The following is a 49,654-nucleotide window of genomic DNA, read 5'->3' as shown; positions in this document are numbered from 1 at the left end:
AACGAGACTGGTAGTTGTACCCGTAAAAAACTGTTAATTGAAATGAAAGCCCAAAATTAAAAAGACAGATCTTCAGCGCTCGCTGCAAAAGTGGTGGAACGTTTACTTTTGCGTCGGATCCTCCAATGTCTGTCGGAGTTGAACGGGCGGTTTAGCGCTTTTGTTCTTTTGAAAGAAAATAATAATTTTGATTTTGTGGATAACTTTATAGCAACCTGTTGAAAAATCGTGACTAAATTGTGGGTAACTGGAGTGAAAGTGGATAACTTTGTGGATAAATAGTATATGTGGATAATATTTCTCGTTTTATTGACAAAAAAGCTAAGTTTTTGTATAGTACATTACAACACTGATGTACTGGATTGCTTAGAAAGGGGAATCTCTTTGAATTTTAATGCACAAAGCACGACGCCCATTTATATACAAATTGCAGAATGGCTTGAAAATGAAATATTGGCTGACCGGTTGCTGCCTGATGGGAAGGTATATTCACAATACCAGCTTGCTGAAATTTTTAATATTAACCCAGCAACAGCAGGGAAGGGTCTTGCGATTTTAGTGGAAAAAGAAATTTTATATAAAAAGAGGGGACTTGGCATGTTTGTCATAGCAGACGCAAAACAGCGGATTTTAACAACACGCCGTAGTGAAACATTAACGAAGATGGCGAATGAAATTGTGCAGGAAGCGAAGCGTTTAGGTGTTTTGGACGAAGATTTAATTGAACTGATAAAGCATATTCAAAAGGAGGGGTGAGCGAATGATTATGTGCGAAAATTTGGAGAAGCGGTATGGCAAGAAAACGGTTTTAACAAAAGTATCTTTTCAAATTGATGAGCCGAAAATTATCGGGCTTATCGGTCGAAATGGTGTCGGAAAGTCGACACTGCTGAAAATTTTAGCCGGTCATGTAAAAGTATCAAGCGGAAAGGCGGAAGTCGTCGGCAAAAAGCCATTCCAAAACTTAACCGTAGCCGCAAATGCAATTTTCATAGAAGATGCGATAACATTTCCGTCTGTTTTAACATTAAAGGAAATTCTTGAATCGGCGAAAAGCTTCTATGTGAACTTTGCGACAGAACTTGCGTTTGAATTATTGCGCTTCGCTGAAATTTCGGAGAGGAATTATCATTACCAGCTATCGAAAGGGCAAAAGGCGGTATTTAATCTCGTTTACGGTTTAGCAAGCCGCTGTGCAATTACACTGTTGGATGAGCCGATGAATGGGATGGATGAAACGATCCGTGATGATATGTACCGCGTTATTTTAAAAGATTACATCGCTTATCCGCGCGTTATGATTATTTCCAGCCATTATTTACATGAGATGGAGCACTTAGTCGAAGAGATTTTGCTGTTGCATAAAGGGACGGTTGAGCTGTTTGCACCAGTAGATGAGGTGCAGCAGCTCGCCGTAAAGCTTGTCGGGCAAAAAGTTCATATCGAGCCATATTTGGCAAATTACAATGTGCTGGCAAAGCGCGAAAATGGTCCGATTTATGAAGTCATCGTAGGCGCAAACGAGTTGCCGCTTCCTGACAATGTACGCATGCAGTCACTTTCGGCAAGCGATATGTGTAAAGTACTAACGGGCATAAAGGAGGGATCGATTGATGATATTTATCGTAAAAGTGAATCCGGCGCGCAATATTTATGAGCAAGTGAAGTGGAAGTGCAAAGCGTATAGCTCGATGTTTAGCACGGTGCTCATTGTGCATATGCTGCTTGCGCTGCTTTCCGGTGGACATACCGGTTCGATGGGAATGGGGCGAGGCTTTGTCAATTACCGCGAACAATATTATTCAATGGACCCCTTATTTATTTATAGTGTAATAATGATGCTGTTCATCGGATGGATGCTTGCTTCAAAGGTGCTGACCCGCGATAATTTTTCGATCGTTGCGACAAACCGCACAGAAATCATTTCCACATGGCTATTTCTTGTAGTGCACGCTGTATTTACATTATTTTCAGCGATTTGCACATTAAGCATTTCTGTTTTCATTGACATAGTAAGAACAGGAGATATATTAATGCTTCATAGTTCAGATGTCTCGATTATTTCACTTGCAGGTTTCGTCGTATGTATACTGCTTGCGGCATCTGTCGGTTATTTTTTGCATGTAGTATTCGATTTTTCCAAAGTGGTCTTTGTGCTGTTGGGCGCTGCAATTTTTTTGCTCATCCGTCAATATACAATTGATGTATGGGAAATGCTTTTTGGCAGTAGCTCGGTGCAGATTTTAGGGCGCAGCGTAATGTATATGGCAATATTATGGGGGCTTGTTCTTCTTATTCGCCAGCAAAGAGAGGTGATGCGATCATGATTGTCGGAGCACTCGCTTTTACAATTATATCGATTTTAGGCATTGTATTGACAAGTTTGGTCATTACGAGAATTCGCATCTGGAAGCCGAAGCGGACTTTTTGGTTTGCGGCTGTCTACTTTGCTTGCGGGATTGCAGCGTTTATGTATTTGCTGTTTGTATCTGGTAATGTAGAAAAGGTGGAGTCTCATAAAGTTTTACAGCAACAGCTTGAAGAAAATGAGCAGCTGATGGCAGATTTGAAAGTCCGGAAATTCGATAGCCTGAAAAAAGAGCACCTGAAGTTTACAGAAACATTTGAGGCAAAAGAAGAAACTGTCGAAATCGTCCGCAATGACAACAGCTATTATTTGCCTGTTGTCATCTCATGGAATGATTCACCGGATAATAAAATTGTTGCTTCATATTATGAAACGCCGCTTTATTTAAACCGAGTAAATATTGCTCCGTTTGTTGAGTCACCGAAGATTGAATTTAAGGAAAACAAACTTTACATTCTCGAATCCGAAACGGAAGTAACAGCTAAATCAATGTACCTTTCAATCGATTTATTAAATCCGGAAAGTTTCCCTCGCAGTGATGATCGACTCAACGATTTAATCGCTCGGCGGATTTTACACTTGAATGTTCCGAAGCACTTCAATATTATTGATAACGGTGGGTGGTATTGGTAACTGCCCAAAACTTTCAATGAATTGAGCGAATACGTTGAAAAAGATATTAAAATTGATCATTTTTGTAGCAGCTGTCTATGTATTTTTATATGTCAACAACAATTGGCTTGTGACGACGGAGCATATTCACGAATCAGAGAAAATCCCCGCAAATTTTGACGGCTACCGCATAACACAGGTGACCGATTTGCATGATGCGACATTTGGGGAAGACCAATCACGTTTAGTGGAAAAAGTACGGGCTACCAATCCAGATGCGATTTTCATTACAGGTGATTTAGTAGATAGTAGACGCTATGACTTGGAAAATAGCTTGCAGGCTGTTCGCCAGTTTGTCGATATTGCGGATGTTTATTACGTGCTCGGAAATCACGAGGTTGCGCTAAACTTAACAGAAGAGATTTATGCGGCGCTTACGGATTCAGGAGTGCACGTGTTGCCGAATGATGCAATAATTTTAGAGCGTGATGGGGAACGTATCGTTATTGCCGGTATCGAGGATCCGTTAATGGGGCAATCTGTAGAGCAGTCAATCGATCAAGCGATGGAAAATGTCAAAACCGATTTATTCACTATATTGTTATCGCATCGTCCTGAGCAGTTTGAGGCATATGTCGAGAAGCATATGGATTTAGTGCTGACTGGCCATGCGCATGGCGGCCAAATTCGTTTGCCATTTGTCGGAGGGCTTGTAGCACCGTCGCAAGGTTTTATGCCAAAATATTCAGCAGGCATATTTGAAGAACAGCAAACAAAAATGATTATAAGCAGAGGTTTAGGGAACAGCTTGTTTCCTTATCGAATTTTTAATTTACCGGAAATATATGTCGTGGAACTAAATAAAGTACAATAAAAAACGTCGCAAATGTGACGTTTTTTTGTTGAATTCAATCCTGTATTTACTTCCTACTATTATTTATATATGATGAAACGAGTATACAATTACTAGAAATTTTATAGACTAAAAATAACTGTTTACTAGAAATTTTGCGGGATTTTATATCTATCTCTGGAGGGGAAGAAATGAAAAACAAGGGGATTGGTGCGAAGTTAACTGTATCGATCATTGTATTATTAACGTTGACTTGTGCGGTGTTAGGTGTATCGAGTTACTACAATAGCTATAATTCGCTGGAAATCCAAATCCGCGATAACCTGCAATCAAAGGCAGAGGATGTATCACACTACATCGAGGAATTTTTTAAGCGGACAAATGCAGAAGTACAAGCAATCGCAGAACAGCCAGCTATTCAAAACATGGATTTTACAGAGCAAAAAGCCTATTTGAATAAACGTTTAGCGGAAAGTGAAGACTATTTAAGCTTTGGAATCGTTGATGCAAGCGGGGTTGCCCATTACTTAGATGATACAACTACCGATTTAGCGGATCGCGAATACATAAAAACGGCATTCGAAGGCAAGACGACAATGTCCGATACGATTATTAGTCGTGTAACGAATGAGCCCGTCATCATGATTGCCACACCGATTAATAATACAGCTACAGGCGAAAAGGTATTATTGCTGGCGCGCATGGACGGGTATTTCCTGTCATCAGTATTGGAGGATATTGTCGTTGGTGAAACGGGATATGCCTATTTGGTGAACGCAGATGGGACCATTCAAGCACATCCCAAAGAAACATATGTAAAAGACCAGATGAACTTTTTGACGCAGGCAAAGGAATCCGGCAAAATGACAGGTGAAGCGTCTGCGATAGAGGAAATTATTAAAAATGAGGAAGGCTTTTTTGAATTCAAGCATTCCGATGGCGATAACCGTTTTCTTGGCTATCATAAATTGAATAATGGATGGTCAATAGGGATTATGGCGAAAGAAAAAGAGATGTTCATCAGCTTAATGAAGATGCGTATCATTTTAACGATTTCCACATTCAGTGTGCTATTTATCGGACTAATCATCGCCTTCTTCTTATCAAATAGTATTAGCCGTCCGATTCGCGAAGTTGTAAAGGTAAGTGAATTTATCGGGCAAGGCGATTTCACGCATAAGCCAAATGAGCGTCATCAAAAACGTCAAGATGAATTGGGCATATTGTCGCGTTCTTTATCAAAAGTTGTAGATAATATGCGGATAATGATTACAAAAGTTCAAACAAACTCCATCAATGTAAGTGAAGCTTCCTGTGAATTGATGGGCGATGTGAACAAAGTGACGGAAAATGCCAAAATCATTTCGCAAGCGATTGGAGAAGTGGACCGCGGTTCTGATAGCCAAGCGCAAGTAGCTGAAGAAAGCGCAGAAACGATGGGGCAAATGGCTATGGGAATCCAGCAAGTGGCAGAAGTCGCAAGCACAGTTTCTCAGCATACGGATTTCATTGAAACAAAAGTTCGCGACGGCTATGAGGCAGTCCATCATTCAATCGCTAAAATGAATGCCATCCAATCGGGGACAGAAATGGAATTGGAAGTCATTCATAAGCTAAAGCAGGAGTCATTGGAAATCGGTCTTATTTCAAAGATGATTACCGATATATCAGATCAGACAAATTTACTGGCGTTGAATGCTTCAATCGAGGCTGCCCGTGCTGGGGAGGCAGGGCAAGGGTTTGCGGTCGTAGCCGGAGAAGTTCGTAAGCTTTCCGAGCAGACGGCAGACTCGGCGGCAAAAATCAATATGTTGATTCAGAAAGTCCAGCACTATACGGTGGAAGCGGTTCAAGCAGCGGAATCAGGCGAGGAAAATGTCGCACAAGGTTTACAATCGATCCAGCAACTAGAAGAGCGCTTCAGTGAAATTGTCGAAGCCGTTTCACGAATTGCAATTGAGATTGAAGGGTTAAGCGGCTCCGCACAAGAAATGAGCGCAAATACCGAGGAAGTATCGGCATCGATCGAAGAAATGTCAGCTTCGGTTACATCGGCGGCAGGCTATGTGAAAGATGTGGCACACTCCGCATCGGGCCAGCTGCAAACAGTGGACGAAATGGCACGCCAGGCGGAACTATTATCTGAAATGGCAAGTGAGCTGCAAATCGCGATTAAACAGTTCAAGCTATAAGTATGTGCAGTGGTGCAATCGGTCCTGATTGTGCCACTGCTTTTTAATGTATATGTTTTATAGTAAGTGATGGAGTTTTTCTAATATGTTCAAAAACAGGATCTACATGTTCCAAAAAAGGTTCAGCATTGTTAAATAAAGCCACCCATTGTTCAAAATAAACAGCAATATGCGTCCAATATATGCCTATTAAGCAAACAACGAAACGCGTTGCTCCATCTAGAAAAGCGCAAAATATTCGTCAGCTTCTTCAGAGTATCGTAAAATAAAGAAAACAGATTTTAGGAGTATGCAAAATGGAAGGGATTATTACACTTATTGCGATGCTGGGTATTATCGCAGTGGTTGTGCGCTTTATGCCGAAAAAAGGCGTGAACTATATTACGCCAAAAGAATTACAGCCACTTTTAGACGATGGCCAGTATGTATTTATAGATGTTCGCACACAAAAGGAATACAAAGAGGCACATATACCGCAATTTATAAACCGTCCGCTCGGAACATATTTAGGGGATTTGCCGAAAGACCAGTCCATTGTCGTCATTTGCCAAAGTGGCGTACGGAGCAATAAGGCATGCAAGGAACTCGTAAAGCTCGGCTATTCAAATGTAACAAATGTCCGCCGCGGGATGAATGGACTGCGCGCTGCATAGCGAAACAAAGAGAAGATAGGAAAGGGCAGCCTCTCCAGTCTTCTCTTTATTTTTAGTCAACCGCTTTTTTCATCGCTTCCAGCAGTGCTTCAGCTGCAATGATTTTTTCTCCGCCACCTTGCACGAGCGCCTCGCTTCCGCCGCCTTTTCCGTTCAGTAGCGGTAAAGCAACAGCGGCAACATCTTTCATCGATTTCTTTTGCGCACTGCCCCTTGCTGCTACAAACTGTAGCTTATCTTCATTGTTTGCAACGAGAAGGGCAATTGCTCCATCATTTTGCTGTGCAATAAACCGCCCCAGCTTTTGTAAACTTTGAATAGACCGGTTTTCGAAAGTTGCTGCTGCAATCGTTTCTTTCGCCAATTCTTTTGCCTCAAATTCCAGTAGTGCATCTTGTGCCTCGGTCAAGTTCTTCTCGGTTTGTTTTGCTGCTTTCGCGAATTTGCGCAATGCGCCAGCTGCCTCTTCCTCTGGTGCGCTCAATTGACGGGCAACATCACTTAATACATTTTTGCGCATCGCCAGCTGCTGTAATACACGATTGCCACAGACAAAATGCACACGGATTTGCTGTTTCATTTTTTCTGTAGCTAAAATTTTAATTAGCCCGACTTGACCAGTAGAGGTCGGATGCGTGCCACCACATCCGTTGTAGTCATAGTCTGGAATAATGACTAAACGAATATCCTCATCCACTGTTACATCTTTCCGTAAATGATAATGCGCTAATTCATCTTTTGTAACCCATTTCGTTTCGATAGGGCGATTTTCTAAAATAATTTCATTTGCGCGTTTTTCAGCGGCGATCAATTGTTCTTCCGATACTTCGCCAATATTTAAATCAATCGTTACAAGCTCTGTACCTAAATGGAAGCTTATGGTCGGAATATTAAAGAGCTCCACAAAAGCAGCAGTCAATATATGCTGTCCGGCATGTTGCTGCATATGGTCGAAACGGCGCGTCCAATCGAGCTTACCGACAATTTCCCCGGAAATATTCGACACGTCGTCTAACGTATAATGGCGAATTTCGTCGCCAACTTTCTCGACATCGATAATTTTGAGATCATGAATCCATCCAGTGTCATGAGGTTGTCCACCACCTGTTGGATAAAATGCCGTATTGTTTAACACGATGAAATTGCGTGTTTCCTCTATGCCTGTTTTCACTGCTTGTGCTTTGAATTCTTTCATCATCGCATCTTCATAATAAAACAAATTTTTCAAAGTCCATCACTCCTTAAATCTAGTTTGTCATATGGAAACGTTGCTGTCACGGTAAAAAATCAATTAAGCCTCGGCTAGCCAGAGACCAAATCTTTTAGAGATTAGGCCGATAGGATGTGGGTCAGTCAGTTGCTGCCACAAAATATGATGTTTTTAAGCTTGTTTCTTCTCATTCAGCGAGCATGCGGGAAAACCGCTGAATGAACATAAATAACTGTTATTTGACGAGCCGGAATTTTCGTTTATGATGAAATAGAAGGATTTCCCGGAAGGAGTACGAATATGAATATTACACAGTTTTCAATTGAGGAAATTTTAGACCCGACAAATATTATTGAAGGTAAGCGATTCGAGTTTTTGTTAGATGTGGAAGTAGATGAGGATGATGAGCTGTATTCTGCAGCAGGCTTGGAAATCCGTGTAATCGTTGGTGTGATCGAAAAAGACGTGCGCATTGTAAATTACTTCATTATTGATAAATCAAATAATGAATTTTTGGATTTCGCGCTGGAAGAAGATGAGGAAGCGATGGTTTTAGCATTTTGCAAAGAGGAATTATTCGCAGATTCCAACGAAACAGAAATACAATAAGTTTTAGGGAGTATAAGTTTAGACCCGATTTAATTTAGTGTGCGTGCCACCAACATAGTAAGTAAGGTAATGCATCCCAAAAGTTAGAGCAAAAATCTGGCTTTTGAGATGCTTTTTATATAATGATACTATTTACATTATTTGTAAAGTAGTGATATAATTATACTTGTTAGTAATAAAGTTTTAGATAAAAGATTGTTCGTAAAAGATCATTTTGGAAGGAGGGGCAACAGATAAATAGACTAGAATCCGCTCTATTCAATTCATTGAATCAAGAGCATTATTCAATGCTTGAACGAGAAAAGCTAAAGTTCGGTATTCAAATCATTTTATCTGAGTTTTACAAGCTGCTGCTCATCTATTTATTGGCGTTTTTGCTAGATTGCATTTTTCCGACTTTCATTATACATCTTACCTTCTTTCTTTTACGGCAAGTGTGTTTAGGCTACCACTTCAGCAATTTATATATATGCCTTGTTTGGAGTGCGATTGCATTTCCCGTAGCCGCCGATTATTTAGCTGATTTGACTATAGTTTTACCAGTTATCTATTTATATATAGGTACTAGTATTCTATTGCTGCTAGTTTATACACTTGCGCCGAAAGGAACGGGAAACCAGCCGGTCATTAATCAAACACACCGAAGTCATTTGCGAAAGAAAATGAACATCCGGTTATTATTGATTATTGGAGCATTTTGCCTTAGTCCACTAAAAATAAAAGCTTTCATTGCTTATGGGATTTTATTAGAAACAGTTATGTTGATTGTACAAACATTAAAAGGAGAGGGTCACAAATGAATAAGGAGAAGAAATCGTTTAACATTAAGTTTTTCGCATCAAAACTAGCGGCAATTGTAGTAGCGGTGGGTGGTACGGCAACCGTTACAGGATGCACGACAATATTCCATGAGAAGAAGGTTCCAACCCAGCTGTTAGAAAATCACCCATTCGCTTCAAAAGAATAATTTAATATGGAGTAGAGCAATGAAGCTTTTATTTTTAATTATAGAGTTTATTTTAATATTTTGGGCCGTGACCTATATTGCGCAAATAAAAATTAATAGTAAGCATATTTTAGTTTATGTTTTAATGATTATTTGTCCGACTTCCCTTATTTATCTTTTAGTTGGTCAGTGGCAGGGGATTATTTTCATTATTACCAGCGTTTTCATTTACTTTTACTGGGTATCTAAGAGATTCATTACCCTTATATATATATGTTTTGTCGTGATTATTGGTATTTTGACAGATAATATTACACAATATGCGATGGAAATCATACCATTTCATTTTCTGCCGAATATGGTGGAGCAATATTGCATTTTTATTGTGTTATTTATAACGGCTGTCATCATTTATCAATTTGCGACAAAAAAGATTTTTGAATGGTTTAGCCAAATGAAGGGCGCCTATATATTGATCCTCTTTATAGCGTTTGTAACGATGAGCACCTTCTATATCAATATTTACTTGACCGAATATTTTTCACAAGATAATCTGCTGAAATTTAATATTATTTCGCAGATTATCTATTTCGCGATCATGCTTTTTGTTGTTTACTTGACAAGCAAAAACATAAAAAAGGAAAACGGCATCCAAAAAATCAAGTTTGAAACCGAGCAGTTCACGGACTATATGCATTCACTGGAACTAATCAATAATGATATGCAGAAGTTTCGCCATGATCATGTGAACATCCTATTCACGATGCAGGGCTATATAGAGATGGATGATTTTGAAGGGCTGAAGAACTATTTCAAAAAGCATATTTTCACAGCCGAAGAAGATACATTAAAAAGAAATGAGCAGCTATCGAATTTATCAAAGCTGCACATTACCGGAATTAAAGGGCTGATATTAGCGAAGACGCTGCAAGCTGAAAAAGAGGGAGTGGCAGTCGATCTTGAAATAGCTGACGAAATCGATGAAATCAATATGAATGTAATTGATATCGCCAGAATTTTGGGGATTCTTTTAGATAATGCGATTGAAGCGAATAATCAGCTGGATTCGCAAAAAGAAGTTGCAATCGCTTTTTATAAGAGCGATTCGGATTCCTTAATGATTATTGTCGAGAATACTATGGCCGACGAGTCGGTGGATTTAGAGCAGATTTTTGCAGAAGGCTATTCAACAAAGGGGGAAAACCGCGGTAAAGGATTAAACAACGTTAAAACCATTCTGAATAGTTATCCGAATGTAACATTAAATACAAATGTGACAGACAGATTGTTTACCCAAATTCTCGTAATCGAATAGGTGAATCATGAAGTTTATCATTTTGGGGATAAATCAAAAGAACATATCATTTATATACGATTGTGTAAAAGCGAAAAGCCATATCCATTCCTGAATAATTGATTGTGCAGCTAAATACGAGGCGGGATATTCTGTTAAATTTGAGGATTGAATTTTGCCGATTGACGATTATAATGCTGAAATTGAGGATTAAAAGTGCGATTGAGGATTATACCATACCAAGTGAGGATTAAGTGAACCATAGTGAAGATTATTTTGTACATAGCGGGGATTATCTTTCTTATATTGAGGATTAAATTTCCCCAGGCCAGCCGACTAAGCATAGCGTAAATAGTATTTAGAGGATTTTTACGCAAAAGTTGGTTCACCACCAAAAGTTGGGGATGACAAAACTTCATGTCAAGGCGAGTTGATTGGAATGGAGGGGAGGCGACTCCAGCGGGAACAGCACGAGGGAGAGACTACAGGCTCGAGCCGTGCCCGCGGAAAGCGTCCGACCCGCAATGGAAATCAACCCATGTTATGGTGATGAACCCAAAATTTTCCACTCGATCTCATTTTATACGAGATTAAGGGACTATGGCTTGATTAATTAACGCAACAGCAATTCATTGACTTCTTGCTTTTTTGGGACAGTTGGGGGAGGCAGTAAAATCCCTTTTGCGGGATTCGCATATAGTGCAGCGTCTGGTTTTGCCGCCAGGCGCTTTTATTTTTCCTAGGTTTATGCCCCTCGTGCACACTATAAAAAAAGGCAGTACAAAACTTGGTTGAAGTTTGTACTGCCAATGTTGAATTTATTAAAGGATGGAGGCTTAAATACTCATACCCAGCCGCTACTTGTTCCAAAACAGAGCTGCTGAATTCCTTGCGATCTTGGAATTCAAGCTTATCCGATCCTTTGTAGCGTGCACATTTCACCGTATGTTCGATTGGATGTTTCTGTTAAAAAGATGAACCGGTTAACTTATTGGAATTTTAAAGAGTGCTTCAATAAGCGTTGTTTGCTTCAAATAATCGCTCAAGTGTTACTTCCTGAAGTTTGCCTCTAAAATCATGTGAATAACAGCCAATAGAAGTTTTGCCATCAGGTAAGACGATTTTGCATGGATAATACTTTACATAGTCTTTTTCTTGTAATGTAGAATGAGCCAGTACAAGAGAAGCTAGGACCTCAGCAAGTCCCTCGTAACCACGTGTATTTTGTTTCACCCATTTATCACCGACACGCCATTTCGATTGATCATCTCTACTAGACGTACTAATAATTCGCATAGCATCGGCAGGGATATGAATGATTTCCATATTTCTCACGTCCATTTATTTTGAGTTTCCTTTATTATATAGGTAGTTAATACTCTTTTCATCAGAAAGCTGCCGAGACGAGCCGAATGAGAAAATATCCATCGAATTTTCATTTCGCAAAGCCTTAGAGCGCTTTAATTGATATAAATATGAAATGCTTTATATGAGTTTCTTCTATTTATATTTCCTCATTAGTAGTTTAATAGTTTCATTTCAAAACATTCTACCAAGCTGCGATTGCGCCATCTGTACGTGGCTCTGTCCCGCCGTACAAAACGCCTGTCTTCTGGTCGCGCCAAATAATTTGTCCGCGTCCGAAAATCCTGCCGTCAACCGCAACATGCATGTCATGCCCCTTTCGCTGTAATTCCTGAACTAAATAGCTCGGGAAATGCGGCTCGACCTCGATTCGCTTTTCGCCCATCCATTGCCATCTCGGCATATCGAGCGCTGCTTGCGGATTGAGCGCGAAATCGATTGTATGTGTCACAACCTGGAAATGTCCTTGAGGCTGCATATAGCCGCCCATTACACCAAATGGACCGACTGCTTTGTTATCCTTCGTTAAAAAACCAGGGATAATTGTGTGAGAAACACGTTTTCCAGGCTTTAAACAGTTCGGATGATCATCATCAAAAGAGAAATCGCAGCCGCGGTTCTGAAGCGAGATGCCTGTTTCGGGAATAACGATACCTGAGCCGAAGCCCATATAATTGCTTTGGATAAAAGATACCATATTGCCGTCTGCATCGGCTGTTGCTAAGTACACAGTGCCGCCTTTTGGAATTTCAAATGGTTTCGGATCAAGCGCGGTATCGGTAATTTCCGCAAAGCGTGATTCCCCATATTCTTTTGATAATAGTGTATCGACCCCTACCGGCATTTCGAGATGTTCTGTGATAAATGCTTTGCCGTCCGTGTATGCCAGTTTCATCGCTTCGATTTGGTTATGTAATGTATCTGCATCCTGCCATTTCGCCTCTGCATGCTGAAAAATGTTAAGTGCCATTTGCGCTACAATGCCTTGCCCGTGCGGCGGAATTTCCCAAACATCATAGCCTTTATAGTGAATTTTAATTGGGTTTACCCATTCCGGCTCATAATCTGCTAAATCTTCTTTTGTAATGAAGCCGTCATGTTTTTTCATAAAGGCATCGATTTTCTCCGCGATTTCGCCTTTATAAAATGCTTCGCCATTCGTTTTTGCGATTTTTCGCAATGTATCAGCGTGGGCTGGGGAGCTCCAGATTTCCCCGATTTCCGGCATGCGTCCATCAACTGAAAATGTATCAAACCAGTGGTGAAATTCCTCTGTTGTAAGTGTTTCCCTGTATTTTTTATATGCTGTTTGCCAGCTTTGCCCGAGAGTTGGAGAAATCGGGTAGCCTTCTTCCGCATAGGAAATGGCAGGTGCCAGTACATCGGTTAACGGCAGCTTTCCGAAGCGCTTCGATAACGCTGCCCATGCTGCCGGAACACCGGGCACTGTGACAGGAATGACCCCATGCATCGGTATTTTATCAATTCCGCGCTTAGTTAATAAATCCCTGGAAATCGACTTTGCGGAACGTCCGGATGCATTTAGTCCGTGCAGCTTATCCTTCATCCATACGAGCGCAAATGCGTCACCGCCAATGCCATTCGATGTTGGTTCAACGACAGTGAGTGCCGCTGCGGTTGCGATAGCAGCATCAACCGCATTGCCGCCCTTTTTCAAAATATCAAGTCCTGCTTGTGCTGCAAGTGGCTGAGATGTTGCGACCATTCCACGATTGGCGATGACAGTGTTACGCTTACTCGGAAATGGATAATGTAAAAAGTCCATAAAAATTCCCCTTTTAATAAAAGTTATGAATATTACGATTATTTTAGTATAGAAGGGGATTTTATACAATTCAAATATTTCAAAAACCGAAATAAAATGCACCTTACTGAAAATGGCCACAGCATTATGTAGCGAGTTCGTACTTCGAAAACAGAAAAAGCTATCTAGAAATTTCTTTATTTCTAGACAGCCGTTTTATTCCGCTAATGTGCGGGCGAATATTACTTTAACAATTCATCGACCCAGCGCTGAACTTTTAAGCCTTCCTCAAATGGCACGATGAATGCTTTTTCACCTAAAAGAACTTTACGGCATGCTTCAAGCATGGAGTCAGGTGCTTCGGTTTGTGCGATTTCCCTTTCCGCCTCATATGCTTTACTCGTGTAAACTTGCGACCAGTTGCGCAATGTCACGGTTTTTTCTGTACCGAAAATTTTAAAGTCGATGCGCTCTTCTTGGCCGATACCCGCAAGTCCGTTAATTACGATTGGAATGCCGCTCGCTGTTTTTGCTAACGCTGATACACCGGTTTCACATAAAGCCGGGTTCGTTGGGTATGTCGTTTCATGTGCCAAAATATTGATATCTCCAAATAAATGATATGTCAGCTGCAAGTAATGCGGGAAAATTTCACGAATGAAGCCACCTTGCTCGCGTGAAGCAATCCATGGGTTTTGCTGCCATTTGCGCGGCCATTCCGGAAAATGGGTATGTAGCTCAATACGCTTAATATCTCCCATATCGCTCGCCAACTCCTGCTTTAACTGATGCACAGCCGTCCCGTACATTAACGGGAAATGCATCGCTGTTTTGACATTCGCAACGTTTGCCACACGTACCATCGTTTCTCCATCCGCTGCATCGTGGGCAAGTGGCTTTTCGGATAATATATGCAATCCGTGTTTTGCGATTTCCTCTGCAAGTGACGCATGGCTGACTGGCGGAGTGCCAATGTATACCCAGTCTGGCTTTAAATTTAGCAAAGCTTGCAAATCATTTGTAGTCGTTACATCGTATTTCTCTCCCAATTGCGCTGTACGCTCTTCATTCGTATCGAAAATCGCGGCAATTTCATAGTGCCCGTTTTGCAATGCTTGATTAATAATGCGCTCGCCGACTACGCCTGTGCCGATAATGCCAATAGTTGTTTTTGTCATCATAATCGTGCTCCTTAATATATCAATTATGCGTTGGGGTAATTGTGCCCTGATTCGGCTTTGCGATGCGAGGGCGCAAAAATCCCAATGCCGAATCCATAATATCCGCCACTGTTTTAATTTCTTTCAGGGGGAGTGTGAATACTCGCCTCTAAAATTAAGAGTTTTCTGATATTTAGTGTAGCATATTTTTCGGTTTTCGGAATAAAAAAAACGCAAAAACATAGTAGCCCATGCTTTTGCGTCAAAAATTAATATTTATCAACAACAACGCCTAGTGAAGAGGCTTTAATAAACGGCAAGCCCTGTAATTGTTTTAAGCCTTCTGCTGTCCCTGTTACGACAATCCCGTTAATGATTAGGTCGCTCACTGATAATTTGCCATCGTCGCCAGCGATTGTTTTATGCAAACGTTTAAACTCGCCTTGCCAGCGCGCTTTAAATTTCGTGCCTGAGCTAATCGCGCCGATAAAACGTTCTGCCGGTTCAAATGCAGGCTCCCCGTCTACATCAATTACCGAAAAACCATAAGCATCGCTTGAATGACGTAAAAGCGGTGTTTTGGAAAGAATCGTTCCATCCTCACCTTTACGATAACTGTACAAATCCTCGTCATATACATCATTCACCCATAGCCAAGTTTTTGTAATCCCTTTAGGAATAAGCGCCATCGCGTCTCTGGATGTATAGCCTTTATCAAATGATAACGCGATTTCAACGAGCTTTCCTTCAGGGATTTCATCAAGCAGCGCTAAATCGTCATTCATCTTTTCATAATCCATTTGCGGATAATAAAAGTTCATCGTACGATAACCAAAATCGTTATAGTGCACATTTTCGGTATATTCCGCGTTAAACGGCTTACCGAAATTCATCGTAGACGTTTTTCCCTGTCGTCCTAATCTTTCATCACGGAATAAGCCATAGCCGTAGCCACCTTCGCCGATATATACAATTTTGCCTTCTATGAGTTTATACTTTTTATAATGTGTTTCACCGCCTAAAATTCCCGGATATGTTTCTTGAATGCCGATAAATTCGTTCGGCCCGCTAATTGTTTGAAAATGATGAAATGAATCTTCAATAGGGTAGGCGAGTACTGGTATAAGCTTGCTGTTTGCGACAAATCCCACGATTAAAGCTGCAAATAGCACAATCACCGTAATCAGCACAGTTTTCCATGTACTTCTCCGTTTTGCCCTATTGATCGATTTCTCCATTTTTTTGATATTGAAAAGTTCGCCCATTATAGGTCCTCCCACTGTTTTTTGAGTGTTTTCCTTGCACGCTGCAAATATGTGCGAATATGATTTTCCGATACATCTAAAATCGCAGCCATCTCCTTGTATGAAAGCTCCATAAAATATTTCATCATGAGCAGCTGCTGATAAGTCGGCGACAGTCCCTGCAAAGCTTCGCGCAACTTTTCATTTTGCTCCTCAATGAGAAGAAGTTCCTCGATATTTAAGGAAGACTGAAATTTCTGCATTTCCTCATCACCTAAATAAACGGACTTCTTATTTTTGTTATACAATGTATAGTAGCGATGCAGTGCAACTTTAAAGAGCCATGCCCGCAATTTGCCTGTCTGAACTTGTGACAAGCACTCAATCGTCTTTATAATCGCTTCTTGCACGACATCCTCGGCATCTTCTTTCGTAGCCCCGATTTTTAATAAATATTTGAAAACAATATGTGCTTCCTCAAGCAAATATTGTTCCCATGCTTTGTCCATAGTTCACCAACTTCCGGATATCCATATGCTGAAAAATAAGGAGCATCTATCATGTGAAAAAAAATGAAATATGCTTTACTTATTGTAAGTTAACTTATTTATACAACTAATGAAAACCGAAAAAGTATACAAAAAGGAAAAAGCTTTTAAAAAAGGAACAAGAAGATGAGGAGTGGGTGAATGATGAAGGTTGTGATCATTGGCGGAGACGCGGCAGGCATGAGTGCGGCAATGGAAATCGTACGCAGCAATAAATCCGCGCAAATTGTCGTATTGGAAAAAGGGGATGTTTATTCTTACGGGCAATGCGGCTTGCCGTATGTGATCAATGGGAAAATTCCGCATACAGATGAACTGATTGCGCGCGATGTGGAAGAGTTCCGATCAAAATACGGCATCGATGCTCGCATTTTCCATGAAGTGACGGCAATTGATGTGAAATTGAAAAAAGTGAGCGGCTTCGATGTGAACAGCAACGAGCCGTTTGAATTTGAATATGATAAGCTGCTCATTGCAACAGGAGCCGCCCCGACAATACCGAAATTGGAAAATGCGGGATTGCAAGGCATTCATACAATAAAAACAATTCCCCAAATGAATGAATTGATGGAACAATTGCCGAATGTAAAGCATGTGACCGTTATTGGCGCAGGCTATATTGGGCTGGAAATTGTCGAAACGGTTCGAGAACGCGGATTGGACGTGCGCCTTATTCACCGCGGAAGCCGTCTTATGTCGATTTTAGACCCGGAGCTAACGCAAATCATCTACGAGAAAGCGCTGGCACAAGGTGTGGAAGTTCTTTTAAATGAAGAAACGATCGGTTTCGAAGGTACGGAATTTGTCGAAGCACTCCGTACAAAAACAGGCACATACCCTACGGAGCTAGTCATCATTGCAACAGGTGTGCGTCCGAATACACAATTTGCTCAAGGCTTTGCAAAGCTTGAAAACGGGGCATTGATCGTCAATGAAAAGATGGAGACGTCGATTGCCGATGTATATGCGGCCGGGGATTGCGCTTCGCATTATAATCGTATTAAGCAGCAAGATGATTACTTGCCGCTCGGTACAACAGCAAATAAACAAGGCCGAATTGCCGGCTTGAATATTGCTGGATTTAATCAAAAATTCCGGGGCATTGTCGGAACATCCATTTTAAAATTTTTCGATTTGCAAATCGGGATGACCGGATTGAATAATGAGGCCGCGGATAATTTAAATGAGCTTGTCGAAGCCTATGTAATGGAAGTGAATGATATTGCCGGCTATTATCCAAATGTGCGGCCGATGAAGCTGCGTATGCTGGTCGAACAGCAAAGCCGCAAGCTTGTTGGTCTGCAAATCGTAGGAAAACACGGTGTCGATAAACGGATCGATGTGTTTGCAACAGCGCTTTACAATGAGATGACTTTTGAAGAATTATTAGATTTGGATTTAGCGTATGCCCCTCCATTTAGCGGTGTATGGGACGCTGTTATGCAGGCTCCGAAACGTTACGGAAAAAAGGAATAAAACGCCGCAGGCTCCAGCTACTATTGGGAAATAGCTGGAGCCTGTTTTGTCTTTAAAAAGAGGTGTGAGTCAAATTGGTTCAAATAATTGTAAACAGTTATACGTTCGGCCATGCTAGCAGCTGAGATTGTCTGCAAAGGTGGAATCATGGAGAAGGCAAACTATTTGTTTTGAACTTATAAACACTATAGCGCAAAAATATTAATAATAGGTCCTTTTAATGTAACTGTAAATAATATGTAAAGTAGCGAGAGAGCGGCTAAACGCTTTTGTATCAAGATATTGTAGAGGTATGATGAATTTTTATTTGTCATTTTGTGATATTTATATAACAATAATATGACATGTATGACGGAAAAGGAAATTATAAAATGAGGACGCATTTCTTTGTGGAATTCATTTTGTATAAAAATATTAAAGAAAAACAAACTAATTTCATCATGTATGAGGAGGAAGAAGAATGAAAAATGATCGGCATGAAACATTTAATAAAAAGTCGAAAAATGCGCTAAGCTTGGGGAAAATGATTGAAAATACGAAGGGAAATATTGAAGAAGCCGAAATTAGCATGGAGTTCGCCTTTCCGGAAGAATTGGAGAACCTGGAGGAAAAAAATGCCCGGCGTAAAACGGCAATCGCTCAAATGGAAGAGCAGATAAGGGAAAAAAAGGCATTCCAAGCTAGAAAAGATTATTTTAAATAACAAAATAGAGCAGGAATTAATTGAATCAAAACCCCTTACCTAAAGCGTTAAATTAACAACGGTTTAGGTTTTTTCCTGTTAAATCCGCAAACAAAATAGAAAGGGAAACTTAAACAGCTAAGCACATGAACGCTTCCTGCAAACATGTTAAGATGGAAACATTATGTTTGAAGGAGTTGGTAAAAATATGGAAGTTGACGTGTTGTTTGAGGACAATCATCTTCTATTAGTAGAAAAGCCGGTTAATATTCCCGTACAGGCAGATCGAAGCGAAGACCGCGATTTGCTGACATTGCTGAAACAAAATATAAAAGTGCGCGATGAAAAGCAAGGGAATGTATATTTGGGTCTTGTACATAGGCTGGATCGCCCTGTTGGAGGGGTGATGGTATTTGCAAAAACTTCAAAATCCGCCTCGCGGTTATCCGACATGATGCGCAGGCATATTATTGAACGAAAATATGTAGCTGTTGTGCACGGATTACCGAAGAAGAAACAAGGGCAGCTCATCCACTATTTATTAAAAGATCACCGGAAAAATAAAGTATCGGTCGTTTCCTCCCATCATCCAGAAGCTAAAAAAGCAGTACTCGACTATGAGGTAATCGCGTTGCATAAAGGCTTGAGTCTCTTATCTGTAAAGCTCCACACCGGAAGGCCGCATCAAATTCGAGTCCAGCTATCCGCAATAGGTCATCCGATTTTCGGAGATCAAAAATACGGCGAATATATAAATAAGCGTGGGCAGCAGCTTGCACTTTGGGCACATATGATTCATTTTGAGCATCCCGTCCGAAAAGAGCCGATAACGGTAAATTCCTTGCCCCCGCATGAGCACCCGTGGAATATGTGGGAAGATATCTTCATCCGAAAACGAAATTCGTGAAAATATGAATGCTTGTCTAAAGCATAAGGGGAGGGGACAGGAACACTATTTGCTGTCCCCTTTGCATTATATTAGCATAATATGCCGATTCAAATTTCAATATACGAACAATAATTTAAATTGCGGAAAATGCCCATTTGCTTATAACTCATGCAAAATCCTTTCAGCAATTTTTTCGCATTTTTTTATCGCCCAATCATAATGGTTCACTGTGTTTGCAGCAAAGTAACTATATAAATTGCTTGTCTTCGTCCATTGATAATATTTCTTTGTAAAGATTTCTTCATCGTTATGTAATCCGATTAATTTCATGATCCGTTGATGGCTTAAAGTGACCCGCTTCATCGCAGTTGATAAAGTTACATCTTGATAGTGCCGCCAAATCGAAAAGTTCAGCTCTTGCAAGTCACGCCATTTATAGCCTGGTGCGGGCATAGCAGGCTTATCCCCATCCATCCCTTCCCGATACCAGCGTTCCAGCATCGCATGCCATTCATATAAATGCATGAGCACATCACGGAAATTTTTGTCGCGCCTGCTAATGTCAATGGTTAAATTGCGTTTTCGAGCAGGAATGCGGTTTATGAACGAAAACAATTCATCGAACGATTTTTGTGCCTGAACTAAAAGCTCCTGTTTTTTAGGCTACTCCATATTATTTTCACTCCCTTATTAAAAGCGTATCATATTTAAATGAAAAAATTTAGTGGTTTTTTCAGAAAATTCATTCTATTGGTAGCTATAAATTTAAATTGAATAGAAAATAATGTACGCTAAAGGAAAGAGCTTTTCATCAAAAAGGAGGACAACCTATGAATCGTTTTGAAGAGAAAGTCATCATTGTTTCAGGCGCAGGCTCTGGATTAGGACAAGCTGCCACATTGCAATTTGCAAAAGAAGGGGCAAAGCTAGTGCTCGTTGATTTGAACCAGGCAGGCTTAGACGAAACAAAAAACAAAGTGCTGGAAGTAGCGCAGAATGCTGAAATATTATTAGTGACAGCAAATGTCGCAATTGAAAGTGAAGTCGAAAACTTTGTCAGTCAAACGGTAGCGAGATTCGGCAAAATTGATGGCTTTTTCAACAATGCTGGAGTGGAAGGGAAACAAAATTTAACGGAAGACTATGGCATTGACGAATTCCATAAAGTTGTATCAATCAATTTGGATGGCGTATTTTACGGCATGAAGTATGTTCTGAAAGTGATGAAGGAGCAAGGATATGGCTCGATTGTCAATACTGCCTCTGTCGGTGGTATCCGCGGAGTAGGAAACCAATCAGGCTATGCGGCGAGTAAGCACGGTGTTGTTGGTCTAACACGAAATTCGGCAGTAGAATATGGCCAGTATGGCGTTTCTATAAAAGCGATTGCCCCCGGTGCGATCATGACACCAATGGTAGAAGGCTCACTACGTCAAATAGGCGGCGATAATTGGGAAGCGGTCGGCAAAGAATTCGTGCAGCCAAATCCGATGAAACGTTTCGGTAAACCCGAAGAAGTCGGTTACTTAGTTGCATTCTTATTGTCAAACGAGGCAGATTTCATTAATGGTGCAGTAATACCGATCGATGGTGGCCAATCTTATAAATATTAATCGTTCGCCCCTTATAAAAGTGAATTGAAAAGCGCTTTTATAAGGGGATTTTTAAAGAGGAAATCAGCCTGAAAGTGTCGCATCGTGCGAAAACGGCTGATTGCCCCTTATTCTATTAAAAATCTGGACGCAATTGCGCAGGGGTGTGATTGATGCTCATGTGAAGAGGCCCTCTTATTCGCCACCCCGCATAAAATGGCTGCAGCAGCAAGAACCCTCCTTTTTCGCTGATTGTAAGAGTTTGTGCATAATCTATTACTTTTCATCATTATATAAGATGTGGAAAAGTTTTACCTTTGCCATAAATGATGTCGAAATGACTATGTAAAAAATTGTATAATAGAGATTAAAGTTATTTTTATATTCCGAATTACACTAATTGTTAAAAATTATGGGGATAGAAGATATTTTCAAGGTGTTCCATAGAAGAAAAACGCAGCTTGCACGCCGTCTTTGGCGCAAAGTGTATTTTTCCACTATTCACCAAGCTCCCGTAAAAATTTATAAAGAAAAGAGGGTATCCAATGTTAAACGAACACACATCAACTATTGAGCAACAAGCAGAAGAGGCAATGCGCCATGACGAGCCAATAATCCAGGCTGCTGAAACATTATTCGTCAATGAATTCACGGACGGTATACTGAATCCGAATGCACCGATGCTAGGTCCGCTGAAAGATGGAGGAACAATCATTGCCAATACAGCACCAGGCTGCTGGGGACCGATGATCACACCAACAATCCGCGGCGGGCATGAAGTGACAAAGCCTGTATATGTAGAAGGAGCAGAAGTGGGAGACGCACTCGTCATTCAAATTAAATCGGTTCAAGTAACATCGATTGCCACATCTTCCGGAACGGATGAAGCACAGGGGGACCGCTTTATCGGAGATCCATTTGTGAAGGTGAAATGTCCGGGCTGCGGCAAGTTGCATCCACCGACAGTCGTACAGGGAATCGGCCAAGAATCGGTAAAATGCGCAACATGCGGGAACTGATACAACACCATTCAAAATTTCGAATGGTTATACGATGACATTCAATTCAAAAGGCGATATCGGTTTAACGGTCGGGAGAGAGGCTGCTCGCCGCATTGCACAAGATGCCAAAAACTTTATGCGCACTCCGGAAAAATCAACTCAAAATCCGATCACGTCATTTGCGCCGAGCGATTTAATCGGCGTGATGGCAAGAATGCGTCCGTTCGTAGGGCAGCTTGGGACGACCCCATCAAAAGCGATGCCCGATTCCCATAATGCAGGAGACTTTGGCACATTTTTAATCGGGGCACCACATGAATTTACGATGACAGAGGACGAGCTTGATATTCACCGTACAGATGGGCATATGGATATTAGCCGTGTCCGTGAAGGGGCAGTTGTCATTTGCCCGGTAAAGGTACAAGGCGGCGGTGTATATGTTGGCGACATGCACGCAATGCAAGGTGACGGCGAAATTGCCGGCCATACGACAGATGTGGCAGGTATTGTTCAGCTTCAAGTGAGCGTACTGAAAAAGGTAAACTTGGAAGGTCCGATTTTATTGCCGAATATAGAGGATTTACCGTATACAGCAAAGCCATTTACAAAAGAGGAAAAGCGTATTGCGCGTGAGCTGGCGGAGGAATTTGGCGTGAAGCAAGTAGAAGACAGCTTCCCATTGTCGATTGTCGGGACAGGCCCGAATTTAAACATAGCGACAGATAATGCGCTTGATCGGACGGCAAAGCTATTTGATATGACATTGGAAGAAGTGAGAAACCGTGCGACAATTACAGGCTCCATCGAAATAGGGCGTCATCCTGGTGTCGTGACAGCCACGGTACAAATGCCGAAATCGCTTCTTAAGAAAGCGCGTCTTTATAAAACAATTAAACGCCAGTACGATTAAAAATCTATGAAAAATCGGATAACACGGGTTCGGGGCAGCTATGCTGACATATAATTGATTGAAAGCGTTTTTATCTATTATTATTAGGGAAGTATGATTGTACTAGAAAAGTAGAGGGGATGATGCTATGCAGCCATTGATAAAAAAAATAGAAGCACTTGTCATCTCGATTAGCGTACAAAACGGTATTGGCATAATTGAAGCGATAAGTGAAAAGGACGAAAGCAAAAAGGCGATTTTCCGAATTACGGCAGAAACGCCCTTAATGACGAAGGACGCTCATCAAATCGGAGTTTCAGCTATTCCGGTTAAGGGAAAAATCATTGCGTTCGTTGATTCTAAAAGTCCATTGCCGATGATTTCGCCCCCGCATATCATTCCATTACTCGTCATTTTTGATCAATATGCCAAAAAAGGCGAAGTATGTGTCGGCGCATTTGACCGGATGCTTTATAGCGAACAGCTTAAGCTGAAGCTACATGTAAATGAAGCAACGGAAATAGTCGATTTAGCGGGGAAGCGTGTTGATCAAAATGATTTAGCCGGGAAAATGCTCTTTGTCTTTTATGATCGAGCGACCCGTAGTATGCCGGCACAAACAAATCCCGCAAAAATTATCGCGACAAATATTATGCAAACCGAATAATGAAAGAGCATATCGGTCTCTATTAGCATTTCGTATGATTTTAAAGTGAATTTCCTACGAAACAATACGAAAGAGAAGATATGCTTTTTTTATGCGATAAAAATTAACGTTTCAAGCACTGCTAAACTTTGTTATATTTTTGTAGAGAGAAAAGGTGGAAAAAGTGGAGGGGGATATTGTTGTTGCTTTCATTTGATGGGCAGCTCTTTCAACGTACGAACGGAGAAACAGGGGAGAAATTAGAGCAGGTTTTGGAAGAAGATTCACTAAAGGAAAAACATTGTGCGATTTGGGGCGCTTCAATGCAGAGTGCCGATTTTTTGCTGGACGAGGAGCGCGCACAGAAGTTTTGCTTTCAACTATTAAAGAACTATTGGGGTAAAATAAACTTATTTTTTTACAATTCCTTTCACGAAGCGAATTTCAATGTTGATATTGCCAATGAAAAGATGGAGCAATTCTTTTCACAGCCAAAAAATAAGCAGCAATTATTTTCATTTTTACATACACAGGGGGAAGTGGAGTTCGAACAGCTCGTCGAATTTATTTTTGCGAAACCTATCCGGACGCCACTTGCACAAACCGGGCTTGATAAAATATATGTGCAGAAAGTGAATAACCGCTTTTTCATCCAGCCGATTTATTCGGAGTATGCGGCGTATTGGAAAACGGTCGGAGCGAAGAAGATATATTCGCTGTTTTTACAGCTTCCTTTAAAGAAATTTGCGCGGCCCGCAGAGTTAATGGCGCTATTAAAAATATTGCTGGCTGGACAGTTGACGGTCAATCGGATAGCGACAATCATTCATAAACTTGTGCAAAAAGTGGATTATGAAAACCCGAAATCCGACGAATTAAAGCAGCTTCATATACTGAATGTCCGCACCCATTTCACGAGTGGGCGCCGCCATATGCTAAAGCTGCGCAAATGCATTTACGTTTTACAGCAAAATTGGTCGACTGGGCAGTTTGCGCTCAACAACAAAGAGCACACACTGCTCGGGTATATGCTCTTTCAGGAAGCGGTTTATAAAAAAAATCATATGAATATACTGGTGCAAGGCATGTATCTAATTGAAGAGGAACGCCTGAATGACCATGCGATTGAGCTTGTCGTGGAATATGCGGACGTTTTGAACAGTATGAATCCGCAGCCGCATGCACTCGTAAAAGACTACAGGCAAAATTATTTGGAGCATGTCTTTTATGAGTTGATTGATAGCGTTGTAAAAGAGGAGCGGTTCGAGCGTGGTGTCGGGTTATTAAAAAATTATGAGCTTGCAACATGCACGACGATTTTCGAACTGCTTCACACGAATGACCCCGACGCGATTTTGCATACGATAGAGGCGACTGTCCAGCGTGATATTGCCGGACTTGTCGACGGCTCCGCTCAGCTTATCCGAGAATCTTTAGCAACATGGCAAAGTGAATATTTGAACAAAGACAGCGAGTTTTATACGATCGCTAATATGACATCACAGCATGTTTGTAATCTGTTGAAATTATTATTTTATGCCGAACAAGATCTTTTAGTGGAAAAACTATTAGCTATTTATAAAAAATACTTGCTCATTCCTGAACATTTTTATGATTTGCGTCATTTTATTGAACGACGCACAGTCATTACCCGATAAATAGCAAAAAAATACAACTTCTTATGTGATTTTTTTCACAGCAGACAATGAACTCCTTCTATTAAACTTGTAGAAAGAAGGAGTGTGGATAAGATGATTAAAGCATTTTTATTAAGCTGTGCAGGTGTTTTCCTATCTGTACTGTTAGGTATGGGAATTTATTTTAGCTTAGTATCAGTAGGATGAGCAGCCTAAAAAGGTGAATCAAGCATTCAATTGAATGACTTTGATTCACCTTTTGATTATTTTAAGACACCTGCATTTGTGAGCTGGTCGATTTCTTCTTTACTATAGCCGTATTCTTTTAAAATTTCCTCGGTATGTTCACCCATTTTCGCGCCGACATATTGATAAGTTGGCTCGATCCCATCAATTTTTAAGGCTGTTCCAATTTGGCGTTGTGTAGTGCCATCACATTTAGGTATGTCTACAAGCATGTTGCGCGCTTTAATTTGCGGATGCTCACACGCTTCGTCAAAAGTAAGGACAGGTTCCACACAGCCATGAAAATCCTCATTAAAAATTTCAAGCCACTGATTAAAGGTTTTCGAGCAAAACGCATCTGCAACGGCTTCTTTAAACCGTTGCTGCGTATACGATGAGTCGTTGAATGTGCTATCGATCAATTCCGGGATTTCCAGTGCTTCACATAGCAGCTTACGGAATTGGGGTTCCAAGCTGCCGACGGAAAAATAACGTCCATCTTTCGTGCGGTAATAATCGTAAAACGTGCCGCCGTTCAAAATTTCCTGTTCAGGCTGTGGAGGTTGTCCGCTGCCGAGAAATTGTGTTCCGTATAGGGCGTTCATCGCGAACATCGCATCTGTCATCGACACATCAATAAATTTCCCTTCGCCTGTTTTTTCGCGGTGCAATGCCGAGGCTAATATACCGATTGCAGCATGCATTGTCCCCCCTGCGATGTCTGCAATCTGAATGCCCATGACGACAGGCTTCTTATCTTTTAAACGGGAATGATCGAGCACGCCGCCTATGGACAAATAGTTATTATCATGACCCGGCCGTGTTGCATATGGACCGGTTTGCCCGTATCCTGTAATTGCGCAGTAGATAAGACGCGGGTTAATTTCCCGCAGTGTCTCGTAGTCTATACCTAAACGCTTCATGACACCAGGCCGGAAACCTTCAATGACAATGTCGTAATCTTTGATGAGCTTTTTTATAATTTCAATGCCTTCATCGGATTTTAAATTGATTTGCAATGATTTTTTCGAACGATTCAAATGCTGGTGAATGTAAGATTCTTGGTCTTCATCATATGGCGGCATAATGCGCATCAAGTCCACTCGGCGCTCTGACTCAATATGAATAACTTCTGCCCCTAAATCAGCAAACATCATCGTCGCAAGCGGTCCTGGTAATAGCGAACAAAAATCCAAAATCTTTAATCCATTTAAAATTGTCATGCCCATCCCCCTCGTATTATGAAAAAACTTCACCTGTTTTGATACAGGTGTTTATTTTTTAATCAGTATTATAACAGTGGGCGCATTAAATTCCTACCATTATCCTTTTGATGTAATGAAAATTAATATTTAAAATATGGAAAGTTCCTGCGGGAAAGTAGAAACTGCCCTTAAAAGTAGAACATATCATGCGAAAAGTAGAACAATTCAAGCCGAAAGTGGAAAAATTCGTCCGAAAAGTAGAACCCGCCCTCCAAAGTAGAACCCATCATGCGAAAAGTAGAACAATTCGGCAAAAAAGTAGAACAATATCCGGGAAAAGTAGAACAACTCAAGCCGAAAGTGGAAAAATTCGTCCGATAAGTAGAACCCGTCATTAAAAGTGGCACTTCACCAATTCTTCTCCCATTTCCAAATAAAATATGAATATAAGAAAATCCATCCTCCTTAGATACAATTTTCTATTACCTATTATATTTTAAATAGTCTGAAAATTATAGTGCGAAAATGAAGAAAATTTGACGGAAATGTAAAAAAAGAGACTGCCCCGCAATTTTAAGGGCAAACTTTTTGCGACAGGAAACCGGGGAGCACAAGGGACTTCTGAGGCGAGTAACGGCAGGAGCAACACTATTCAGCTCATACTTAAATGTAGAAGAAAGGCTGTATTAAAAGTCGAATTGACTAATAACACAGCCTCAGCATTAAAGCGAATAAAAATTAATTGTGAAATACGGTCGGTTATTATCATTGAAGTCTACACCGACGAATGCATGTGTGAATTGTTCGCGTAAAATGTTTTCCCGGTGACTTAATGAGTTCATTAAAGCTTCATGCGCATGGATGGCACTATATTGACCGAACGCTAAATTCTCCCCCCACCAGTTGAACGTCATACCGCCATTTTTCATGCGGGCACCGCCACGCAAACCTTGCAGATCCACGTGGCCGAAGTAATCATTATTGGCCATGCTTGCACTATGGCTTCGGGCGATTGGGTTATGCTCGGGTGTATATATTAACGGATGTAAGCCTTCTGCAACACGTGCTTCATTGATCAGATGAATCATTAAATCTTCAAAGCCGTTCCGTAAAGATGTAGAGGGAGCGGCAAAGAATCCTGGTTTCGACATTTCTGCTCCAGCTTCTATCCATAATACAGAGCGCACACTGAAGTTTTTATGGGCATCATAAAAGAATGTCACGTATTGACCGCCAATTAAATAAGTGCCGCTCGTTTCTTCGTTGTACTTATCATTATAGTTTTGTCTATATTTCGTATTTTCTTTCATAATGGCTGCTAGTGGGGAACCGTATTTGGCTCTTACCGCTTCACGGGAATCCCCGATATTGATGCCGAACATTGTTTTTCCGATGCGTGTTTCATATCCTGCTACTTCAATATTATTTTCAGCGCCTATTAAGTGGAACTGGCTATAGTCGGCTGAAGGCATGTTCCAAAGTAAATCGTATTCAGATGAAAAAGTTTTGAACGCTTGAGCCGTTGCAGCTTCCGGAGCCGTTGTAAATGGAATGATAATTTTTTGATTCATCGCTTTCCCCTTTGTTGATTTCAATGAATTCGTCACGACGATTTTATATGTCGAATTGTAATTTAAGTTTGATGCAGGTGTTACGATTAACCTTTTACCGGAAAGAGAAGTTGTCACATCTATTTGCTGGTTGTTCGAATCGATTAAATAAACGCTGTTTGAAATGGAATCAGCTGCAATATTTTGATTGAAAGTGATTGTCCACTCTTTATTAACCGCTATATTTGAATAAGATTTCCATTCCTTTGTATCTGAATTATTTGTTATAAGTAATGTGCCGCTAAATACGATCGGTATGAATAGGGACATCATTAAGTTTGATTTTACCATTCTAATATTTCCTCCGTGTTGCTCACCTTTACTATCTTATAGTAAGTTCACTCGAAATTTCATGAGGAATGATCGCATACATTACTTATAATGGGGAATTAAAATAACCGAATAGTGTCTTACGGCTCTTATTTAATCCAAAAATATACATAAGCAATTTTTTGCTCTTAATTACAATACCAGACTTCCGTTATAAATTAAGGGAATAGCCGCATAAACGAGATGTAAATGGACATTTTAATTTACTGAAAATTTACAAAATTATGAAGTCACAATTTTGTCATTTTAAACTAGGTAAATCGATTTATTTTAATGCGGGATTTTTTAAGATAAAACAATTGAGTGCAAAAAATGGGGTTTTTTGAGGATTTTGTATGAAATGATTGCAGATTTTTCGAACGGCAGTATTTTGCTGATGATTAAAACTATTTTTGCAAGGGTAAAGTGAGGGTGGTTGGCTATTTATTATAGAACGGTTTTGCAATTCGACTTTGGAATCGATGCAAAACCGTTCCTTTTTTGTTTAGGCAGCAAACGACGGCATTTTTATTGAAGATTGTTTTCTAATTTAATATGAAAAACTGCATAAATGGCATACAGTTTTGCCGATTGTTAGCCGATATAAAGAGCGTACGTTTTAAGTAGATTTACCATGATTCGACAATTCTATAAGGGAGGTATTCTCTAACATGGACTCGAAAAAAGTACAAAAGCTTTCGAAGGCTACAATCGCAACGGTTTTAGCGACGAGCGGTGTAATAGTAGCGATGCCGCAACCGACAAATGCCTATTCATTTAGCGATTTAAATCCATATGCAGATTATTATGAGCCGATTTTGGATTTAGCCAACCGCAAAATTGCGACAGGCTATTCAGATGGCACATTTAAACCAAACGAAGCAATCACTCGTGAGGATGCCGCAAAAATGCTGGCATTGACGATTGATGTTAATATAACAAATCCGAAAAACCCGGGCTTTAAAGATGTGCCGATGAGCAACCCGAATTACCGTTACATTGCTGCATTGGCGGAGGCAGGGATCATAAGCGGCTATTCGGATAAAACATTTAAGCCGAAAGAACCGATTACACGCGGACAAATGGCGAAAATTTTAACGCTAGGCTTTAGATTCGGCGTTTCCTCAAAGCTCAATCACGGCTTCAAGGACGTTTCTGATAAAAACTCGAGCGCTTATTTTATCCAGACCCTCTATGACCTCAATGTGACGAAAGGAAAGACACCGGTTTCGTTTGATCCTTTCAATACGGTGACACGCGGGCAAATGGCAACGTTTATTTGGCGTGCGGAAAAGGCGGATCGCGGCAATCCTGTATACGCAGTCGGCGATATTGTCGGCGATCAAATATACATAAACGGTGTCGCCTATACAGTAGCATCACATTTACGCACTATTTTAAATGCAACGAATAAAAATGTTTTGCAGGGTGCCTATATTGAGGGGGATTTCTCGGGCAAGACGCTCCAGAATATTTCGAAGCTTACGATTAATGCGAGCGGAAATTCCTCGCGACTATTGGCACTTGACGGGGGATATTCCTCTTTTGCCGGAGAGCTTATCGTAAACGGCAGCTATGTGCGCCTTAAAAATATTAACTTTACAGGTCGTGTGGAAGTGGCGGAAGCACCGCGTCGTTCACTTGCCGCACTGGGAAATTCCCGGATCGCGAGCATCGGCAATGTGGCGTCGTTCATCGATTGGGGAAAGCCGACTGTCCCGAAAAATGAAGATTTCCTGAACCCGGTTGAAAACGAAACTTTACAGGACAAGCCCGACCCGAATAAGCCAGCCCATTTGCAAAAGTACACGGAACGCATGTCAAACCTGAAAAAATACGTCGACTTTGAAAACTCGGATGTGCGCCATTTATATGTTTCGTCAGACCGTACATTCGTAAAGGCAAACTATGAAATCGACCGTTTGACACTGCAGGGAAATGTCGCAAATGTTGAGCTGTATGCAAGCCCGAATGCCATGTATATCGACACAGATTACAATGTATCGATTTTCGGTGTGCATGATATTCGCTATGTATATAAAAATACGCTGAAAAATGTGTTCTTCAATACAGACAGCACATATGACTATTATTACATTACATCAAGCAACGGCTTCACGGATATTGGTCCGCATGTATACATTTCGACGGCCATTATTCCACCGAACAAGACGGTGAACGATGTGTTTGATGATTACAAAACAGATAATCCGAACATCGGTTATATAGAAGACGAAAATGGAAAAGCGGTTGACCGCGATCCAGTGGAAAATACAATCATCTCAGACGTAACAGGACCAAAAATTACGCAGCTGGATGTAGCAGCAGGCGGTTCGACGGCAGATGTGACATTAAAAGCAGATGAAGACGGAACTTACTACTATGTTATTAAGCGGGCGGATGAAAAAGCCCCTTCGATTAACGAAATTAAAACGGGCGGCACCAAATACAATGGCAATGGCCCAATCGTAATGGACGAGCCAGTAAAGTTTACGGTATCTGGTCTAGAGACATTAACGGATTATGTCATTTACGCGATCGTCATCGACAAAGCGGATAATGTATCAGAGAAGGAATCCCAGGAATTCTCGACAATTGACAATCGACCACCGACATTCCGCTTGGATAAAGGCGAAACGATGTATGGCGGGAAGCGTGTGCAATTCATCATTAAAGGCATTACCGAGCCAGGCGAGTATTACTACTATATCCGCGAAAAATCGCCTGTCACGATGCCAGATCCAACTGTCGATGAAATTATGAAGCGCTATACAGGAAAAGGCACGATCACAAAACCCGAGGATGTCGTAATTACCGAAACAAAATACGGTGCAGCCCCGGCAATTGGCGAGATTAAGCCAAACACGGAATATGAGATTTATGCAGTAATGGTTGATAAATCCGGCAACAAAATGCGCAACCCCGCACCGAAAATTACGATCAAGACAGAGGGGCCGGATTTAACGCAGCCGTACGTAGCTAATGAGGCTAAATTAAATTTAGTGGATGAGCAAAAGGGTATTTTCGAATTCGAAGTTTCAGAAGGATTGGACCCTAAAACAGCTCTTGATCCAAAAAACTATACTTTATCTGGAACAGGAATTTTAAACGTTAGCGGACAAAAAACAATTAACCCTACTAAAGTTGAAATAAGTGGTAAAAGAGTTCGTCTTACAATTCCAGCACTTAATGCATTGGTAAAGGGTGATACCATTCGTGTAACTGTTTCAAAGAATGTATTAGACTTAGCTGAAAATGAATTTGAACATATTGATCGTTATCCTGAAAATCAAAATGCGCCACGAAATGAAGCATACTATGTACACGTAGATAATGAAGTTCCTAAAATTGAGATTAAAAAAGTGTTAATTGAGAGTAACCGAAATTTAGTAGAATTTGTAGCATCTAAAGCTGGTACTTACTACTACATGATTTTGGAAGATAATTATGATTTTGAAGGTAAAGAAATTACACCACGAGATTTTGTTGATGAATTTGAATCTAAAAATATAAACGAGACAACAAAATTCGGTGAAAGAGGGCGTAAGGATTATACGGGTAATTTATTAAATCAGTATGGTCCAGCTGAATTAAATTTAAATTCAAAATCCATCAATATTGATTTTGATAGTTTAAATCCTTTTAAGAGTTATTCAGTATATATGGTATTAAAAGACCGTGCCGGATTACTGTCTCAAGAAATTGTAAGTATGCCAATTGTTGCAGATTCAAAAGCGCCGTTGATTTCAGACTTGAAAATGGTGCCGCAACAAGAATCGGATGAAGGTGTTACAATTAGCTTTACAGCAGATGAGGCTGGAGATTTATTGGTAATTCCTGTAAGGAAATATATTTTAAACGAGGCTGGGGAATATATTTTAAATAGCAAGTTCTTTGAAATGGTAGGTGGCGAGGCTGTATTAAAGCCGATTCCAAATGTATATCCTACAACAAGTTCCGACGCACAACGAACAGCTTTTAATACGCTAGCTACTGAAGCAGGCGGTAAGCAAACTGTTAAATTTAATAAAGGTATTAACTCGAGCATTAATATTACCGAATTGAATAAACATCAAGAGTATGGATTCTATATTGCTGCTGATGATACAAAAGGGGAAAAGGGGAACTTTACAATCTTCCAACGTAGTAATGAAGTATCTAATCCCCCTTCGCCAAATGAACCAAATGGTGATCAAATGATCCGCTATGCTTATACGGATGGGATTAAGCCATATATAACAAATGATGATAGCAAATTTATAGTTGGAAGTAATGAAGGTATTATACACAGGAATTTAGACGGAACCTTTACCATCACTTTTAATGAAGCTATCATGCGGGAAAAAAATACAAATAAAACAACTTTGACAAGCAGTACTTCGTTAAGTTCTATTTTAATGATTGAGGGTGGCACAATGGGCTCCACTCTATCTGCAAATGATTTTACTATTGTTAAGTATGAACTAGGGGCAACCACAACAAGTAAATCTAAATTAACAATTCGCCCAAGGGGAACAGCAAGTGTAAATCAGAATATTATTGTTACTATGAAAAATAAACCGGAAGCATATGATTATTTTGATCAAAATGAATTTGATTTGTCAAAATTAGGTAAGTATGTATATCCAGGGAGTATCACAAACACAATTGATTGGGTATCTATTACAGCACCATATTCACCACCTAAAGTGGACCCAACCGGAAATAGTTCTAAGACTATCTCTGTAGATCTAGACTCAACAATTGCAATTGCCAATGGTCAGCGTTACTATTATGCGGTTTCTGTGGGACCAGTAACATTAACTGAAAAAGAAATTATGGATTATGTAAGATCTACAGTGGTTAATGATGAAACTGATAAGATATATATTGGTGGTACGGGTACTATAACTACCTCAAGTCAATTAAGTGACTTTATTCCAATTGAAAATAAAGGCGAAGGATACTTTAAAGTTGGTCATTATTTCCACTTATTCACAATTGATGATTTTGGGAATGTTACTTGGGCTACAAATCCCGCAACACCTACAAGAATTCAAAAAATTGTACCTTAACCAAAATAGGTGTTTGTACTAGGATTTCCTGATTCAGGTTTACACATATTTCATTACATTTATATTTATTCATAGTTATTCGTTATACTATAATCCCCAACCCCACAAAGCGAAAGCAGCCTGGGGTTGGGTTCTCTTTTTGACAGTCAAATGCAGAGGGGAGAGGTATGAGATTCCCTCCATCGGGCTGCACAAACAATGCCTGGAAATAATGAAAATATCGGGCGGCAGATCTACTGATGGTCAAATGCAATTTAATGGTGTATACTATGTGTAATAAGATGATTTGCACAATATTAATAAATTCACCTATTACAAAGTGTATTTGTGTATTATTTAGTACTTTTTGTAATATGTGAATTTTTTCTTTTTGGGGAAATACTATCTTATTAAATAGAAATAATGGAGGTCATCTAAATGACACAAGGTACAGTAAAATGGTTTAACGCAGAAAAAGGTTTTGGTTTTATCGAAGTTGAGGGCGGCAAAGATGTTTTCGCTCACTTCTCGGCAATTCAAGGCGAAGGATTCAAATCTTTAGACGAAGGTCAAAAAGTTGAATTCGGAATTGAAGAAGGTCAACGCGGCCCGCAAGCTACAAACATCGTAAAACTTTAATTTTAATGATGTCACACATAAAAAGAGGCTCCCTTAATCGGGGATGCCTCTTTTTTGTTAGGGATGGCCAAGGGTGTACTGTTTTCTTGCAAAAGGAGCACGTACAATCCATTAAACTTACTGTAAATCATTAAAATGCATTTAATTGGTTTGATGAAAAATTCCTTTCTGAGCGTGATCCTGAAGAGAACCTCTTTTGTTTTACGACTCCGGAATCTTCTGTATCGGATGTGCAATCAATTACCCAGTATTTCTAGAATTCCTTGGCTCATCTGATTAACTTGAGTCATCATTGATTGAGATGACTGCAAAAGAATCTGATTTTTTTTCAATTCGGATATTTCTTTTGCTATATCTGCATCACGTAAATTCGACTCAGCTTTTGTTAAATTTTCTTCAGCGTTTTTAACATTGTTGTAAGCGTGTTCAAACATATTTTGATATGCACCTATTGTTGATCTTGCGTTTGATGCTTTCGTAATTGCGTTATCGATTATAGTAATTGCTGAATTTGCATTCTCTTGCGAACTAACAGACAGAGGATCGATATTAAGTTGCTCCACCGTTACACTGGGTATTGTCACTTTAACACTTTGTCCAGAATTGCTTCCTGCCTGTATATTTAAATATAAGAATGGAAGTTCGCTTTCCGCTGTTTCGCCAAAAACATTAAGTTTAAATACGCCGCTGTCATTAATTGGCCAATTAATGCCATAAAACTCGGGTCTGTAATCATATATATATAATTTTCCGCCGTCAGATGCTAGCTGTGAATAGTGCTTTACAAAACTTGTTGCCCCGTTTGGTAAGATGTTGGTGTTATTTGGAGTTGGATCATACACAAATCCTGGCTGACCATAAGCAGTTTCGATTATTTTACTGATTAAATCATTACCATCTGTAATTGTGCTTATATCAACCTCCATCACAGGATTAAGGTCGTTAAGCCTTGATGTATCCGGATTACCATCTACAAATTTAATACTGTAGGCTTGATTGCAAGAGCAGCAAGTATAGTAAACTCCTTTTCCGTCCAGCTTAGCTACATCACTAGCCGATTTAATATTATTAAAATCAATGATTGCTGTAGCGTAGTCAATTGAATTGTAAGTATATTTATCCGTTACTCCTCCACTAGTCGTAACTTGCTGAACATATTGGGCCAAAGAACCGGATGCTATACTGTTTCCATCTTTACCGGATGTTCCGGCGAGCAACAATATGCCATTAAATTCTGTATTAGAGGCAATATCGCTTATCCCTTTAATTATCTGATCTACTTCTTGCTGAATTTTTTGTCTATCGTCATCTGTTAAAGCATCATTTGAAGCTTGTACTGCCAGTTCTCTAAGTCGCTGTAGATTGGGGTCCAATATATTCGCCAATGCGCCATCAGCTGTGTTAATCAAAGACAATCCATCTTGAATGTTCTCCCCAGCTTGATTCAATCCCCGGATTTGTGCACGCATTTTTTCGCTTATACTTAAACCGGCAGCATCATCAGCAGCTTGATTGATTTTATAACCAGAAGAAAGCTTATTTAAAGTGTTATTTAATTCAGTGTTTGTGTTGTTATATCGATTTTGTGTAAACAAACCTTGATTATATCGGATTTGCATTCTCTAACCCCTTTACAGATTGACCTTAGTAAAATAATACTATTAAAACTCTATATAGTCTATTAAAATTAGGAAATTTGGATTTTGTGTAGGATTAAATACATATTTAAGTTGGGGAAATATTACTTGAAAATTATAACTTTATTAAAGAATTACTCGCACCCGGAGAGATTGCTTTTGGCAGCTCAGTAGAACTCGATAATACTAGATTTAACGGCTGTATTAAAGAGAATAATGGGGATATGAAAGTAGACGCTTCATTTACATGCAAATTTACGAAGCCGAGGCACAAATTGATATAAGGAGAAGCGGGATGCACTAGCAGATGCCAAAACCGGTAAGTCAATAGACATTGATTCTTTGCTTTGATTGCTATAAAACACAGACGGTTGGGGTTGATTCATACAGTGCATTTAAAATATCATATAGTGAAATACATGAGACAGTTCTAAACGTGGTGTATAACAATTGTGGAGAACTTTGTTAGTGTTTAAGTAGCCGGTGCATTGTTGGAGCCGGCTATTAATATAGCCGGCTTTCGATTAAATCGACAGCAATGTTACAAAAATTAAATACTCAAATTCCGCACACTGGAATGAACAAATTGCAGCTTTTCGAAGGTGCATTAGGATTTCTAAATCTATAATTCACGGATACTGATATTGATGCCCAGCAATAGCATCGTCACTTTTTCTTTTTTTCTTTATACATATACGCATCCGCTTTTTGAACTAGTTTTTGAAAACTGCTTCCTTGTTGAGGATAAATTGCATACCCAACGGAAGCTTCCACATTTGAAAAACTTTCGGAACTTTGCAATGTGATCGCCCGCTGAAGTTTCTGTACATAATCGATGGCAAACTCTTCCTCGATATTTGGAACTAGAATGATGAATTCATCTCCTCCCCATCTTGCAACTAAATCATTTTTCGTAACATATTTATTTAATGCAGATGCAATTTGTATGAGCAATTCATCACCTTTATGATGACCATATTCATCGTTAATTTCCTTAAAATTATTGAGATCCAACATAATAATTCCTAAGGTTTGTTTCTTTATATCACATATTTTTGCAGCCTTTTGAAAGTATTGCTCTACCGTACGACGATTATATGTGCCAGTTAATGGATCTCTTTCAGACAAGTATTTGACATTATCAAACTGCTTTCCGCACCACCAAGCGACACATAGAAAAAAAGCAGTTAAAATGAAAAATGTCCAATTAAAAGCCAATGCTAAATATTGATGATAATATAAATAACGGATTAAGTTAAATAAGAGAACGATTCCAATTGCCAGTATTCTTCCACTATAGGTCATTTTATCACCTTGCTCATTTCTCTTTATTCAAAAGAGTAATTTTATACTATTACCCGAAGTTTGCCAAGTAAAGGACTAGAATTTCTAACTTTAAACCAATACATTTTAACGACATAAATAAACAGAAATAATTAGCGAGATTCAATTGCCACGTGAAAGACTGTGCTATTTTAATAACACAAATAATTGTGGCTGAATATTTTATTCGAAAAACGTCATTTGTCAGATTTACTATACAACATATTTATAAATAAGCGACATTACTAGATCTTATAGCTAAATTGGCACATATTTTAAAATATGTAGTATCTTAATTCCGCTATTTAAAGGATTTATAATTTAAAAGTTTCCTGCTGGGGGTGCGTACACTATACATTCTAATCCGGCTAGCTGTTAAGTAGTTGCATTTTCCTTCTCTGAATAAATCGTCAAATAAAGGAATTTAAGGTTTTCGCAGCGTGGCTAGGTTTGCTTTTGTTCAAATTTAAAGTCCGCCATAGAGGGGGAAGTTCCACATAATTGGAAAATAAAACGAAAAACCTTCCTTTATTTACCCCTGAAATGAGCTCCCTACTCCATATTACCGGAAAGTCTCCGTTTATTTCCTTTCGCTAGTCACTTAGCGAACGACCAGAATTCCCTGCACGAGATGTACTGAAGTTTGCCTCAATTCCAAAATATTAACATAAGGTTGTTTTTTGTGCGTCCTCATACAAGCTTTGACCAAATTGCTCTATAAATGGAATTCCCTATAGTATAATTAATCAAAGAATATTAAAATGCTTTATAAGTAATTGTAATCATATCATAGAGGTTCGGATGCTAATTAACAGTCAAAAAAGCCCCGAAACCCTTGGAAATAGAAAGTGTATTTTGTTCGTACTTTTCGTAGAGAAAGGAAAACAGACTTAAGACCTTAAAAACGGATTTAGTAAGAAGGCAAAGTGTAGGAGGGAAATGCCATGAGCAAAAAAGATGAAGCATTGGCGCAAATTGAAAACATATTGAAGGAACTGAAAAAGGGCGAGGAAGAAAGCGCTGCTACTGCTGTTGTAGGACAAAGTAAAGGCAATGTCAATATTTCTGGTGCATTATTTAAGCTCATTTTCAAATTCTGGGGATTAAAGATTTTTTTTGTCGGATTCATTCTCCTTGTCATTATATATGGAGGTACTTGGCTATTCACGGGAAATACATTTAAAAAGGAAAGTACAATATATGTAGAACAGATTCAGGAATTGGCAGCGCTCGCAACGGCTGAAGCCCATGTAACAGTAACCATTGAGGAAGAGGATAATAAGCTGTTCGGAAATGATATTCCTCTTAATCTGCCAGGTACAAAGAGAGAGCTATTATTAATCGTTCCTGCCACAGTCGTTGCAGGAGTCGACCTTAAAGGGCTAACTTCAGATGATATAAAAGTCAATGATAATAAGAAGGAGCTGGAAATCGTCCTGCCACGGGCAACACTTATACAGGATCCGACAATTTTGATGGATAGTGTCAAAACTTTCTCGGATGAAGGGCTGTTCCGCGGGGAAGTGGAATGGGATGAAGGTTTTAGCCTGGCAGCGGAGGCGCAAAAGAAAATTAGGGACGAAGCCGTTGAAATAGGCTTATTACAATCAGCCGAAAAAAGCGCGGAGAAAGTGCTTAAAGGGTTTTTTGGCAATCTGGGATATACTGTGAAGCTAACTTTTAAATAAACTGAAAGGCGGTAAACTTGCAATAATGTATTCTTTTAGATGAAAAACCTTCATTTTCAGCCGATATTATAGGGAAGTATTGCAGATAAAGGGGGGTAGTGATGAAGAGACTTAGATTTGGTTCTAAAACAACTATCAAACAAAAATTACTTGTCAGTTTTTTACTTGTCAGTCTCATTCCGATGCTTATTGTAGGTGTTGTCATCTACCAAACTTCAGTGAATGAGATTATAAGTCAGGAAGAGGAATCGATGCATCGATTCACGGAAAGTACTGTACAGGGGATGGAAGAATGGATTAGAAGCAGGGTAAATGAAATTAAATTAGCCTCGAAAACAGAAGAAATTACATCACTCGACCCAAAAAAGCAAAATCAGCTGGTTAACTTAATCAAAGAACAGGATCCAGCGTATGAAGTCATCTTTTTTGCGGATACAGAAGGAATTGCGAGAGCTCATACAACTAAAGAACAGATTGATGTTCAAAATCTTTCAGAAAGAGACTACTTTCAAAATGGAATGCGGGGAGAGGACACAATTTCAAACGTGCTAATCTCAGGCACGACGGGAAATCAGATGATTGCTTTGGCTACTCCTGTTTTTTCCTCTACGGGAAGAATCACAGGTGTACTTGTAGCGACGCTGAATTTTAATCACCTCGCCGAACAGTATTTAAGCAGTGAAGATCAGAATTTGCAGCCTATTTTAATTGACAGCAGTAATGTCATTCAATTCCATCCGAATAGTGATCTAATTGGAAAATCACCCGCTGAATCTGATTTAGATGCAAAATGGCTAACAGTATTTGAAGAAGGAAAAAACAATAGCGGTATTACCACGATTGGTAATAAGAGCGATGCCATGCTTGTTTCTGCGGTGCCTTTTGAATTTGCTGATTACAGTCTTTATTATGTTTCACCAATGAAAGCCATTCTTTCGGCAACGGATAAAATTAAATTATTCAGCTTAATCGTTTTTGGTATATCCGTTCTCGTTGTCCTTGCTACGGCCCTTTTCATAGCTTCCAAAATCAGCCGTCCTATTAGACAAGTGACCGACCAAGTAAAAGCAATAGCTGACGGAAATCTGAGCGTCGATCCGCTCATTATAACTAGTTCAGATGAGACAGGCTATTTGGCGGATAATTTGAACAAAATGCAGCAAAATCTACATCACCTGATTACACAAATCGGAGAAAATTCTTACCAAGTATCAGCTGCATCGGAAGAGCTAATGGCTAGTGCAGAACAATCGAGTCAAGCTTCAGAACATATTACATTGACAGTCGATGAAGTAGCAGACGGGGCTGAACAGCAAATGGGGACTGTTGAGCAGACGGTCCAAAACACAGATACGCTCTCAATGAATGTAAACCAGATTGCTTCCCACGCAAAATTGACTTCCAATTTATCGGAACAAGCACTGGGTAAATCCGGAATTGGGAATGAAACGATTCAGTCGACTGTAATCCAAATGAACTCCATTCATGAAACAATGAGAGAACTGTCAATCTCAATCACTGGAATGGGCGAACGTTCAAAAGAAATCGATCAAATCGTTGAAGTCATCTCAGGTATTGCCGCGCAAACGAATTTACTTGCTTTAAATGCCGCAATCGAGGCAGCACGTGCCGGTGAACAAGGAAAGGGATTTGCCGTTGTCGCAAACGAAGTACGAAATCTTGCGGAACAATCATCCGATTCCGCCCAGCAAATTGCGCAGCTCATTTCGAATATTCAAGCAGAGTCGAATAATTCGATTCAGATGATGGAAAAAGGTCAAAAAGAAGTAGATGACGGTGTTCAAATTGTACATGCAGCGGGCCAACTCTTCGCCGAAATCAAACAGGATTTACACGAAGTGGCAGAAAAGTCTAAGGAAGTTTGGGCTTCTTCAAATCATATGAAAGAAGGTACTGTTGATGTCGTTGATTCGATTAATCAGATATCAGCCATTTCAAATCGTACTCTTTCTGGTACTCAAAACATATCTGCTGCATCTGAGGAGCAACTAGCGTCCATGCAAGAAATTTCATCCTCTGCAACTGTTTTGGCAGATATGGCAAAGGATCTTCAAGAAATGATTTCGAAATTTAAACTATAATATTAAAGTAAAAGATACTAATGCATTGTAATTCCACCATCAAACAATCCATACCCAAATGTAGCACCTTCTTGATGCCATCGACATATCAAGAAGGTGCTTTTTCATTTCGCAAAAAATCGGACCTCTCTTATCTTGACGATACATCATTCAGATTTTCAATATTTGGTTTGCCTATCATAAATATATTGCCCATTTTTCAGCTATAAATAGATTGGTGAAAGTGAAATATTCGGGATGTTCTGCATCGGCAGCAAATCAAAATCCATATTTACCGTTTAGTTTATTATTTGAAATACAGGAATTTCTCCAAAATTTAAATAATAGCACTATTATTATGTTATCCATACAAATATATTGTATTTTAATGATTTTCCGCTATAATAATTTCTTGTGCATTCTGAAAATGCATAACTAATAAAAAGGCGGAATGATAAATGAAAAAAACCCTTACAGCAGTTTTAGCAACTGTATTGTTATTGGGCGCATGCTCAGAGGAAAAGGACAATACGGAGGCTCAAGTAGACACAAAAGCGTCAGCAGAAACTACTGTGGCAGTTAAACCAACAACAATCAAAGGCGAAGATTATGATGAAGCGGGCGGTGCAGATGCATATGCGAATGCCGGCGATAATTCAGAGTCTCGCTATTACAAAATGCCTGATTTTTATAATATGAAATCAGATGAAAACTTAACGATCATCGAGAAATTCCAAACAATGCAGCAAACAACGGAATGGTCTTGCGGTCCTGTGACAGCATTAATGGTAGCAAACCACTTCGGATATGATGAAATGACGGAAATGGATATTGCCACTGCAATGAAGGCTATGACAGATTTAGATGTGGAGGGCGCATTGCCTGGCTCAGCGAATAACTTCCATGAATATGGATCAGATGTTTCTAAATTGTATAATTTTTTTTCAGGAATTGAAGGTTTTGAGGTCGTTGAATCTAGCTACCGTGCTGAGTATAAAGAATCAGACTTAATTCAAGCAGATTCAGGGGCAACAGGGGCGAATGTTGGCAACCTTCCGGAAACATTTACATGGAATAGCTTATACGCTTCGGAAAATTCAGATACGACAGAAGCTTGGGTATCTGATGCCAAGGATAGCTACTTTGTAAAATGGTTAACAGACCACCTGCAAAACGAACGACCAATTATGGTGGAGTGGGGCGACTGGGGCGGTCACTGGCAGGCAATTATTGGCTATGACAACAACGGTACACCAGGCATCGGTGACGACATGCTTATTTTTGCTGACCCTTATGATACATCTGACCATTGGCAAGACGGCTATTACTTCTATCCATTAGAGCGCTGGTTCGGTATGTGGAACGACCGCAATATCGCACCAAAGCCATTCCAATTACAACCGTACATTGTTGTGGATTACAATAAATAAAAAAACGGGACAAAACCTGGTTCAAAATGACAGGACTCTGCATTTTTCTTTTACGGGAATATGCAGAGTCCTTTATACAGACTTACTTTCATGTGTAATTTCTTAGTACCCTATGCCAGGTCCAGATGCACAAACAATCCAGCGAACTGATCACAGATTATATCTTGAAGTAAGGCTTTAGCTTTGTGTTTATATTTGTTTCAGTGAACTGTACGATAAACAAATAATGTGTTTAAAACAAGCCGTTCAGTGTAAAAGCTGAGCGGCTTATTTTAACTTGGGATGTTTAATTTATTGAGATTATTTGAAAGAGCCTTCAAATAAAATTTCTTCTAATGGGCGACGGCCTGATGGGGTTTCGCGTTGTTGCAATTCGGGAGAAAGCATTTCTTTTTCACCTTTATAACCGATCGCGATTGCTAATTGCACATCGAAGTTTTCAGGAATATTTAATGTTTCCTTCGCAACATCTTTGTAAATACCGCTCATTGGGTGGGTGATTAAGCCTTCTTTAGCTGCTTGTAATGATAGGAATCCCCAAGCTGTGCCAGCATCGAATTCATTTGATCCTTTTGTATTGTCGGAAACTAGTACTGCTAATACTGGCGCATTTTTAGCCCATATTAAGTTTCCTTCCATTAAGATTGGATGGAACTTTTCGAGGTCAGCTTCTGTTTTAGCGACGATGAAGCGCCAAGGCTGGTTGTTGCCTGAAGAAGGTGCCCAGCGAGCAGCTTCAAATAGTCGGTTTAAAACGTCGTCGGCTACTGATTTGTTAGCATAAGAGCGCGGAGACCAACGATTTAAAAATAAGTCTTCAATTTCATGTTCAGCTGTTCGGTAATCTTTTGCTTGGAATGTCATAATAAAATCCTCCTACATGTATCAAACTTCCTTGTTTATTTTAAATTATTAAAACAAGTTTGCAAGCAACTAGACTTACGAAAAGTAAGTGCAGGGCTACTAGTTTTTCTTTTTAACTTGGATGTAATATGAGGGAAGGCCTGCATAATAATTGCTCAGCTGACTGTTTTAAACGGAATCGGCTAATACATATACCATTAAATTAATTGGTCTACTGCAATAACCCTGCCGCAATCGAGGACCGTAATATAAAAGAGACCCGTATTCTGCAATGCTTGTTCTGAGGGCAAAATACTGCGCAGCGGAGTTCGCTATGTTAAAATTTCATTGGAATAACATATAGAGGAGACGATGAAAATGGGTCAGTCATTACAAGGTAAAGTTGCGGTTGTAACAGGTGCGGCACGCGGAATCGGTAAAGCGGTAGCGGTGGCATTAGCAAAAGAGGGCATAAATGTAGGTGTGATTGCACGTTCTGAAAATGCACTGCAGCAAGTGGTGAAAGAAATCGAAAGCCATGGTGTTAAGGCTGCCTATGCAGTTGCAGATGTTTCAAATTTAGCTCAAGTACAGAAGGCTGCCGCTCATCTGAAAGAAGAGTTGGGATTAACAGATATTTTAATTAACAATGCAGGCGTCGGGAAATTTGAGAAGCTTGTCGATATGGACCCAGAGGATTTTAAAGAAATTGTCGACATCAACGTAATGGGGACATTTTATGTATCGCACACGATTGTACCGCAATTAATCGAAAAAAATGCGGGTGATGTCATTAATATTTCATCAACAAACGGGTTAAACGGTGCGGCGACATCAAGTGCGTACAGTGCTTCTAAATTCGGTGTCATCGGCTTGACAGAGTCGCTTGCCGCGGAAGTGCGCCGTCATAATATTCGCGTAACAGCATTGGCGCCAAGTACGATCGCAACAGATTTGGCGGATGCGCTGAACTTAGTGCCTGCCGATAAAAAAGACCAATATATGCACTCAGAGGATATTGCAGAATATATTGTAGCGCAATTAAAGCTAAACCAGCGCATGTATATCAAAAGTGCGACATTGATGAATACAAATCCGTTCTGATGAGAGGCTAGTTTTCAAAAATACGCTGCAAGAACCGATTGAACAACAAAAGCTCTTCACTCTGCTTACAGAATGAAGAGCTCTTTTATATTGACCTATTGTTTAATAAATGACATGTGTCATCTGTATTCATTGACGCCTGTCGATATTTTTGCAGATGCCTTCCAATATACGATAGAGGTACGGAAATGGAGGGGCATCAATATGAAACGTATTGCATTGATCGATATTTTAAGAGGGATCGCCATTTTAGGGACACTTGGAACAAATATTTGGATATTTGCGCATTTAGGTGATTTAAAGTATATAACGACCACGGACTTCACCGACTGGTCGGGTATGAACGATATTGTACGCATCCTTGTACTGTTCGTATTCAACGGTAAGCTGCTCGGCATATTAACGATTATGTTCGGGGTAGGAATGCAGATAAAATACGAGCAGTCCATCAGGCACAGTAAGCCTTGGATTGGGATGTATAAGTGGGTGATCGTATTTTTAATGGTGGAAGGTCTTCTGCACTATGTACTCGTAATGGAGTATGATGTGCTCATGAGCTATGCAGTGACTGCAGGAATTATTGCTGTCATACTAAAGCGCGGGGAACGTGCGATGAAACGGGCGTTATGGGTTGCCGGAGTTTTCCATTTTGGAATGCTTGCTCTAATTTTTACTTCAATGCTGATGGGCCCGGCGTTTTCAATGGCAAGCTCTCCACAGCTGATCGCGATTTATGCAGAAGGGTCATGGCTGGATCAGGTCCAGAATCGTCTCATGAACTTTATGCTCTATAGAACAGAGGCAATTTTTATTATTCCTTTGAATATTCTTTTATTTATTATTGGTATAAAGCTTATGCGCAGCGGTGCTTTCTCCTTTACTGATCGCGGCATTGCAATTCAGCGGAAGCTGCTCATTTGGGGTCTAGGTCTAGGTCTGCCTTTGAATGCATTGACTTTTGTACCAGGCGGTCTATTTGATTTGCCTGTCCGCTATATGTTTGCCCCTGTACTGGCATTGGGTTATATAGGACTGATTGCTTTTCTTGTTCGGACATGCAGCACTTGGCGGATTTGGAAGTGGCTAGAGAAAACGGGGCGTATGTCTTTGAGCTGCTATATTCTGCAAAACATTACTGCAACGGCTATTTTTTACGGTTGGGGTTTAGGCCTCGGAGGTAATATGAATAGTGTGGAAATTACAGGGGTTTTTTGTATGATAGTAGTAGGGCAAATTATACTGGCGAATGTGTGGTTAGCTAAATTTCCGTATGGGCCTGTCGAATGGCTGCGGAAGGGAATATTGCAGATGCTGGAGAGATAGGGGGGCTAGATGCTGGAATGGTATCCTAAAAGTCAGGCAAGATATTTAATAATTGATGTACTGACCGTCCTGCTGTTCGGCTATGCGGTTGTCGTCTCGGCGCAGATTCCGTCACTTGTTTTCAAAATTGTATTTATAGTCATTTATTTAGGAGCCTATTACACGGCACTGTGGTATCAGGATGGTTTGTTGCTTCCGGCTGCCGTGCTTGGTTTTGTTATTACGGCATATTTGGCCTATTTAGGCGGCCCACAGTGGATATTCTTTCAGTTTGCCTTTGCAGACTTTGTCGGGCGAGCTGTCAACCGCCGTATTTTGTGGATTGCTACATTCATCAATTTCCTCCTTCTAGCCAGTCTCGTCTGGCGCTATCAGGAGGAGCTGTTTTCAAACGCACAGTCAATTGTACTGGCGGTTATGCTTTTTATTTTGCTGCTTCCGTGGTTACGCTATTATATGGAGAAGTCCAAACTGCTTCAGCGTGAGGTCGATAAAGCGGCAGTTCACATTGCGATGCAGCATGAGCGTCAGCGGATTGCACGCGATCTGCATGATACTTTAGGCCATACATTGACGGTCATAAAGGTGAAAACAGAGCTCGTTTCCAGACTGGTGCCAAACGAGGATCAGCGGATTCATAAAGAGCTCGATGATATTATACTGACAGTCCGAACAGCACATAAGCAGGTGCGTGAGATTATATCGGAAATAAACTTTTTATCCTTGCATAGCGAACTGGAGCGTTGTGAGCAACTGCTTAAGAATGCCGGTATCCGTATACAGATTGATCATCAGCTTACGAATATTCTGCTGACGAGTGTGCAGGAAACGATGCTTGCCTATAGTATCCGAGAGGCGGTAACGAATGTCGTGAAGCACAGTCATGCAGCTGCGTGCACAATACATCTTCACCAAAAAGAGGACAGAGTGGAAGTAGCTATTATCGATAACGGAATCGGTTTATCCGATAAGCAGCATGGTAATGGGTTATTTACAATGAAGGAACGGATGAAATCATTAAAGGGGAATGCAGAATTGACGTATGGCCAGGCGGGGACAAAGGTGTTCCTGACAATACCACTGAACTCAATGCAGGAGGGTGGAAAATGATTAGAATTTGTATCGCTGAGGATCAGCAGCTTCTGAGAGGCGCTTTAATATCGATTATGGAGCTTGAGGAGGATTTACACATAGTAGCTGAGGCGGCAGATGGAAAAGAGGCATGGGATTTAATTGTAAAGGAAAGGCCGGATATATGCATTTTGGATATTGAAATGCCGCATTTGACCGGGTTGGAAGTAGCTGCGAAAATACGCCGCCACAATCTTCCGTGCAAAGTGATGATTATGACTACTTTTGCAAGGGCCGGTTATTTGCAGGAAGCAATGGATCTTAGTATTGAAGCATATGTCCTGAAAGATGAGCCGATCGAATATGTGATTGGTGCTGTACGTAAAATTATGCAAAATGAAAGGGTAATCAGCCAGGATCTTGCAGCCGCTTTATTTATGAATGAAAAAAATCCTCTAAATGAACGGGAAATCAATGTGCTAAAGCTCGTGAAGGATGGATATACGACGAATGAAATCAGTAAGCAGCTATTCCTGACTAAAGGCACAATCCGCAACTATTTATCTTTATCCATTCAGAAGCTGGAAGTTGAAACGAGGCAGCAAGCTGTACAAAAGGCGGTTGAGAAGGGATGGATATAGTTTTAGGCGATAGGGAGAGTGTAGTAAGAAAACTCTAGTTAGATGGCTGCATAATTAATAACTCAAACTTCGCAGACTGAAATCGACAAATAAGCCTTGATATAGTTAGGCAGACCGTCAATCCATTGCTGTAATTGACTTTTGATTAGTTTTTGTAATGTTTTATTCGTCATTTTAAGGGCACCTTCAAGAAGCCCGATTAATTGCTGTAATGCGACAGCCCAATCCAGTTCGTTCACTTCATCACATAATTCATAAAAGATGCCACCTAATGTGCGTTGATCGTTATGGCAACGATTCTGCCAGGACAGGACGATGTATCTCGAAAACACAATCGTTGTGTGGCTAATCAGTAAATCATATGACATGCCTTGAAATTCTTTCTGAAGGCGTAAGAGGGATTTGGTCGTCTTGATAAAGACCTCAATATCCCAGCGCATGCCATAAATACGGACGATTTCCTGTTCAGAAAGCGTACAATCCGTGCTGAGAATCGCCAGCCATTCGCTCTTTTTATTGCGGTTTTGAATAAACACGACCTTTACCTGAATGCCATTTGCCATTGCGGTTTGAATCGATCGCATGATGCCTTTCTTACCGTAGACAGGTGCGGCAACCTTATATAGTTCCTTCAAAGATAGCCTTTTTCCGTTCACCAAATAACGCTGATTCGTTGCCTTGACCATGCCAATGACGTCAAGACCGAGTTCAGCGATTGATTGAATAAGAGGCTGCTGCGTAAACCACGTATCCATTAACACATAGTCAGCCGATACACCTGTTTGTAAGGCTCTCTCAAGCATACCTGGAATGACGGCAGGAGCCGATTCCAGCGCTTCTACACGACGTTTATAGCCAGAAGAACGCTTATCAATATTCTCGGAAATCCCATTGATTTGCGCCTTCTTTGAACTCAGTAACGTGAAGTCAAGCGGCATAAACGTAAAGCCGTCTGACCATCCCAAAGTAAGCATACGGAAGCCTTTATAAAAGCGCTTCGTTAACGATGAATGGTCCATACAACGCGCAAGGAGCTCTACTTTTTTACTGCGGTTTCGGTCGAACATGGAATCGTCTATGATGAAAACCTTTGGACGTTTTGCATCCGTCAGCTGATCCACCTTTTGAACGGCATGCGCGCTCAAATAGGTTAAAAAACGACGCCATGCAAACTTGGAATGATTCATGAAGCGATAAACAGAATCCTTGGCAGGGTAACGGTCTCCCTTTTTGGAATTTAAAAGGGTGAACCAGCTCTTATGATGAAAGATTAGGCAAAAAACAAGTTGAAACAAATAGGTTGTTGTGAAGCCAATTCTTTTAGTAATACCCGCTTTTCGAAGATGTTTCACGATTTCCAATTCACGAAATACGGAGTTTAATTCTTTTGGCAGTTGATTGTTTTGGTCATTATGCTCTATCATAATGGAAGCACCTCTTCTGTATGGTAGTGTTTTCTAGTCAAATTCACTATACCAAAGAATGAGGTGTTTTTTATATTTATAAAAATGTTTGTCAAGGTTCTTATTGAAACCGAGAAGAACCAAATAGAGCCAACTATTGGATCTAATTATTTAGGTGCGAAGTTTGAGTTAATAAAAAATAGAATGTGATATGGTGAACCTTATCATAAGTAAATGAGGTTTTTTAATCATCAAAAATGCAAGCCAAAAATAACAAGTTTTGTATAGAAATTTGTATATTTTTGGTTTGTTAAGATTCTATATTAAGCTAGGTAAGCTTATCTTTAACCCATTAAATATTATTTATTAAGTTGCTCATTAAACACACTAATTGAGTAATAGTTCTCTTTTAATAAGTTATCAATTATCTGCGATATTACACTTGGCTCTCGTAGGTC

Annotated in this window: 38 protein-coding genes and 2 pseudogenes; 27 read left to right on the top strand and 13 right to left on the bottom strand. The window is 40.1% G+C overall.

The features are described 5' to 3' along the window. Nucleotides 1-384 precede the first annotated feature (384 nt). The 7 genes from ACTHOQ_RS14465 to ACTHOQ_RS14435 all read left to right on the top strand — a co-directional run bounded on the left by ACTHOQ_RS14465 (nt 385) and on the right by ACTHOQ_RS14435 (nt 6,678). Nucleotides 385-756 carry a GntR family transcriptional regulator gene (locus ACTHOQ_RS14465; RefSeq protein WP_440496855.1) on the top strand — a complete coding sequence of 124 codons (372 nt, stop codon included), beginning with the start codon at nt 385-387 and terminating at the stop codon, nt 754-756. A 4-nt stretch (nt 757-760) separates the two neighbouring features. Then, nucleotides 761-1,657, top strand: a complete 897-nt coding sequence (locus ACTHOQ_RS14460) for an ATP-binding cassette domain-containing protein (RefSeq protein ID WP_440496854.1) — start codon at nt 761-763, stop codon at nt 1,655-1,657. Continuing rightward, nucleotides 1,614-2,327, top strand: coding sequence for a silver transporter (locus ACTHOQ_RS14455; RefSeq protein ID WP_440496853.1), 714 nt, complete (start codon nt 1,614-1,616; stop codon nt 2,325-2,327). The genes ACTHOQ_RS14460 and ACTHOQ_RS14455 overlap by 44 nt, the downstream gene beginning before the upstream one ends. Then, nucleotides 2,324-3,001: a glucose-6-phosphate isomerase gene (locus tag ACTHOQ_RS14450; protein WP_440496852.1), complete on the top strand. Its 678-nt coding sequence runs from the start codon at nt 2,324-2,326 to the stop codon at nt 2,999-3,001. The genes ACTHOQ_RS14455 and ACTHOQ_RS14450 overlap by 4 nt, the downstream gene beginning before the upstream one ends. A 34-nt stretch (nt 3,002-3,035) precedes the next feature. Then, on the top strand, nt 3,036-3,854 hold the full coding sequence (locus ACTHOQ_RS14445) for a metallophosphoesterase (protein WP_440496851.1): 819 nt from the start codon (nt 3,036-3,038) through the stop codon (nt 3,852-3,854). Between the two features lie 170 nt (nt 3,855-4,024). Next, nucleotides 4,025-6,025 (top strand): methyl-accepting chemotaxis protein, encoded by a 2,001-nt coding sequence (locus ACTHOQ_RS14440; protein ID WP_440496850.1) that lies wholly within the window; start codon nt 4,025-4,027, stop codon nt 6,023-6,025. A gap of 296 nt (nt 6,026-6,321) precedes the next feature. Next, complete coding sequence (locus ACTHOQ_RS14435) at nt 6,322-6,678, top strand: rhodanese-like domain-containing protein (protein WP_440496849.1); 357 nt, start codon at nt 6,322-6,324, stop codon at nt 6,676-6,678. Nucleotides 6,679-6,730: 52 nt separating this feature from the next. On the opposite strand, the gene ACTHOQ_RS14430 is transcribed toward ACTHOQ_RS14435, so the two are convergent. Then, nucleotides 6,731-7,906, bottom strand: coding sequence for an alanyl-tRNA editing protein (locus ACTHOQ_RS14430; RefSeq protein WP_440496848.1), 1,176 nt, complete (start codon nt 7,904-7,906; stop codon nt 6,731-6,733). Nucleotides 7,907-8,188: 282 nt separating this feature from the next. Here ACTHOQ_RS14430 and ACTHOQ_RS14425 point away from each other — a divergent pair, with 282 nt between their 5' ends. The 4 genes from ACTHOQ_RS14425 to ACTHOQ_RS14410 all read left to right on the top strand — a co-directional run bounded on the left by ACTHOQ_RS14425 (nt 8,189) and on the right by ACTHOQ_RS14410 (nt 10,758). Then, the gene (locus tag ACTHOQ_RS14425) at nt 8,189-8,497 is read left to right on the top strand and encodes a DUF6509 family protein (protein ID WP_440496847.1); all 309 of its coding nucleotides are present in this window, start codon (nt 8,189-8,191) and stop codon (nt 8,495-8,497) included. 266 nt (nt 8,498-8,763) lie between these two features. Further along, nucleotides 8,764-9,297: an accessory gene regulator ArgB-like protein gene (locus ACTHOQ_RS14420; protein ID WP_440496846.1), complete on the top strand. Its 534-nt coding sequence runs from the start codon at nt 8,764-8,766 to the stop codon at nt 9,295-9,297. Then, nucleotides 9,294-9,464, top strand: coding sequence for a hypothetical protein (locus ACTHOQ_RS14415; protein ID WP_440496845.1), 171 nt, complete (start codon nt 9,294-9,296; stop codon nt 9,462-9,464). Before ACTHOQ_RS14420 ends, ACTHOQ_RS14415 begins: the two co-directional genes overlap by 4 nt. Before the next feature lie 19 nt (nt 9,465-9,483). Beyond that, nucleotides 9,484-10,758 carry a sensor histidine kinase gene (locus ACTHOQ_RS14410; protein WP_440496844.1) on the top strand — a complete coding sequence of 425 codons (1,275 nt, stop codon included), beginning with the start codon at nt 9,484-9,486 and terminating at the stop codon, nt 10,756-10,758. Nucleotides 10,759-11,748: 990 nt separating this feature from the next. On the opposite strand, the gene ACTHOQ_RS14405 is transcribed toward ACTHOQ_RS14410, so the two are convergent. From ACTHOQ_RS14405 to ACTHOQ_RS14385, 5 genes are all read right to left on the bottom strand, one after another. After that, the gene (locus ACTHOQ_RS14405; protein ID WP_440496843.1) at nt 11,749-12,063 is read right to left on the bottom strand and encodes a hypothetical protein; all 315 of its coding nucleotides are present in this window, start codon (nt 12,061-12,063) and stop codon (nt 11,749-11,751) included. A gap of 223 nt (nt 12,064-12,286) precedes the next feature. Further along, complete coding sequence (locus ACTHOQ_RS14400) at nt 12,287-13,888, bottom strand: gamma-glutamyltransferase family protein (protein WP_440496842.1); 1,602 nt, start codon at nt 13,886-13,888, stop codon at nt 12,287-12,289. 221 nt (nt 13,889-14,109) lie between these two features. After that, on the bottom strand, nt 14,110-15,045 hold the full coding sequence (locus ACTHOQ_RS14395; protein ID WP_440496841.1) for a Gfo/Idh/MocA family protein: 936 nt from the start codon (nt 15,043-15,045) through the stop codon (nt 14,110-14,112). Nucleotides 15,046-15,296: 251 nt separating this feature from the next. Next, nucleotides 15,297-16,292 (bottom strand): anti sigma factor C-terminal domain-containing protein, encoded by a 996-nt coding sequence (locus tag ACTHOQ_RS14390; RefSeq protein WP_440496840.1) that lies wholly within the window; start codon nt 16,290-16,292, stop codon nt 15,297-15,299. Continuing rightward, entirely contained in the window at nt 16,292-16,780 is a 489-nt protein-coding gene (locus tag ACTHOQ_RS14385) for an RNA polymerase sigma factor (RefSeq protein ID WP_440496839.1), read from the bottom strand. The genes ACTHOQ_RS14390 and ACTHOQ_RS14385 overlap by 1 nt, the downstream gene beginning before the upstream one ends. Before the next feature lie 183 nt (nt 16,781-16,963). Between ACTHOQ_RS14385 and ACTHOQ_RS14380 the strand changes: the two genes are divergently transcribed. The 3 genes from ACTHOQ_RS14380 to ACTHOQ_RS14370 all read left to right on the top strand — a co-directional run bounded on the left by ACTHOQ_RS14380 (nt 16,964) and on the right by ACTHOQ_RS14370 (nt 19,884). Beyond that, nucleotides 16,964-18,295: an FAD-dependent oxidoreductase gene (locus ACTHOQ_RS14380; RefSeq protein WP_440496857.1), complete on the top strand. Its 1,332-nt coding sequence runs from the start codon at nt 16,964-16,966 to the stop codon at nt 18,293-18,295. A gap of 460 nt (nt 18,296-18,755) precedes the next feature. Further along, nucleotides 18,756-18,998 carry a spore protein Tlp gene (locus ACTHOQ_RS14375; protein ID WP_440496838.1) on the top strand — a complete coding sequence of 81 codons (243 nt, stop codon included), beginning with the start codon at nt 18,756-18,758 and terminating at the stop codon, nt 18,996-18,998. A 187-nt stretch (nt 18,999-19,185) separates the two neighbouring features. After that, nucleotides 19,186-19,884, top strand: a complete 699-nt coding sequence (locus ACTHOQ_RS14370) for an RluA family pseudouridine synthase (RefSeq protein ID WP_440496856.1) — start codon at nt 19,186-19,188, stop codon at nt 19,882-19,884. 141 nt (nt 19,885-20,025) lie between these two features. On the opposite strand, the pseudogene ACTHOQ_RS14365 reads toward ACTHOQ_RS14370, so the two are convergent. Further along, a pseudogene (locus tag ACTHOQ_RS14365) lies at nt 20,026-20,514 on the bottom strand (ClbS/DfsB family four-helix bundle protein); the annotation flags it as partial. Nucleotides 20,515-20,696: 182 nt separating this feature from the next. Here ACTHOQ_RS14365 and ACTHOQ_RS14360 point away from each other — a divergent pair. From ACTHOQ_RS14360 to ACTHOQ_RS14345, 4 genes and pseudogenes are all read left to right on the top strand, one after another. Beyond that, nucleotides 20,697-21,479, top strand: a complete 783-nt coding sequence (locus tag ACTHOQ_RS14360; RefSeq protein WP_440496837.1) for an SDR family oxidoreductase — start codon at nt 20,697-20,699, stop codon at nt 21,477-21,479. A gap of 572 nt (nt 21,480-22,051) precedes the next feature. After that, nucleotides 22,052-23,369 (top strand): annotated as a pseudogene (locus ACTHOQ_RS14355) (acetamidase/formamidase family protein). Nucleotides 23,370-23,496: 127 nt separating this feature from the next. Beyond that, complete coding sequence (locus ACTHOQ_RS14350; RefSeq protein WP_440496836.1) at nt 23,497-24,015, top strand: hypothetical protein; 519 nt, start codon at nt 23,497-23,499, stop codon at nt 24,013-24,015. Nucleotides 24,016-24,194: 179 nt separating this feature from the next. Beyond that, nucleotides 24,195-25,652 carry a Fe-S-cluster redox enzyme gene (locus tag ACTHOQ_RS14345; protein ID WP_440496835.1) on the top strand — a complete coding sequence of 486 codons (1,458 nt, stop codon included), beginning with the start codon at nt 24,195-24,197 and terminating at the stop codon, nt 25,650-25,652. A 242-nt stretch (nt 25,653-25,894) separates the two neighbouring features. On the opposite strand, the gene ACTHOQ_RS14340 is transcribed toward ACTHOQ_RS14345, so the two are convergent. Together ACTHOQ_RS14340 and ACTHOQ_RS14335 are read right to left on the bottom strand one after the other, a co-directional pair. Beyond that, nucleotides 25,895-27,079 (bottom strand): CaiB/BaiF CoA transferase family protein, encoded by a 1,185-nt coding sequence (locus tag ACTHOQ_RS14340; protein WP_440496834.1) that lies wholly within the window; start codon nt 27,077-27,079, stop codon nt 25,895-25,897. Nucleotides 27,080-27,783: 704 nt separating this feature from the next. After that, a complete protein-coding gene (locus tag ACTHOQ_RS14335) occupies nt 27,784-28,962 on the bottom strand; it encodes an Ig-like domain-containing protein (RefSeq protein ID WP_440496833.1) in 1,179 nt (392 codons plus the stop codon). A gap of 689 nt (nt 28,963-29,651) precedes the next feature. Here ACTHOQ_RS14335 and ACTHOQ_RS14330 point away from each other — a divergent pair. Beyond that, entirely contained in the window at nt 29,652-34,034 is a 4,383-nt protein-coding gene (locus ACTHOQ_RS14330) for an S-layer homology domain-containing protein (RefSeq protein ID WP_440496832.1), read from the top strand. 417 nt (nt 34,035-34,451) lie between these two features. Then, complete coding sequence (locus ACTHOQ_RS14325) at nt 34,452-34,652, top strand: cold-shock protein (RefSeq protein WP_440496831.1); 201 nt, start codon at nt 34,452-34,454, stop codon at nt 34,650-34,652. A gap of 236 nt (nt 34,653-34,888) precedes the next feature. On the opposite strand, the gene ACTHOQ_RS14320 is transcribed toward ACTHOQ_RS14325, so the two are convergent. Continuing rightward, complete coding sequence (locus tag ACTHOQ_RS14320) at nt 34,889-36,271, bottom strand: flagellin N-terminal helical domain-containing protein (RefSeq protein ID WP_440496830.1); 1,383 nt, start codon at nt 36,269-36,271, stop codon at nt 34,889-34,891. Nucleotides 36,272-36,955: 684 nt separating this feature from the next. Further along, nucleotides 36,956-37,594, bottom strand: coding sequence for a GGDEF domain-containing protein (locus ACTHOQ_RS14315; RefSeq protein ID WP_440496829.1), 639 nt, complete (start codon nt 37,592-37,594; stop codon nt 36,956-36,958). A gap of 962 nt (nt 37,595-38,556) precedes the next feature. Between ACTHOQ_RS14315 and ACTHOQ_RS14310 the strand changes: the two genes are divergently transcribed. The 3 genes from ACTHOQ_RS14310 to ACTHOQ_RS14300 all read left to right on the top strand — a co-directional run bounded on the left by ACTHOQ_RS14310 (nt 38,557) and on the right by ACTHOQ_RS14300 (nt 42,811). Next, entirely contained in the window at nt 38,557-39,300 is a 744-nt protein-coding gene (locus tag ACTHOQ_RS14310) for a DUF4230 domain-containing protein (RefSeq protein WP_440496828.1), read from the top strand. A gap of 101 nt (nt 39,301-39,401) precedes the next feature. Continuing rightward, nucleotides 39,402-41,402: a methyl-accepting chemotaxis protein gene (locus ACTHOQ_RS14305; RefSeq protein WP_440496827.1), complete on the top strand. Its 2,001-nt coding sequence runs from the start codon at nt 39,402-39,404 to the stop codon at nt 41,400-41,402. Between the two features lie 437 nt (nt 41,403-41,839). Beyond that, complete coding sequence (locus ACTHOQ_RS14300) at nt 41,840-42,811, top strand: C39 family peptidase (RefSeq protein WP_440496826.1); 972 nt, start codon at nt 41,840-41,842, stop codon at nt 42,809-42,811. Nucleotides 42,812-43,111: 300 nt separating this feature from the next. Here ACTHOQ_RS14300 and ACTHOQ_RS14295 read toward each other — a convergent pair whose 3' ends face one another. Further along, the gene (locus ACTHOQ_RS14295; RefSeq protein WP_440496825.1) at nt 43,112-43,675 is read right to left on the bottom strand and encodes a nitroreductase family protein; all 564 of its coding nucleotides are present in this window, start codon (nt 43,673-43,675) and stop codon (nt 43,112-43,114) included. Between the two features lie 357 nt (nt 43,676-44,032). Here ACTHOQ_RS14295 and ACTHOQ_RS14290 point away from each other — a divergent pair, with 357 nt between their 5' ends. The 4 genes from ACTHOQ_RS14290 (at nt 44,033) to ACTHOQ_RS14275 (ending at nt 47,793) form a co-directional block, all read left to right on the top strand. Continuing rightward, on the top strand, nt 44,033-44,758 hold the full coding sequence (locus tag ACTHOQ_RS14290) for a 3-ketoacyl-ACP reductase (protein ID WP_440496824.1): 726 nt from the start codon (nt 44,033-44,035) through the stop codon (nt 44,756-44,758). Between the two features lie 204 nt (nt 44,759-44,962). Then, nucleotides 44,963-46,081 (top strand): DUF418 domain-containing protein, encoded by a 1,119-nt coding sequence (locus tag ACTHOQ_RS14285; protein WP_440496823.1) that lies wholly within the window; start codon nt 44,963-44,965, stop codon nt 46,079-46,081. Nucleotides 46,082-46,090: 9 nt separating this feature from the next. After that, nucleotides 46,091-47,191, top strand: a complete 1,101-nt coding sequence (locus ACTHOQ_RS14280) for a sensor histidine kinase (protein ID WP_440496822.1) — start codon at nt 46,091-46,093, stop codon at nt 47,189-47,191. After that, the gene (locus tag ACTHOQ_RS14275; RefSeq protein ID WP_440496821.1) at nt 47,188-47,793 is read left to right on the top strand and encodes a response regulator; all 606 of its coding nucleotides are present in this window, start codon (nt 47,188-47,190) and stop codon (nt 47,791-47,793) included. Before ACTHOQ_RS14280 ends, ACTHOQ_RS14275 begins: the two co-directional genes overlap by 4 nt. Nucleotides 47,794-47,855: 62 nt before the next feature. Here ACTHOQ_RS14275 and ACTHOQ_RS14270 read toward each other — a convergent pair whose 3' ends face one another. After that, nucleotides 47,856-49,217: an IS4 family transposase gene (locus ACTHOQ_RS14270; RefSeq protein ID WP_440496820.1), complete on the bottom strand. Its 1,362-nt coding sequence runs from the start codon at nt 49,215-49,217 to the stop codon at nt 47,856-47,858. Between the last annotated feature and the right edge of the window lie 437 nt (nt 49,218-49,654).

Origin of the sequence: Solibacillus silvestris (assembly GCF_051967575.1) — a bacterium.
Classification (GTDB): Bacteria; Bacillota; Bacilli; order Bacillales_A; family Planococcaceae; genus Solibacillus; species Solibacillus silvestris_B.
The sequence above is the reverse complement of the archived record's forward strand: the minus strand, read 5'-3'. Positions and strand labels throughout refer to the sequence as shown.

Coding starts and splice junctions, on each gene's coding strand:
- ACTHOQ_RS14375 (WP_440496838.1), top strand. CDS start 18,756: ATGAAAAATGATCGGCATGAAACATTTAATAAAAAGTCGAAAAATGCG.
- ACTHOQ_RS14295 (WP_440496825.1), bottom strand. CDS start 43,675: ATGACATTCCAAGCAAAAGATTACCGAACAGCTGAACATGAAATTGAA.
- ACTHOQ_RS14325 (WP_440496831.1), top strand. CDS start 34,452: ATGACACAAGGTACAGTAAAATGGTTTAACGCAGAAAAAGGTTTTGGT.
- ACTHOQ_RS14290 (WP_440496824.1), top strand. CDS start 44,033: ATGGGTCAGTCATTACAAGGTAAAGTTGCGGTTGTAACAGGTGCGGCA.
- ACTHOQ_RS14335 (WP_440496833.1), bottom strand. CDS start 28,962: ATGGTAAAATCAAACTTAATGATGTCCCTATTCATACCGATCGTATTT.
- ACTHOQ_RS14390 (WP_440496840.1), bottom strand. CDS start 16,292: ATGGGCGAACTTTTCAATATCAAAAAAATGGAGAAATCGATCAATAGG.
- ACTHOQ_RS14395 (WP_440496841.1), bottom strand. CDS start 15,045: ATGACAAAAACAACTATTGGCATTATCGGCACAGGCGTAGTCGGCGAG.
- ACTHOQ_RS14415 (WP_440496845.1), top strand. CDS start 9,294: ATGAATAAGGAGAAGAAATCGTTTAACATTAAGTTTTTCGCATCAAAA.
- ACTHOQ_RS14410 (WP_440496844.1), top strand. CDS start 9,484: ATGAAGCTTTTATTTTTAATTATAGAGTTTATTTTAATATTTTGGGCC.
- ACTHOQ_RS14400 (WP_440496842.1), bottom strand. CDS start 13,888: ATGGACTTTTTACATTATCCATTTCCGAGTAAGCGTAACACTGTCATC.
- ACTHOQ_RS14405 (WP_440496843.1), bottom strand. CDS start 12,063: ATGGAAATCATTCATATCCCTGCCGATGCTATGCGAATTATTAGTACG.
- ACTHOQ_RS14350 (WP_440496836.1), top strand. CDS start 23,497: ATGCAGCCATTGATAAAAAAAATAGAAGCACTTGTCATCTCGATTAGC.
- ACTHOQ_RS14320 (WP_440496830.1), bottom strand. CDS start 36,271: ATGCAAATCCGATATAATCAAGGTTTGTTTACACAAAATCGATATAAC.
- ACTHOQ_RS14380 (WP_440496857.1), top strand. CDS start 16,964: ATGAAGGTTGTGATCATTGGCGGAGACGCGGCAGGCATGAGTGCGGCA.
- ACTHOQ_RS14300 (WP_440496826.1), top strand. CDS start 41,840: ATGAAAAAAACCCTTACAGCAGTTTTAGCAACTGTATTGTTATTGGGC.
- ACTHOQ_RS14440 (WP_440496850.1), top strand. CDS start 4,025: ATGAAAAACAAGGGGATTGGTGCGAAGTTAACTGTATCGATCATTGTA.
- ACTHOQ_RS14340 (WP_440496834.1), bottom strand. CDS start 27,079: ATGACAATTTTAAATGGATTAAAGATTTTGGATTTTTGTTCGCTATTA.
- ACTHOQ_RS14280 (WP_440496822.1), top strand. CDS start 46,091: ATGCTGGAATGGTATCCTAAAAGTCAGGCAAGATATTTAATAATTGAT.
- ACTHOQ_RS14285 (WP_440496823.1), top strand. CDS start 44,963: ATGAAACGTATTGCATTGATCGATATTTTAAGAGGGATCGCCATTTTA.
- ACTHOQ_RS14370 (WP_440496856.1), top strand. CDS start 19,186: ATGGAAGTTGACGTGTTGTTTGAGGACAATCATCTTCTATTAGTAGAA.
- ACTHOQ_RS14450 (WP_440496852.1), top strand. CDS start 2,324: ATGATTGTCGGAGCACTCGCTTTTACAATTATATCGATTTTAGGCATT.
- ACTHOQ_RS14330 (WP_440496832.1), top strand. CDS start 29,652: ATGGACTCGAAAAAAGTACAAAAGCTTTCGAAGGCTACAATCGCAACG.
- ACTHOQ_RS14425 (WP_440496847.1), top strand. CDS start 8,189: ATGAATATTACACAGTTTTCAATTGAGGAAATTTTAGACCCGACAAAT.
- ACTHOQ_RS14455 (WP_440496853.1), top strand. CDS start 1,614: ATGATATTTATCGTAAAAGTGAATCCGGCGCGCAATATTTATGAGCAA.
- ACTHOQ_RS14305 (WP_440496827.1), top strand. CDS start 39,402: ATGAAGAGACTTAGATTTGGTTCTAAAACAACTATCAAACAAAAATTA.
- ACTHOQ_RS14315 (WP_440496829.1), bottom strand. CDS start 37,594: ATGACCTATAGTGGAAGAATACTGGCAATTGGAATCGTTCTCTTATTT.
- ACTHOQ_RS14310 (WP_440496828.1), top strand. CDS start 38,557: ATGAGCAAAAAAGATGAAGCATTGGCGCAAATTGAAAACATATTGAAG.
- ACTHOQ_RS14435 (WP_440496849.1), top strand. CDS start 6,322: ATGGAAGGGATTATTACACTTATTGCGATGCTGGGTATTATCGCAGTG.
- ACTHOQ_RS14270 (WP_440496820.1), bottom strand. CDS start 49,217: ATGATAGAGCATAATGACCAAAACAATCAACTGCCAAAAGAATTAAAC.
- ACTHOQ_RS14275 (WP_440496821.1), top strand. CDS start 47,188: ATGATTAGAATTTGTATCGCTGAGGATCAGCAGCTTCTGAGAGGCGCT.
- ACTHOQ_RS14385 (WP_440496839.1), bottom strand. CDS start 16,780: ATGGACAAAGCATGGGAACAATATTTGCTTGAGGAAGCACATATTGTT.
- ACTHOQ_RS14360 (WP_440496837.1), top strand. CDS start 20,697: ATGAATCGTTTTGAAGAGAAAGTCATCATTGTTTCAGGCGCAGGCTCT.
- ACTHOQ_RS14460 (WP_440496854.1), top strand. CDS start 761: ATGATTATGTGCGAAAATTTGGAGAAGCGGTATGGCAAGAAAACGGTT.